This window comes from Prevotella sp. P4-67 (assembly GCF_002251325.1).
GTDB lineage: Bacteria > Bacteroidota > Bacteroidia > Bacteroidales > Bacteroidaceae > Prevotella.
The window spans coordinates 1-55,597 of sequence record NZ_NPJL01000029.1 but is presented as its reverse complement, the minus strand read 5'-3'; the positions used below and the strand labels follow the sequence as shown (position 1 = coordinate 55,597).

The 55,597-nt window shown below is 56.9% G+C and carries 47 protein-coding genes and 1 pseudogene; 13 read left to right on the top strand and 35 right to left on the bottom strand.

The window, feature by feature from the left end; translation table 11 throughout:
* From CIK92_RS14020 to lptB, 10 genes and pseudogenes are all read right to left on the bottom strand, one after another.
* Positions 1-240 (bottom strand): annotated as a pseudogene (locus CIK92_RS14020) (transposase); the annotation flags it as partial.
* 304 nt (positions 241-544) lie between these two features.
* Complete coding sequence (locus CIK92_RS04785) at positions 545-931, bottom strand: VOC family protein (protein WP_094388341.1); 387 nt, start codon at positions 929-931, stop codon at positions 545-547.
* Between the two features lie 3 nt (positions 932-934).
* Positions 935-1,498, bottom strand: a complete 564-nt coding sequence (locus CIK92_RS04780) for a GNAT family N-acetyltransferase (protein WP_094388342.1) — start codon at positions 1,496-1,498, stop codon at positions 935-937.
* A gap of 94 nt (positions 1,499-1,592) precedes the next feature.
* Positions 1,593-1,808, bottom strand: coding sequence for a hypothetical protein (locus CIK92_RS13360; protein WP_144289335.1), 216 nt, complete (start codon positions 1,806-1,808; stop codon positions 1,593-1,595).
* Positions 1,809-2,039: 231 nt separating this feature from the next.
* Positions 2,040-2,744 carry a porin family protein gene (locus CIK92_RS04770; RefSeq protein ID WP_094388339.1) on the bottom strand — a complete coding sequence of 235 codons (705 nt, stop codon included), beginning with the start codon at positions 2,742-2,744 and terminating at the stop codon, positions 2,040-2,042.
* A 36-nt stretch (positions 2,745-2,780) separates the two neighbouring features.
* A complete protein-coding gene (recQ, locus tag CIK92_RS04765) occupies positions 2,781-4,958 on the bottom strand; it encodes a DNA helicase RecQ (RefSeq protein WP_094385793.1) in 2,178 nt (725 codons plus the stop codon).
* 113 nt (positions 4,959-5,071) lie between these two features.
* Positions 5,072-6,316, bottom strand: a complete 1,245-nt coding sequence (gene clpX, locus CIK92_RS04760; protein ID WP_022310061.1) for an ATP-dependent Clp protease ATP-binding subunit ClpX — start codon at positions 6,314-6,316, stop codon at positions 5,072-5,074.
* The gene (gene clpP / locus CIK92_RS04755; RefSeq protein ID WP_094385791.1) at positions 6,309-6,983 is read right to left on the bottom strand and encodes an ATP-dependent Clp endopeptidase proteolytic subunit ClpP; all 675 of its coding nucleotides are present in this window, start codon (positions 6,981-6,983) and stop codon (positions 6,309-6,311) included. Before clpP ends, clpX begins: the two co-directional genes overlap by 8 nt.
* Positions 6,984-7,116: 133 nt before the next feature.
* On the bottom strand, positions 7,117-8,469 hold the full coding sequence (tig, locus tag CIK92_RS04750) for a trigger factor (protein ID WP_094388338.1): 1,353 nt from the start codon (positions 8,467-8,469) through the stop codon (positions 7,117-7,119).
* A gap of 128 nt (positions 8,470-8,597) precedes the next feature.
* Positions 8,598-9,407 (bottom strand): LPS export ABC transporter ATP-binding protein, encoded by an 810-nt coding sequence (lptB, locus tag CIK92_RS04745; protein WP_022310058.1) that lies wholly within the window; start codon positions 9,405-9,407, stop codon positions 8,598-8,600.
* Between the two features lie 136 nt (positions 9,408-9,543).
* Between lptB and CIK92_RS04740 the strand changes: the two genes are divergently transcribed.
* Both CIK92_RS04740 and CIK92_RS04735 read left to right on the top strand, forming a co-directional pair.
* A complete protein-coding gene (locus tag CIK92_RS04740) occupies positions 9,544-10,302 on the top strand; it encodes an ABC transporter permease (RefSeq protein WP_022310057.1) in 759 nt (252 codons plus the stop codon).
* Position 10,303: 1 nt separating this feature from the next.
* Positions 10,304-11,065, top strand: coding sequence for an ABC transporter ATP-binding protein (locus CIK92_RS04735; protein ID WP_094385787.1), 762 nt, complete (start codon positions 10,304-10,306; stop codon positions 11,063-11,065).
* A gap of 88 nt (positions 11,066-11,153) precedes the next feature.
* On the opposite strand, the gene CIK92_RS04730 is transcribed toward CIK92_RS04735, so the two are convergent.
* The 6 genes from CIK92_RS04730 to CIK92_RS04705 form a co-directional block, all read right to left on the bottom strand.
* Complete coding sequence (locus tag CIK92_RS04730) at positions 11,154-12,494, bottom strand: MATE family efflux transporter (protein ID WP_094385785.1); 1,341 nt, start codon at positions 12,492-12,494, stop codon at positions 11,154-11,156.
* 28 nt (positions 12,495-12,522) lie between these two features.
* Positions 12,523-14,910, bottom strand: coding sequence for a glycoside hydrolase family 3 N-terminal domain-containing protein (locus CIK92_RS04725; RefSeq protein ID WP_371594030.1), 2,388 nt, complete (start codon positions 14,908-14,910; stop codon positions 12,523-12,525).
* A gap of 96 nt (positions 14,911-15,006) precedes the next feature.
* A complete protein-coding gene (locus tag CIK92_RS04720; RefSeq protein ID WP_022310053.1) occupies positions 15,007-15,438 on the bottom strand; it encodes a Fur family transcriptional regulator in 432 nt (143 codons plus the stop codon).
* Between the two features lie 16 nt (positions 15,439-15,454).
* Positions 15,455-16,111 carry a carbohydrate-binding family 9-like protein gene (locus CIK92_RS04715; protein WP_094388336.1) on the bottom strand — a complete coding sequence of 219 codons (657 nt, stop codon included), beginning with the start codon at positions 16,109-16,111 and terminating at the stop codon, positions 15,455-15,457.
* 13 nt (positions 16,112-16,124) lie between these two features.
* Positions 16,125-17,210 carry a phosphotransferase enzyme family protein gene (locus CIK92_RS04710; protein ID WP_094388335.1) on the bottom strand — a complete coding sequence of 362 codons (1,086 nt, stop codon included), beginning with the start codon at positions 17,208-17,210 and terminating at the stop codon, positions 16,125-16,127.
* Between the two features lie 28 nt (positions 17,211-17,238).
* Complete coding sequence (locus tag CIK92_RS04705) at positions 17,239-17,586, bottom strand: hypothetical protein (RefSeq protein ID WP_094388334.1); 348 nt, start codon at positions 17,584-17,586, stop codon at positions 17,239-17,241.
* A 15-nt stretch (positions 17,587-17,601) separates the two neighbouring features.
* Between CIK92_RS04705 and CIK92_RS04700 the strand changes: the two genes are divergently transcribed.
* A complete protein-coding gene (locus tag CIK92_RS04700) occupies positions 17,602-19,518 on the top strand; it encodes a heavy metal translocating P-type ATPase (RefSeq protein WP_094388333.1) in 1,917 nt (638 codons plus the stop codon).
* Between the two features lie 224 nt (positions 19,519-19,742).
* Here the strand turns inward: CIK92_RS04700 and trpS are convergent, their stop codons facing one another.
* The 7 genes from trpS to tsaB are packed head-to-tail and all read right to left on the bottom strand — an operon-like array spanning position 19,743 to position 26,612.
* The gene (gene trpS / locus CIK92_RS04695) at positions 19,743-20,828 is read right to left on the bottom strand and encodes a tryptophan--tRNA ligase (protein ID WP_022310049.1); all 1,086 of its coding nucleotides are present in this window, start codon (positions 20,826-20,828) and stop codon (positions 19,743-19,745) included.
* A 27-nt stretch (positions 20,829-20,855) separates the two neighbouring features.
* Positions 20,856-22,244 (bottom strand): RIP metalloprotease RseP, encoded by a 1,389-nt coding sequence (gene rseP / locus CIK92_RS04690; RefSeq protein WP_094388332.1) that lies wholly within the window; start codon positions 22,242-22,244, stop codon positions 20,856-20,858.
* 22 nt (positions 22,245-22,266) lie between these two features.
* Positions 22,267-23,418 (bottom strand): 1-deoxy-D-xylulose-5-phosphate reductoisomerase, encoded by a 1,152-nt coding sequence (locus CIK92_RS04685; protein ID WP_094388331.1) that lies wholly within the window; start codon positions 23,416-23,418, stop codon positions 22,267-22,269.
* Between the two features lie 7 nt (positions 23,419-23,425).
* On the bottom strand, positions 23,426-23,947 hold the full coding sequence (gene rimM, locus CIK92_RS04680; protein WP_094388330.1) for a ribosome maturation factor RimM: 522 nt from the start codon (positions 23,945-23,947) through the stop codon (positions 23,426-23,428).
* A complete protein-coding gene (murA, locus tag CIK92_RS04675; protein ID WP_094388329.1) occupies positions 23,947-25,257 on the bottom strand; it encodes a UDP-N-acetylglucosamine 1-carboxyvinyltransferase in 1,311 nt (436 codons plus the stop codon). Before murA ends, rimM begins: the two co-directional genes overlap by 1 nt.
* 18 nt (positions 25,258-25,275) lie before the next feature.
* Positions 25,276-25,878, bottom strand: a complete 603-nt coding sequence (locus tag CIK92_RS04670) for a DUF4290 domain-containing protein (RefSeq protein WP_022310044.1) — start codon at positions 25,876-25,878, stop codon at positions 25,276-25,278.
* A 41-nt stretch (positions 25,879-25,919) separates the two neighbouring features.
* On the bottom strand, positions 25,920-26,612 hold the full coding sequence (tsaB, locus tag CIK92_RS04665) for a tRNA (adenosine(37)-N6)-threonylcarbamoyltransferase complex dimerization subunit type 1 TsaB (RefSeq protein ID WP_094388328.1): 693 nt from the start codon (positions 26,610-26,612) through the stop codon (positions 25,920-25,922).
* Between the two features lie 86 nt (positions 26,613-26,698).
* On the opposite strand from tsaB, the gene CIK92_RS04660 reads away from it, so the two are divergent.
* From CIK92_RS04660 to CIK92_RS13700, 4 genes are all read left to right on the top strand, one after another.
* Positions 26,699-27,574, top strand: coding sequence for a YicC/YloC family endoribonuclease (locus CIK92_RS04660; RefSeq protein ID WP_094388327.1), 876 nt, complete (start codon positions 26,699-26,701; stop codon positions 27,572-27,574).
* A 2-nt stretch (positions 27,575-27,576) separates the two neighbouring features.
* The gene (gmk, locus tag CIK92_RS04655; protein ID WP_022310041.1) at positions 27,577-28,155 is read left to right on the top strand and encodes a guanylate kinase; all 579 of its coding nucleotides are present in this window, start codon (positions 27,577-27,579) and stop codon (positions 28,153-28,155) included.
* Between the two features lie 31 nt (positions 28,156-28,186).
* Positions 28,187-28,771 (top strand): nicotinate (nicotinamide) nucleotide adenylyltransferase, encoded by a 585-nt coding sequence (gene nadD, locus CIK92_RS04650; RefSeq protein WP_094388326.1) that lies wholly within the window; start codon positions 28,187-28,189, stop codon positions 28,769-28,771.
* Positions 28,772-29,212: 441 nt separating this feature from the next.
* Positions 29,213-29,593 carry a hypothetical protein gene (locus CIK92_RS13700; RefSeq protein WP_158214734.1) on the top strand — a complete coding sequence of 127 codons (381 nt, stop codon included), beginning with the start codon at positions 29,213-29,215 and terminating at the stop codon, positions 29,591-29,593.
* Here the strand turns inward: CIK92_RS13700 and CIK92_RS04635 are convergent.
* From CIK92_RS04635 to CIK92_RS04615, 5 genes are all read right to left on the bottom strand, one after another.
* Entirely contained in the window at positions 29,536-30,423 is an 888-nt protein-coding gene (locus CIK92_RS04635; protein ID WP_094388323.1) for a carbohydrate kinase, read from the bottom strand. The genes CIK92_RS13700 and CIK92_RS04635 overlap by 58 nt on opposite strands.
* A 21-nt stretch (positions 30,424-30,444) precedes the next feature.
* Complete coding sequence (locus tag CIK92_RS04630; protein WP_094388322.1) at positions 30,445-31,602, bottom strand: MFS transporter; 1,158 nt, start codon at positions 31,600-31,602, stop codon at positions 30,445-30,447.
* Positions 31,603-31,604: 2 nt separating this feature from the next.
* Entirely contained in the window at positions 31,605-33,503 is a 1,899-nt protein-coding gene (locus CIK92_RS04625; RefSeq protein ID WP_094388321.1) for a GH32 C-terminal domain-containing protein, read from the bottom strand.
* A gap of 115 nt (positions 33,504-33,618) precedes the next feature.
* Positions 33,619-35,919 carry a TonB-dependent receptor gene (locus CIK92_RS04620; protein ID WP_094388320.1) on the bottom strand — a complete coding sequence of 767 codons (2,301 nt, stop codon included), beginning with the start codon at positions 35,917-35,919 and terminating at the stop codon, positions 33,619-33,621.
* Positions 35,920-36,163: 244 nt separating this feature from the next.
* Complete coding sequence (locus CIK92_RS04615; RefSeq protein WP_094388319.1) at positions 36,164-38,914, bottom strand: substrate-binding domain-containing protein; 2,751 nt, start codon at positions 38,912-38,914, stop codon at positions 36,164-36,166.
* 83 nt (positions 38,915-38,997) lie between these two features.
* Here CIK92_RS04615 and CIK92_RS13350 point away from each other — a divergent pair, with 83 nt between their 5' ends.
* A complete protein-coding gene (locus CIK92_RS13350) occupies positions 38,998-39,264 on the top strand; it encodes a hypothetical protein (RefSeq protein ID WP_144289333.1) in 267 nt (88 codons plus the stop codon).
* A 26-nt stretch (positions 39,265-39,290) separates the two neighbouring features.
* Here CIK92_RS13350 and CIK92_RS04605 read toward each other — a convergent pair whose 3' ends face one another.
* The 3 genes from CIK92_RS04605 to CIK92_RS04595 are packed head-to-tail and all read right to left on the bottom strand — an operon-like array spanning position 39,291 to position 42,200.
* Positions 39,291-39,572, bottom strand: coding sequence for a heavy-metal-associated domain-containing protein (locus CIK92_RS04605; RefSeq protein WP_022310032.1), 282 nt, complete (start codon positions 39,570-39,572; stop codon positions 39,291-39,293).
* Between the two features lie 30 nt (positions 39,573-39,602).
* The gene (locus CIK92_RS04600; protein ID WP_094388317.1) at positions 39,603-41,585 is read right to left on the bottom strand and encodes a TonB-dependent siderophore receptor; all 1,983 of its coding nucleotides are present in this window, start codon (positions 41,583-41,585) and stop codon (positions 39,603-39,605) included.
* A gap of 60 nt (positions 41,586-41,645) precedes the next feature.
* The gene (locus tag CIK92_RS04595; protein WP_094388316.1) at positions 41,646-42,200 is read right to left on the bottom strand and encodes an AraC family transcriptional regulator; all 555 of its coding nucleotides are present in this window, start codon (positions 42,198-42,200) and stop codon (positions 41,646-41,648) included.
* Between the two features lie 151 nt (positions 42,201-42,351).
* Here CIK92_RS04595 and CIK92_RS13695 point away from each other — a divergent pair, with 151 nt between their 5' ends.
* The 3 genes from CIK92_RS13695 (at position 42,352) to CIK92_RS04585 (ending at position 45,964) form a co-directional block, all read left to right on the top strand.
* Positions 42,352-42,522, top strand: coding sequence for a hypothetical protein (locus tag CIK92_RS13695; RefSeq protein WP_158214733.1), 171 nt, complete (start codon positions 42,352-42,354; stop codon positions 42,520-42,522).
* A 438-nt stretch (positions 42,523-42,960) separates the two neighbouring features.
* A complete protein-coding gene (locus tag CIK92_RS04590) occupies positions 42,961-44,130 on the top strand; it encodes a PAS domain-containing sensor histidine kinase (RefSeq protein ID WP_094385735.1) in 1,170 nt (389 codons plus the stop codon).
* 172 nt (positions 44,131-44,302) lie between these two features.
* A complete protein-coding gene (locus tag CIK92_RS04585; RefSeq protein WP_094385733.1) occupies positions 44,303-45,964 on the top strand; it encodes a putative transporter in 1,662 nt (553 codons plus the stop codon).
* A gap of 86 nt (positions 45,965-46,050) precedes the next feature.
* On the opposite strand, the gene CIK92_RS04580 is transcribed toward CIK92_RS04585, so the two are convergent.
* The 4 genes from CIK92_RS04580 to CIK92_RS13345 all read right to left on the bottom strand — a co-directional run bounded on the left by CIK92_RS04580 (position 46,051) and on the right by CIK92_RS13345 (position 51,590).
* On the bottom strand, positions 46,051-47,652 hold the full coding sequence (locus CIK92_RS04580; RefSeq protein WP_094388315.1) for an RluA family pseudouridine synthase: 1,602 nt from the start codon (positions 47,650-47,652) through the stop codon (positions 46,051-46,053).
* A gap of 63 nt (positions 47,653-47,715) precedes the next feature.
* Complete coding sequence (locus tag CIK92_RS04575; protein WP_158214732.1) at positions 47,716-50,871, bottom strand: C10 family peptidase; 3,156 nt, start codon at positions 50,869-50,871, stop codon at positions 47,716-47,718.
* Positions 50,872-50,884: 13 nt separating this feature from the next.
* On the bottom strand, positions 50,885-51,142 hold the full coding sequence (locus tag CIK92_RS13690; protein ID WP_158214731.1) for a hypothetical protein: 258 nt from the start codon (positions 51,140-51,142) through the stop codon (positions 50,885-50,887).
* An 88-nt stretch (positions 51,143-51,230) separates the two neighbouring features.
* Complete coding sequence (locus CIK92_RS13345; protein ID WP_144289332.1) at positions 51,231-51,590, bottom strand: hypothetical protein; 360 nt, start codon at positions 51,588-51,590, stop codon at positions 51,231-51,233.
* A 61-nt stretch (positions 51,591-51,651) separates the two neighbouring features.
* Here CIK92_RS13345 and CIK92_RS04570 point away from each other — a divergent pair, with 61 nt between their 5' ends.
* The gene (locus CIK92_RS04570) at positions 51,652-55,287 is read left to right on the top strand and encodes an RHS repeat domain-containing protein (RefSeq protein WP_158214730.1); all 3,636 of its coding nucleotides are present in this window, start codon (positions 51,652-51,654) and stop codon (positions 55,285-55,287) included.
* Positions 55,284-55,597 (top strand): hypothetical protein (locus CIK92_RS04565; RefSeq protein ID WP_144289331.1); only part of this gene is annotated, 314 nt, incomplete at its 3' end. The genes CIK92_RS04570 and CIK92_RS04565, both read left to right, overlap by 4 nt.

The following is a 55,597-nucleotide window of genomic DNA, read 5'->3' as shown; positions in this document are numbered from 1 at the left end:
GCAATGATATCTCCATCGTTATAATTCGCGGGCTTCAGCATAAAGCTGTCATTGGTTGCGGCTGACGTGAACTTGATGTCAGACGGCACGAACTCGTTAGCGTGGATATTGGTGTGCACTTTTATGCCACCCTTCTTTTTCCCCGGTCTTGGGATGCCTGCCTACGCCTTTGAAAATGAGGTTGGAAAAAAGGCTTATTGTCGTGGAGTCGATAATCTGCAGGCGGTTGAACCATGCGGACAGCCGAAGTTCTTGACACAAAGATAATATAACGCATCTGCCTGCGGGTGCGCCAGCCCAGAGGTTGTATGAAATGGCAGGGGAAATGTATGAAGTGTGATATCCGTTGTGATTGGAGCCAGGGTGGGCCCCATCCCAACCTTCCCCAACGAAGAATGCGACAAAACCACCCCATCTTCAGTTCCATGGATTTGGTTTTGCCGCATCATCTGTCTTCCCGGATGGTTATCAGGCCGCGCGATGCTTCCTTTTCCACCACAGGTAATAGCCGCTGATGACGCCGGCTGGTGTTGCGCCTTGCCCCTTACTTCTCATAGAGCTCTATGGGCAGACCGTCGGGGTCGCTGAAGAAGAGGAAGGGCTTGTGGGTGTACTCGTCGGTACGGACGGGCTCGTGGACGATGTGGCGGGCGTCCAGCTCTGCTACCGCCGCGGCTATGTCGTCGACCTCGAAGGCGAGGTGGCGCAGCCCCGCAGCCTCGGGATAGGTGAGGCGCGCGGGTGGAGTGGGGAAGGAGAAGAGCTCTACGACATAGGTGTCGCCGAGGTAGCAGTCGGCCTTCCACGAGTCGCGCTCGCTGCGATAGTGTTCGCTACGGATTTCGAGCCCGAGCACTTCGGTGTAGAAGCGCTTGGACCGACAGTAGTCGCTACAGATTACGGCTACATGGTGTATGTGGTTGAGTTTCATCTCTTATGAGTTTGTATGTTTGCTGACCATGTTGCCCCGGTTCTGTTGTTCCTCTGGGCTGTATCGGTACACCCTGACCATCTGGCTGTCGCCGCCCAGCAGTTGGCTGCACCGGTTGAGGCGGCCCGTGTCTATAAAACCGCACTTCTCCATGACCCTCCCCGATGCTGGATTGCCCGTGAAGTGGTCGGCGTAGATGTTGTCGAAGTGCATCACGTTGACGCAGTAGTCGACCATGAGCCGCAGCGCCTCGGTGCAGATGCCCCTGTTCCAGTAGGGGCGCCCCAGCCAGTAGCCCACCTCGCAGTCGTGGGTGCCGATGTCGATGTTGCTCGTCGCGTGGGTGTAGTAGCCTATGCAGCCGATGGCTTCGCCCGTCTCGCGGAGCACTATCGCCCAGGTCGAGTCGTTGGCGAAGACAGAGCGGATAATCTCCAGGCTCTCTTCGACCGACCGGTGGGCGGGCCAACCGGCTCGCGGCCCCACTTCGGGGTCGGAAGCGTACTTGTAGAGCGCCTCGGCGTCGGTCTCCCGCCATCGGCGGAGTAGTATTGTCGCTGTTTCCATATTGTCGTTGATGTGTGGTGTGGGTGAGGGGGCTCTGGCGCCGCCCTCGGTCATTGCGGCTGTAAAGTTACATAGGAAGATTAACACCGCCAAACTATTTGCCTATTTTCTCATCATCCCAAGCCCTTGCCTCACTGTCATGGCGACCGTGGGAGGCGTGGATAGCGGCTCGTAACGTATGACGCGGAGACTCGTAACGTAAGGCGCGGATGCACGTGTCGAACGATACGGATGCTCGTTTCGGACGATACGCGTCGGGCAAGTGGCCCTCGGCATCGGTAGAGGTCATGAGAAAAGTTGACGGGGTCATGAGAAAAGTTGACGGGGTCATGAGAAAAGTCGCGGAGGTCATGATAAAAAACATCGGGGTCATGAAATCAGTATTTTAGGTCATGAAAGGAGTGGGCGGGGGCACGAAATATGTGTATGGTGGCATGAAATAAGATATAAAGCCATCAAAAAAGGGCAAAAGCAATCTTGCGGTGGTTGCTTTTGCCCTTTCGGGTCGTTTGCCGATGGCCGGCCTGACGGCGCGGACGCCTTACAGACGGTAGCCCACGCTGAAGGTGAACGAGCGGTTCTTGGAACCGAGGTCCTTATGCACCTTGGAGAGTCCCAGGTTGTAGCGCGCGTCAAGCACCACGTTCATATACTCGTAGGAGATGCCCACGGGTATGCTGAAGTCGGTCTTGCTGTAGCCGTCCTTGGACTTGTCTTCATTTTTGGTGACCACCTGGCTGTAGGTGCGCACTCCCGTGGTGCGGTTCTGCGTGAAGTCGCATGTGGTGTAGCCGCTCTTGGCCGAGGTGAGCATGCCCACCTGTACGCCAGCCTTGAGCGCCAGTCCCTGAGCCACATATACATGCGCCATGACGGGCACGGCGATGTAGGTAGTCGTGGTAGAGTAGTCGGTGTAGGCAGTGTACTTGATTTCCTCATCGGTCTCTGCCGGCTCTGCGCGCAGCTCGTCGAAGTCGTGATACTTGCTGCCCAGCGAGGTGTAGACTACGCCCGCCGAGAGCGCCACCTGGTCGGTGAGCTGGTAGAAGGCGTCGGCGCCCACGGCAAATCCGGGCTTGGACTTAGACTTGATGGTTCCACCGCGCTCGAGCATCAGGTCGTTGTCGGTGAGGTTGGCGATGGTCACTCCCACGCGTGGCACGAAGGAGAACGAGCCCTGCTTCTGCTGAGCCAGGGCTGCTGTGGCTATGAGTGCGAGCACGAGGCTCGTCATGATTTTTTTCATTTCTTATTGCTTGTTAATGGGTTGTGTAATGTCTTGTCAGTTGGCTACCTCTGAGATGAACTTGATGCGCACCAGGCGTATGTTTTCGTCGGTGTAGTCGCCTCCCAGTTCCTCGACGGCTGTGTCGAGGTCGTCGGTGTCGGCCTCCATGAAGTAGTCGAAGATGTCGTCGATGGCGTCGTCGTCCATCACATCGCGCAGGAAGTAGTCGATGTTGAGTTTGGTGCCGCTGTAGACGATGCTCTCTATCTCGTCGAGCAGTTCGTCGAAGTCGAGTCCCATGGCCGACGCCAGGTCGTCGAGTGCTATCTGGCGGTCTATGCTCTGGATAATCTTGACCTTGACCATGCTGTTCTTGGCTACCGTCTTTACGCGTATGTCCTCGGGTCTCTCGATGCCGTATTCTTCGCAGTGGCGTCGTATGAGGTCACAGAATTCGGCGCCATACTTCTTGGCTTTTCCTGCACCCACGCCCTGTATGTTCTGCAGTTCCTGCAGGGTGACGGGATACATGGTCGCCATCTGCTCAAGCGACTGGTCGAAGAAGATGACGTAGGGTGCGAGCCCCAGGCGCTTGGCCACCTTCTTGCGCAGGCTGACGAGCATCTCGTAGAGCTCGGGGTCGAGCGCTGCCATGGCTCCCTGGGCGTCGTCGTCTTCGTATTCGTCCTTGAACTCGGTGTCCATGACCACCATGAAGGAGTGAGGCGACTTGATGAAGCGCCGTCCTGACGGTGTGACCTTGAGCAGTCCGTAGTTTTCCACATCCTTCTTCATGTAGCCGGCTATCATGGCCTGTCGGATGACGGGATTCCAGAGCTTCTCGTTGAAGTCCTCGCCCGAGCCGAACTCTTCGAGCTCGTTGTGGTGATGGGATACGATGTCGTCGGTGCCGCGACCCTTGATGAAGTCGATGACATACTCCTGGCGGAAATTCTCCTTGAGCGCCAGCACCGCCTCGAGGGCTATCACCAACTGCTGCTGTGCCTCTATGCGCTCCTTGGGGTGCAGACAGTTGTCGCAGTTGCCGCAGTTGTCCTTGTCATATTCCTCGCCGAAGTAGTGGAGCAGTATGCGTCGGCGGCATACTGAAGACTCGGCATAGGCTGCCGTCTCCTGGAGCAGCTGCCGGCCTATGTCCTGCTCGTTGAGAGGTTTGCCCTCCATGAATTTTTCGAGCTTGTGCAGGTCTTTGTAGGAGTAGAAGGCTATGCAGATGCCCTCGCCTCCATCCCGGCCTGCGCGTCCGGTCTCCTGGTAGTATCCCTCCAGGCTCTTGGGTATGTCGTAGTGGAAGACGAATCTCACGTCGGGCTTGTCGATGCCCATGCCGAAGGCTATGGTGGCCACGATGACATCGATGCGCTCCATGAGGAAGTCGTCCTGGGTCTGCGAGCGCGTGGCGCTGTCGAGGCCGGCATGATAGGGCGCCGCCTTGATGTCATTGGCCTTGAGCTCGGCAGCCAGTTCTTCTACCGTCTTGCGCGAGAGACAGTAGATGATACCGCTCTTGCCCGGGTGCTTCTTGATAAAGAGCACAATCTGCTTGTTGATCTCCTTGGTCTTGGGCCGCACCTCGTAGTAGAGGTTGGGCCTGTTGAAGGAGCTCTTGTACTCGATGGCGTCCTGTATCTCCAGATTTTTCTTGATATCGCTTCTCACCTTGTCGGTGGCAGTAGCCGTGAGGGCTATCACCGGCGCGTTGCCAATCTTGTTGATGGTGGGTCTGAGGTTGCGGTACTCGGGTCGGAAGTCGTGTCCCCACTCCGAGATGCAGTGGGCTTCATCGATGGCATAGAACGAAATCTTGAACGACTTGAAAAACTCCAGGTTCTCGGGCTTGTTGAGCGACTCGGGAGCCACGTAGAGCAGCTTGGTCTGGCCGTTGCGCACGTCATTCATCACCTGTGTGGTCTGCGCCTTGGTGAGCGACGAGTTGAGGTAATGGGCCAGTCCGTTGTGCTCGCTGATGCCATTGACGGCGTCTACCTGGTTTTTCATCAGGGCGATGAGTGGCGACACGACGATGGCAGTGCCCTCCATGAGGAGCGACGGCAGCTGGTAACACAGGCTCTTGCCTCCGCCGGTGGGCATGAGCACAAAGACGTTGTGCCCCGCCATGAGCGAGCGGATAATGGCTTCCTGGTCGCCTTTGAACGAGTCAAAGCCGAAATAGTGCTTTAGTTTTTCCGAAAGATTTATGTTGTCTGTCATATTGATATAAAGCAGTTTTCTTTCTCCAAGGAACTGGGGTGGGGGAGATAGAATTACTGATAATTATATATCTGATGACGGTGGGGCTGCCCGGGGCGGTCCCACCGGGCAGATTACTGGGCTTCCTGCTTCTGGAAATTGGATTTCTCCATCTGTTCCTTGGCGTAGGCGAGGGTGACCTCGAATGTCTTGGTACGCTTGGAGGGCAGCTCGAACATGGCGTCCATCATGATGGCTTCGACGATTGAGCGCAGTCCGCGTGCGCCCAGCTTGTACTCTACCGCCTTGTCGACGATGTAGTTGAGCGCCGCCTGGTCGAAGGTGAGCTCAATGCCGTCGATGGCCATCAGCTTGATGTACTGCTTGACTATCGAGTTCTTGGGCTCTACGAGGATGCGCTCCAGGGCGGGCTTGTCGAGGGGGTTGAGGTGGGTGAGCACGGGCAGGCGTCCGATAATCTCGGGGATGAGTCCGAACGACTTGAGGTCCTGCGGCGTGACGTACTGTATGAGGTTGTTCTTGTCAATGCGTGCCACGTTCTGCACCGAGTTGTATCCCACCACGTGGGTGTTCATGCGCTGGGCTATCTTGGTCTCGATGCCGTCGAAGGCTCCACCGCAGATGAACAGGATGTTGCGCGTATCGACATGGATGTAGTCCTGGTCGGGATGCTTGCGGCCTCCCTTGGGCGGCACGTTGACCATAGTGCCTTCGAGGAGCTTGAGCAGACCCTGCTGCACGCCCTCGCCGCTCACGTCGCGGGTGATGCTGGGGTTGTCGCTCTTGCGGGCTATCTTGTCTATCTCGTCGATGAAGACGATGCCGCACTCGGCCTTGGCCACATCGTAGTCGGCCACCTGGAGGAGTCGTGAGAGGATGCTCTCGACATCTTCGCCCACGTATCCGGCTTCGGTAAATACGGTGGCGTCGACGATGGTGAAGGGCACGTTGAGCAGATGGGCTATGGTGCGCGCCAGCAGCGTCTTGCCGGTACCTGTGCTGCCCACCATCATGATGTTGCTCTTCTCGATTTCCACTCCGTCGTCGTCGATGTGCTGCTGCAGTCGCTTATAGTGATTGTAGACAGCCACGGAGAGGAATCGCTTGGCGTCGTCCTGGCCTATGACATACTGGTCGAGGTACTCCTTGATTTTGCGGGGCTTGGGTATCTCCTTGAGGGTGAAGGCGTCGGTGGGTTTCTTGTTGGCGGCTGCGCTGCCATAGGCTCCGGTCGACTCGGCTATCTCGTAGGCTTGCTTGGCGCAGTCGTCGCAGATGAAGCCGTGAAGCCCCGAGATGATGAGGTTGACCTGGCTCTCGTCGCGGCCGCAGAAACTACATACTTTCTTCTTAGCCATTCTTCTTGCGTGTTAATATAGTGTCTATCATGCCATAGTCCTTGGCCTCCTGGGCAGTCATCCAGTAGTTGCGGTCACTGTCCTGCCATACCTTGTCGTAGGGCGTGTGTGAGTGCTCACTGATAATAGTGTAGAGTTCCTTCTTGAACTTCTGAATCTCCTTGGCCTCAATCTCGATGTCGGACGCCTGTCCCTGTACTCCGCCGAGGGGCTGGTGAATCATCACTCGGCTGTGGGTGAGTGCCTGTCGCTTGCCTTCGGTTCCGGCTGTGAGCAGCACGGCAGCCATCGAGGCAGCCATGCCGGTGCAGATGGTGGCTACGTCGCTCGAGATAAACTGCATGGTATCATAGATGCCCAGTCCGGCAGTGACGCTGCCGCCGGGGCTGTTGATGTAGATGGAGATATCCTTCTCTGGGTCGGTAGAGTCGAGGTAGAGCAGCTGGGCCTGCAGGGTGTTGGCGGTGTAGTCGTCAATCTCGGTACCGAGGAAGATGATGCGTTCCATCATGAGTCGTGAGAATACGTCCATCTGGGTGACATTGAGCTGGCGCTCTTCCAGAATATAGGGATTGATGTACTGTGCCTGCGACTTGATGACATCATCGAGTGCCATGCCGTTAATGCCTAAATGCTGGGTGGCATACTTGCGAAAATCTCTATTCATGATAATAATAATATATGTAATGAATGAAAACAAAGAGAGGTTGCCTACTCTTTTATGCATTGTTCTAAGAACAAAGATACATAAAAAAGTTGACAACCTCCTTATCTTTAAGAAGTTTTTTTTTAATTTCTTTTTATGCGTCGAGTTTGTTGAATTCGTCGAGGGTCACTTCCTTGACGTTGAGCTTGACAACGCCCTTGAGTTTCTCGGTGAGCTTGCGGTCGATGGCGCGCTCCACAAACGACTGGATGTGCTCCTGCTTCTTGAGCATCTCGGTGGCGTAGTTGTCCAGGTACTCGTCGGGCACATTGTTCATGCCGTACTGTGCAAACTGGGCGCGGGCAGCCTCCTTGGCAGTCTCCTTGACGTCGTTGTCGTCAATCTTGATTTCCTGGGCGGCAACCAGCTTCTCTCTGATGAGGTGCCATGTCAGCTCGTTGATGCTGGCTTCGTAGTTCTTCTCTACAAACTCCTCACCCTTGTCCTTGTTGTTGGCGAGCATGATGCGCTTGAGCAGGGCATCGGGGAACTCGAGCTTGCCGACCTTCTTCTCGCAGTGCTTGCGCACGTCCATGAGGAAGCGGAAGTCGGTGTTGACCTCAAACTGAGCCTTGAGGTTCTCGGCAATCTTGGCGCGGAAAGCAGCCTCGTCGGCCACGTTGCCCTCGCCGTATACGCGGTCGAAGAGCTCCTGATTAACCTCGTGCTTGGTAAAGTGGTTGATTTCCTTGACCTGATAGCTGAAGTCGCCGGTGTGCTCGGCTACCTCCTTGCGGTCTATCTTGAGGAGTGAGGAAACCTCGGCGTCGTTCTCGGGATAAGCCTTGCGGGGAGAGAAGGTCACTACATCGCCGGGCTTAACGCCGTCGAAGAGGTTCTTCTGGTCCTCGACCTTGATGTAAGAAGGCATAATTATGGCGTCCTCGACTACGATGCCGCCTTCCTTGGTGTTGCCAGCCTCGTCGAGCTCGCGCAGCTCGCCCTTGAGGGTGTCGTTCTCCTCGTAGTGGTCGCCGGGAGCGTAGCTGCCAGCCTGTGAAGCGAACATATCTACCTGACGGTCGATGAGCTCGTCGTCAACCTTGAGCTGGTAGTAGTCTACCTTGTCGCGGCCTGTGAGCTCGCACTTGAACTCGGGGGCGATGGCGATGTCGAACTTGAAGGTGTAGGGACCGTCCTTCTCGAGGTCCTGGGGCACCTGTGACTCTGATGCCATGGGCTCGCCCAACATCTGGATGTCGTTGTCCTTGATGTACTTCTGCAGCTGCTCACCTACCAACTTGTTGATGGCGTCCATCTTGATGCTCATACCAAACTGGCGCTTGATGAGGCTTAATGGGGCCTTACCTGGGCGGAAGCCGGGGATATTGGCCTTCTTGCGATAGTCTTCGATTGTCTTGTTGACATCCTTCTTGATGTCTGCCTCTTCAACCACGAGGGTGAGCAGACCGCTTACTTTGTCAGGGTTTTCAAATGAAATATTCATCTCTGATACTATTTATAAATTTTTGATTTTCCGAATGAGTCGCAAAATTACTCATTTTTAGCGACATTACCTAATAATCTTGTGGAAAAGTGCATCCGCGGGCGGCTGGCGGCCGTCTGCAGATGGGTTTAGTCGCGGTGCATGGCTGCCGCGGCCGCTGCTGCCTGCTCGTCTTCCTCGGTGGGGGTGAAGCGGGTCAGCTGGAAGTTGTCGGTGAGATAGTTCTTGCGCACCACGGGGTTTGACGCCAGCTCTTCGGGCTTTCCGCTGAAGAGAATCTTACCCTCGAAGAGCAGGTAGCCACGGTCGATGATGGCCAGGGTATCGCGCACGTTGTGGTCGGTGATGAGTATGCCGATGTTGCGGTACTTCAGTCGCCACACGATGTGCTGGATGTCGGCCACAGCCACGGGGTCTACGCCGGCAAAAGGCTCGTCGAGCATCACAAACTTGGGGTTGATGGCGAGGCAACGGGCAATCTCGGTGCGGCGGCGCTCGCCACCCGAGAGTTGGGTTCCCATGTTCTTGCGCACCTTGGTGAGGCGGAACTCCTTGATGAGGCTTTCGAGCTCTCTAAGCTGCTCTTCATGGCTGAGCTGCGTCATCTCGAGCACGGCCATGATATTGTCTTCCACGCTCATCTGGCGGAACACGCTGGCCTCCTGGGGCAGATAGCCTATGCCTGCCCTGGCGTGCTTGTAGACGGGGTAGTTGGTGATGTCGATGTCGTTGAGGCTTACGCGGCCCTCGTTGGGCACTACCAGACCGGTGGTCATATAGAACGAGGTGGTCTTGCCTGCACCGTTGGGTCCGAGCAATCCCACGATTTCTCCTTGCTTCACATGGAAGTCGACCTTGTTGACCACCGTGCGCTTGCCATATCTTTTTACAAGACCCTCTGTGCGGAGGGTCATCACCATGTTGTCTGTATCGGCCATAAATAGCTATTGTTTATCGTGCAAAATTACAAAAAAATAAGACAATTACACTGAGAATACTAAAAAACTATTATATACATGGTAGTTTTTTGACCTTTTTTGGTTACTTTTGCAACGTAAAACGGACATTAAGCCTATGTTGATAATCAAATTGTTAAAGAAATATCTCACCACTTTCGGCAAATACCTCATCCTGATGGGGCGCTCGTTCAGCGTGCCCGAGCGGATGCGCATGTTTGCCAAGCGGTATATCAAGGAGATGTCGCAGTTGGGCGTAGACTCGATACCCATTGTGCTGCTTATCTCCTTCTTCATCGGCGCCGTAATCTGCATACAGATGAAGGTGAATATCCAGAGCCCCTGGATGCCGCGCTGGGTGTCGGGCTATACCACCCGCGAGATTATGCTGCTCGAGTTTTCGAGCTCCATCATGTGTCTCATCCTCTCGGGCAAGGTGGGCTCCAACATCGCCTCTGAGTTGGGTACCATGCGTGTGACCCAGCAGATAGACGCCCTTGAGATTATGGGCGTCAACTCTGCCTCGTTTCTCATCCTGCCCAAGATAGCAGGCCTGATGACGATGATGCCCACCCTGGTAGTCTGCTCGTCGGCGATGGGCATCGTGGGTGCTTATGGCACAGCCTATATCGGGCATCTCTTGCCGCCCGATGACCTGACCTTAGGACTGCAACACGCCTTCAATCCATGGTTTGTATGGATGAGTATCATCAAGAGTACCTTCTTTGCCTATATCATTGCCAGCGTGTCGTCGTTCTTCGGCTACACCGTCGAGGGCGGCTCTGTCGAGGTGGGCAAGGCCAGCACCGACGCCGTGGTGTGCAGTTCGGTACTCATCCTCTTTTCCGACGTTTTCCTTACCCAAATCCTGAGTTGATATGATAGAAGTCAAAAATCTTACCAAGTCCTTTGGCGACAAGACCGTACTGCGTGGCATCAATGCCCGCTTTGAGACCGGCAAGACCAACCTCATCATCGGCCAGAGCGGTTCGGGCAAGACGGTGCTGATGAAGAACCTCGTAGGACTGCTGCACCCAACCTCGGGAGAGGTGCTCTACGACGGGCGCGACTTCGTGGGCATGACCAAGCGCGAGCAGGTGATGATGCGCCGCGAGATGGGCATGATTTTCCAGGGCGCCGCACTCTTTGACTCGATGTCTGTGAGAGACAATGTGCAGTTCCCACTCGATATGTTTTCCTCGCTCAACTATGCCGACCGCGTGCGCCGTGCCGAGGAATGCCTTGACCGTGTCAACCTGGTGGAGGCAGCCAACAAGTATCCCGACGAAATCTCTGGAGGTATGCAGAAGCGTGTGGCGATAGCCCGAGCCATCGTGCTCAATCCCAAATACCTCTTCTGCGACGAGCCCAACTCCGGCCTGGACCCCCAGACGTCGCTCGTGATAGACCATCTGCTCTCCGACATCACCCACGAGTATGGCATCACCACCATCATCAACACCCACGATATGAACTCAGTGATGGGTATCGGCGAGAACATCATCTTTATATATAAAGGTACGAAGGAGTGGCAGGGAGTGAGCGCCGACATCATGGGCTCGACCAATGAGCGGCTTACCGACTTCATCTTTGCCAGTGACCTGCTCAAGAAGATGAAGCGCACCGAGATGCAAGGCTGAACCAGCTGACTCGGACTCGATAGAAAACGAAAAGGGCAAATCTGCGGATTTGCCCTTTTCGCGTATATGCAGTGCAGTGACCAGCGTGTCAGCGCCCGGCCATCACTCGGAGCTCCTTGACGAAGCGGCGGTAGAAGAGTATGCCGGCAATGGTAAGACCTATGGGGAAGGCGGTCCAGATGCCGTATATGCCCCAGCCTGCGATGAAGCCCAAGACATAGCCCACAGGCAGATTGATGCAGAAGTAGGCGATGAAGGCGTAGTACATCATCGGCTTCACGCAGGCTATGCCGCGCAAGGCGTTGGCGTAGATATACTGCATGCCGTCGCCAAACTGGTAGATGACGAGTATCCATATCAGATGCGCCACCGTGAGGCACGCCTCGTCGTTGTCGGTGAAGATGAAGCCGATGTCGTGGCGGAAGAGGATGATGGGCAGACTCACCACGGCAGAGAAGACCAGCAGCATGCGGAAGCCGTCGGCCGCGCAGCATCGCATGGCGTCATACTCCTTCTGCCCCATGAAGTAGCTGATGCGGATGGATATGGCTGAGGCCATGCCCGATAGCACCAGGTAGAACAACTGGGAGATGGTAATCATAATCTGGTGAGACGCCAGTGGAATGGTGCCCAGCCAGCCCACCATCACACAGCTCAGCGTGAAGGCAGCCGACTCGGTGCCCAACTGCAGTGCCACGGGCCAGCCCAGACGGTTCATCTCTACAAAGTCGGCACGCGTCACGGTGCTCTGCTTCAGGCTCTGGCGGTAGCGGACATAGCCTCTGCCGGTGAAGAATATCACCACGAGGGCTATCGACATCACCACGCGCGACCCCATGGTGGAGATACCGGCTCCGAGCAAGCCCAGCTCGGGGAAGGGACCTACGCCGTAGATGAGCAGCCAGTTGAAGAGGATGTTGACCACATTGCCGCCAATCATTACCCACATCGGCACCTGTGTGCGGGTGATGCCGTCGAAGAACTGCTTCAGGGTGTTGAACATGCCCACGAAGGGGATGCTCACCAGATTGACCAGGAAGTAGGGGCGGATGATGGGCAGCAGCTCCTCGGGCTGACCGATGTTGTGCAGGTTCAGGTAGAGCAGCGTCATCATTGCCATGAGCAGCAGTCCCACCACCATGTTGGCCACTATCGAGTTCTTCACCTTCTGCCCGATTTCGTCGGTGCGGCCCATGCCGAAGAGGCGGCCCACGATGGGGGTAAGTCCGTAAGAGAAACCGAGATAGAAGAGCAGTCCCAGGGTGAAGATGTTGTTGACCAGTCCGGCTGCACCCAGCTCGATGGTGCTGTGGTGGCCTATCATCAGCGTGTCGGCAAAGCCGAGGATGATGGTGCCCAACTGTCCGATGACGATGGGCACTCCTATTTCCAAGAGGGGCTTATAATGGTGTCGTTGTGTCTGTTGCATTCTTGATTTTCGTTTTACTTGTTTTCGTTTACGGTCTTGTCACGTTGAGGGTGCCGGTCAGCCTGATGTCCTTTGACGAGGCGCCCACCATCAGGGTGAAGTCGCCCGGCTCGACCACGAAGCGCATGTCCTTGTCCCAGAGCGCCAGGTCGGCAGGCCCGAGCCTGAATGTCACCATCTGGCTTTCGCCCGGCTTGAGGCTGATACGCTCGAAGCCACGCAACACCTGGGTATAGGTAGTCACCGTGCTGACTTCATCGCGCACATAGAGCTGCACCACCTCGTCGCCTTCGCGCAAGCCCACATTCTTGACCTTTGCCGTCACGGTCACGCTGTCGGTGGGCAGCATCGTGGAGCGCGAGATGACAAGGTCTGAGTATTCAAAGCGCGTGTAGCTCAGTCCGTGGCCAAAGGGGAAGAGGCTGCCCCAAAGCGAAGACTTGTTCTCGACGTCTGAGCCGGGCTTGAAGGGGAAGGCGTAGGGTATCTGGCCCACGGTGCGGGGCGTGGTACAGGTGAGGCGGCCTCCAGGATTGTAGGCACCGAAGATGACCTCAGCCACAGCCTGTCCGCCATACTCTCCGGGGAAGCAGGCATTGATGATGGCTGGCACGTGACGGGCGGCATAGTTGACGGTGGTAGCCCGGCCCGCCATCAGCACCAGCACCACAGGGCGGCCCGTAGCCACAATCTCTCTGAGCAGCTGTTCCTGACGGCCGGGCAGATTGAGCGTAGTGCGCGAGTTGCCTTCGCCCACGGTCTTGTCGTCGTCGCCCAGCACCACGATTACCGCCTCGGCGTCGCGTGCCACGCTGACGGCAGAGTCCATCATGAGCCTCTCGTCGCGGGTCATCTCAAAGTCACACACCTCGCTCTCGGGATAGTGGGGGTCGCGTATCTCGCAGCCCTTGGCATAGACCACCTCGGCCTGGGGCAGCAGCTGTCTTACGCCGTCGACCACCGACACCACGTCGGCACCCGCAGGACCGTAGCGGCTTATGGGGCGGGCGTCGGCATTGGGACCTATCACCGCCACACGCTTCATCTGCGCGCTGAGGGGCAGGGTAGCGCTGTCGTTCTTGAGCAGCACCATCGACTGGCGGGCTGCGTCGAGCGCCAGCTGGCGGTGGGGCTCGCTGTGCACGATGCGGTCTACGCGGGCGGCGTCGCCACGGTAGGGCTGGTCGAAGAGCCCCAACCAGAACTTCACCCTCAGCACCTCGCCCACGCGCTCGTCGAGCGTTTCGCGGCTTATCTTGCCGCTCGTCACAGCCTGGCGCAGAGGCGTGATAAACTCCGAGGGCTGGGTAAACTGTGTGCGCACGTTGAGACCGGCGTTGACAGCCAGTGCGCAGGCGTCTTCATAGGAAGCAGCCACATGGTGCTTGGTGTAGAGAAACTCGAGGGCTTCGCTGTCAGACACCACGTAGCCCTTGAAGCCCCATTCGTGGCGCAGTATGTCGGTGAGAAACCGGCGGCTGCCAGTGATGGGCTCGCCGTTGTAGTCGTTGTACGAACTCATCACGCCCAGCGCGCCGGCCTCAGCTATGGCCTTGCGGAAGGGTTCGAGGTAGAGGGTGCGCATCTCGCGCTCGCCCACATGGGGGTCGGTGCGGGTGTTGCCGTCGCGGCCTCCCACCGGGATGGAGTACACGGCAAAGTGCTTGGGGGTAGCCACCAGCCCGTGGGCTTGCAGTCCGATGACCATCTGCTTGCCCAACTCGCCCACGAGATAAGGGTCTTCGCCATACGACTCCACGCAGCGGCCCCAGCGGGGGTCTTGGGCTATGTCGAGTATAGGCGAGTATATGTTGGTGTAGCCCAGCGCCACGGCTTCCTTGGCTTCTGCGTCGGCTATCTGCCTTATCAGCTGTCGGTTCCATGTGCTTCCCTGACCTGTCTGGTTGGGGAAGTAGGTGGCGCGATAGTGGCAGAGACCGCGTATGCCCTCGTTGGTGAAGTCGACGGGGATGCCCAGTCGGGTCTGTTCGACAAACCAGCGCTGCACGGCGTGGAGGGCGTCGATATGTCGCTTGTAGGGGAAAGCGTATTGGGCTCCGAAGCGGCCCACGCCGTTGTGCTGCTCATCGATGTTGCCGATGCCGTCTTTCCACACCTCGTTCTTCCATCCCTCGGTGGGCAGGGCGTCGGCGAGCACGCGGCCCGAGCCATAGAGCGTAGCCAGCTGGCAGGTCTTTTCCTCTATGGTCATCTGCTGCAGCAGGTCGGCCACGCGGGCATCAATCGGGGCGCGGCTGTCTTCATAGACATCCATGCGTCTGTTCTTGTTGAAGTCTATCCAACCTTTGTGGTAGATGCGCTGGGCTTCTGCGTGCTGTCCAGACAGAAGCGCCAGCATCAGCGCCAGCGCCACAAGGACAGTGCGCCGGCTCTTGTACATAGTTTGTTTTGTCATATATAGTCAGTCCATTGTCGGGCTGATGTGCAGCAACCCTCCCGGGCGCGTTCAGCCGCTATATATATAAAAGGTATCGCGCGCGAGGCGATGCCGTCAGCCCCGATGGCGCTTGCGGGCACAGTCGGGGCAGATGCCTTTGACCATGTAGTCGATGGTAGAGACCCAGAAGCCGTCGGGCACATCTATCTTGGGTATGGCCACATGGTCCAGACAGAATGTCTTGCGACACTCCTCGCAGTAGAAATGGGCGTGGCGGTCGTCGTCGACGTCATGATGGTGGCTGCGGCAAAGCTCGTATTTCACCTCGCCGTTGCCACCCTCGATGGCGTGTACCAGCTGGCGCTTGTAGAATTCGGCCAGGGCGCGGTAGATGCCCGACTTGTCGATGGTGACGATGCTGGCTTCGAGCTCGCTCATCGACATGGGTCTGCCAGCCCGGTCCAGCGCCTCGGCTATCACGATGCGGTTGGCTGTGGCTCTGATGCCGTGCTTGGCGAGCATCTGTGCATAGTCGTCCGGTTTCATCTGCGTGGTAGGGTGGTTAGCGTTCAAACTCCAGAGTGCCGAAGAAGTCGGGACGGTGGAAGTTGGGCGAAGGCAGGTCTATGCGGTTCCACGATAGGAAGTGGGGAGTCTGCAGCTTGTCGCCACACTTGTAGAAGTTGGCTTTCATGCGGGCTCCGTCGAGAGTGGCTATCTGTGAGTGGAAGGCTGTGCCTGTTGGTATGATGAGCGCCATGTGCCATGTGGTGGGCTCTATGCGCTCGGCAAATGGTGCGCGTCCCAGCGACGACCAGCGGCTTATGGCGTTGAGCACCTCGGCGGGAGCGGCCTCGCGGGCCTCGCGGGTCTCGCCGCAACCCACCAGCACCGTGCCGGCACAGTTGGTCTCTACATTATAATACACGTTGCCGCCCTCGGGCTGGAAGAAGAATTCGCAGCAGCTGTCTTCCCACACGCGGCCGTTGTCGTGGGGAGCCACGGCGGCCACCGACTGCTCGCTTACGCGGTATTCTATCAGCACGGCATCGCCCTTGTGGGCTATACGAAACTCTACCTTGGGGGCATAGGGATAATCGGCAGCCCAGTCTACGCAGTCGATGGGCTGGAACTCCACTCCCTGGGCGTCGAGCAGTGCCGGGACATCCTCGGCACGAGCCACGCTGGTGGCTATCTTCTTTACACTGAGATGTTTCATATCTTTCTTCGGGTTATTTACACTGGTTGATGAAGTCGCGCATGTATTGCTGCTGAGCATATACTTCGCGGAAGAGCTGCAACTGGTTGCGAGTGCGCACCAGATTATGCTCAGGATACTTAATTTTGTAATATGTGTCGCCATTGATGTAGTCGGTGAGGAATCTTACGCATTGCATGTAGGGGAAGAGGGCAACGGCGTAGGGCAGATTGTCGCGCTCTGCCGGGGTGAGGAATGTGGCCGACTCGAGATAGCCTCGGGTGAAGGCTTCGAAGATGTCGCGGCGGAAGGCTACGCGCTCGATGGCAGGGTCGTCCTCGGCCACGGCGTTGGCACCGGTGCGCAGGAAGTCGCCATAGTCAGAGAAGACAAAGCTGGGCATCACCGTGTCGAGGTCGATGACGCAGAGCACGCGGCCGTCTTCGTCGAACATCATGTTGTTGACCTTGGTGTCGCAGTGGCAGATGCGCTTGGGCAGCACACCGTCTCTCCCCATCTGCTCGGCCTTGCACATCTCCTCGGCATGGGTCTCCAGCTCGTCCACCATGTCCTTGACCTCAGCCAGACGGCCTACGGGGTCTTGGGACACGGCGTCGCGCAGCTGGCGCATACGCAGTTCCATATTGTGGAAGTCGGGGATGGTCTCACCTAAGGGCTCGTCGAGGTCCACCAACATGGCTTCAAAGTGGCCGAAAGCCTTGCCGGCATAGTAAGAGTATTCGGGGTTGACGGCCTCGAAGGTCTTGGCACGAGGGATGAACACCATCACGCGCCAGTAGCGGTCGGCATCGTCGTGCCAGTAGGTCTTGCCCTCGGCGGTGGGCACAAAGCGGAGCACGCGGCGGTCTATGTCGTCGGCACCCTCGGCCTCGAGCTTGCGGCGTATGTGGGCGGTCACAGCCTCGATGTTGTGCTGCAGCAACTCTACATCCTGGAAGATGGCGTTGTTGATGCGCTGCAGCACGTAGTCGGGCGCATCGCCTTCGGTCGTCACCTTGTAGGTGTCGTTTATCAGTCCGTTACCCAGGGGAGCCACCGCGATGACGGGCGCCTCGACCTCAAATTGAGCTACAATAGCTTTCAGTTCTTTTTCGTCCATGTCTTCATGATTTGTAATTGCTACAAAATTACGATAATATTTCTCCAATGCCAAATATTTCAACCACTATCTCTTCTGCCGTCCTCGTAAAAATCGTCACAGCCCGCTCTCCGGCCCTGTCGGCGGCGACGATGGGCATGGCCGTGGCAATGACGGGTAGGGCTGTGCGGCGAGGAATGGCCGTAGCGAGGCGGGATGGCGCCGCCACCGTCTTCAAGCCGGTTGCAAGTCGCGAAACGGTGAAATCAGGGCTTGCCGTCATCATTGCAGGCCGCGCATCGGTCAATTCGCAGTCCGCAATGCAGATAAATGTCGTCTCGGGTGTGTTTGCAACCCGGTTGCATGCGAAACCTTGTACCTTTGTCGCCGTAAACATTAAAAGCAATACTGTATGTCACATCATCATCACCATCATCATAGTGGTTCTCGTCGCAAGGTGGCTCTTATCCTTGCGGCATCGTTGCTGCTTGCTGTCGCAGCGTGGGTAGAGCATGCGCTGGCGCTGCCCACCTGGCAGCTGCTGCTGGTCTATCTGGTTCCCTATCTGCTCGTGGGCGCGTCGACGCTGCGCGAGGCAGCCGAGGGCATAGTGCATGGACGCGTGTTCAATGAAGACTTTCTGATGGCAGTCGCCACCATCGGTGCCCTCGCCATCGGGTTCATGCCCGGCGCCGACACCGAGTTTGCCGAGGCGGTCTTTGTGATGCTTTTCTTCCAGGTGGGCGAGCTCTTTGAGGGCTACGCCGAGGGCCGCAGCCGCGACAGCATTGCCCATCTCGTAGAGGTGCGCCCCGATACCGCCCATGTGGAGCGCAGAGGGTCGGTGGAGACCGTTGCGCCCGATGAGGTGGCTGTGGGCGAGACCATCGTGGTAAGCCCCGGCGAGCGCGTGCCTCTCGACGGCGTCATCCTCTCTGGCCAGGCTTCGCTCAACACGGTGGCTCTCACCGGCGAGAGCATGCCGCGCGATGTCGGCGAGGGCGACGAGATAGTCTCTGGCTGCATCAATCTCTCGGGTGTGCTCCGGGTTCGTACCACCCGCTCGTTTGGCGAAAGCACCGTGTCGCGTATCATCCATCTTGTCGAGAGCGCCAATGAACAGAAGTCGCGCAGCGAGTCGTTTATCTCCCGCTTTGCCCGTGTCTATACCCCCATCGTGGTCATCTCTGCCGTCATGCTGGCTGTGGTTCCGCCCCTCTTCCTCGGCGGCATGGCAGTCTTCGCCCAGTGGCTCCACCGGGCCCTCATCTTCCTCGTCGTGTCGTGTCCCTGTGCGCTGGTCATCAGCGTGCCTCTTACCTTCTTCGGCGGACTTGGCGGGGCGTCGCGTCGCGGCATACTCATCAAGGGCAGCAACTACATGGACACCCTGGCGCGGCTCCACACCGTAGTCTTCGACAAGACGGGCACCCTCACCCACGGCGAGTTCTCGGTGGTGGCAGTCCATCCCGAGAAATGCGACGAGCGCGAACTGCTGCATCTCGCCGCCCATGTCGAACACTATTCCACCCACCCCATAGCGGCGGCGCTGCGCGAGGCTTTCCCCAGTGAGGCCACCGACGGATGCCGCGTCGAGGCGGTCGAGGAACTGAGCGGTCGGGGCATCCGTGCACGGGTAGACGGTCGCATCGTGTGCGTGGGCAATGCCAAGATGATGGGCGACCTGGGCGTGGAGTGGCACGACTGCCATCTCGTGGGTACCATCATCCATGTGGCTATCGACGGGCGCTATGCCGGCCACATAGTCATCAACGACCGCGTCAAGGCCGACAGCCATCAGGCTGTGGCAGACCTCAAGGCTCTGGGAGTGGGTCATACCGTGATGCTCACGGGCGACCGCGAGGCTGTGGCTGCCGATGTGGCGCGCCAGACTGGCATTGATGAGTATCATGCCCAATTGCTGCCTATCGACAAGGTGTCTCACGTGGAGCGTCTGCTGGCTGCGGCTCCACGGGGTGCCACTCTGGCGTTTGTGGGCGACGGCATCAACGACGCCCCCGTGCTCAAGCGTGCCGATGTGGGCATCGCCATGGGAGCCTTGGGCAGCGATGCCGCGATAGAGGCAGCCGACGTGGTGCTCATGGACGACTCGCCCGCCAAGATAGCCACTGCCGTGCGCATCTCGCGGCGCACCATCGCCATAGCCCATCAGAACGTGTGGTTTGCCATAGGTGTCAAGGTGGCAATCCTTGCTCTCGCCACCGTAGGGTTGGGCACCATGTGGATGGCGGTCTTCGCCGATGTGGGCGTCACCGTCCTGGCTGTGCTCAACGCCATGCGTGCCCTCATGGCTGGCGGCAACCGATAGCTGCCGGGCTCCCCGGCTGAGCGCAATGTATTACAGGGAACAGCGCAGGAAACCTGCCTGAACATAATGGGCCCAAGTCAACGCGCAGCAACGGTCTGCGGCGTCGTGCGGGCCATGGCGGTTGGACGGTGAGTCTCTTCGCCTGACATGAGAAATCCCCATAGTCGCCCTGGGTGGGTGGCTATGGGGATTGATGTTATTGCTGTCAGCCTGGACGGCAGTGATTACTTGCTGAACTTCTCTACCTGCTGACGTATCAGCTCCTGGTCGTCGAAGTAGTTGATCTGCATGGCTGCGCGCACTTCGTCCATGGTCTTTGCGGCGGTTTCGCGTGCGGCCTCCGAGCCCTTCTTGAGGATGTTGAATATCTCGGGGATATCCTGCTCCCACTCGTGGCGTCGGGTGCGGATGGGGTCGAGCATCTTGTTGATTACGCTGTTGAGGAACTTCTTGCAGGTGCCGTCGCCGATACCTCCCTGCACATACTGCTGCTTCAGGGCTTCGAGGTTCTCAAATTCGGGCCAGAACTCGGCAAAGTCTTCGTCGGTGCTGAAGGCTTCGAGGTATGTGAATACGGCGTTGCCCTCGAGGTGGCCGGGCTCTTCCATGCTCATACGTGGCTCGCCGTTAGACATCTTCTTGACCTTTTTCCATACAGTTGCCGCATCGTCGCTCAGATAGATACAGTTGCCGAGGCTCTTGCTCATCTTTTCCTTGCCGTCGGTACCGGGCAGGCGTCTGCATACGGCCTGCTCGGGCAGCAGGATATTGGGCTCGACGAGCACCTCGCCGTAGGTCTGGTTGAAGCGGCGCACCAGCTCGCGTGTCACCTCGAGCATGGGCTCCTGGTCTTCGCCTGCGGGCACGGTGGTAGCCTTGAAGGCGGTGATGTCGGCGGCCTGAGAGACAGGGTAGCAGAAGAAGCCGAGGGGGAGATTGGCCTCAAAGTTGCGCATCTTGATTTCGGTCTTAACCGTAGGGTTGCGCTGCACGCGCGACACGCTGATGAGGTTGGAGAGATAGGTGGTGAGCTCGGCGAGCTCGGGTATCTGGCTCTGGATGAAGAGCGTGCACTTCTGTGGGTCGAGTCCACATGAGAGATAGTCGAGCGCCACCTCTATGATATTCTGTCTTATCTTCTCGGGGTTGTCGGCATTGTCGGTGAGCGCCTGCACGTCGGCCATGAACACGAACATGCGTTCATAGTCGCCTGCGTTTTGCAGCAACACCCTTCTGCGGAGTGAGCCGATGTAGTGTCCCAAGTGTAATTTGCCGGTGGGACGGTCGCCGGTAAGAATGATTTTTCCCATTGTCGTTATGTGATATTCTTAGAGTTACTAATCCATGATGCCTATAAATCGCAGCACGTCGTTGAGGTTGGCTACGACCATGAGGAGTACGAGTATGCCTATGCCGATGTATTCAGCCCATATCATGACGTTTTCCGAGGGCTTGCGGCGGGTTATCATCTCGTAGAGCAGGAACAGCACGTGTCCTCCGTCGAGTGCGGGGATGGGCAGGAGGTTCATGAAGGCGAGGATGATACTCAGGAAGGCGGTCATCATCCAGAACATGTGCCAGTCCCAAGTCGGGGGGAAGAGGCTGCCGATGGCGCCAAATCCACCGAGGCTCTTGACGCCATCGGTCGAGAATACGTACTTCATGTCGTTGACATAGCCCTTGAGAATGTTGATGCCGTAGCGTGTGCCTGCGGGGAAACTCTCAAAGAAGCCGTACTCTACCTTGACGGGCTCGTAGTAGGAGAGGAGCGAGGTGAGGCCTACGCCCATCTTCATCTCGGGGGTGAGCACCAGCTGGGTCTCCACGGTGTCCTTGGCGTTGGCGTAGGTGATGCTTACGGTGCGCAGAGCGAGGCTGTCACTGCCGGTCTTGGCGTCTTCGAGCTTCTTGCTCAGCCCGGCCATAATGTCCTGAAACTCGTTCCATGTCTCAATCCTGGTGCCGTTGAGGGCGATGATACGGTCGCCTTTGGCTATTCCTGCCTTCTGCGCGGGAGAGCCTTCCTCGGTGAGTGCCACCTCTGAAGGGATGTATGGGGCGACAAACCGTGGCGACTGCTTGATCATATCGAGCAGATTGAGATTGCCGGGGAGGTGAAGGCTGATGTGCTTGCCGTCGCGGATGATGTCTACGCGGGTGGCTTCAGAGAGTTCGCGCACCAGGTCGATGTTGAAGTCCTTGAACGTGCCGAGGTCGGTGCCCAGCAGGATGTCGTGGTCGGCAAATCCCAGTGCCTTGGCCTCCTTGTTGAACTTCATACCCATGGTCATGTCCTTGGTCGGGACAAACTGTTCGCCCCAGGCGAAGAGCACCATGGAGTAGATGAAGAGCGCGAGGAGGAAGTTGACCAGCACGCCGCCAATCATGACCAGCAGTCGCTGCCAAGCGGGCTTGGAGCGGAACTCCCAGGGCTGGGCAGGCTTTGCCATCTGCTCTTTGTCGAAGCTCTCGTCTATCATACCGGCTATCTTGCAGTAGCCGCCCAGTGGCAGCCAGCCTACGCCATACTCGGTGTCGCTGGTCTTGGGCTTGAAGCTGAAGAGCTTGCCCGACCACTTGCCGATACTCATATCGAAGAAGATGAAGAATTTCTCTACTCTTATGCCGAAGAGCTTGGAAAAGAACATGTGTCCTCCTTCATGCAGGAAGACAAGCAGCGAGATTGCCAGAACGAACTGGAGCAGTCTGATTAAAAATATTTCCATTATGATGATTATAACAATTTGTTTAACTGAGTAACTGGGCAGCCACACGGCGGGCCTCGGCGTCGGTCTGGATGTAGACGTCGTAGTCGGGCGAGGCGTCGAAGGAAACCAGGTTCATGGTGCGCTCGATGACGTCGGCCATCTGGAGGAAGCTGCAACGGCCGTGGCGGAACGCCTCGTTTACCACCTCGTTGGCGGCATTGACGATACAGGGCATGTTGCCACCCTTGCGGATTGAGTCAAACGCCAGGGCAAGACACTTGAACTTGCGCATATCGGGTTCGTAGAACTCGAGGCTCTTGCCATAGAGGTTGAGCCTGTCGCCACGCAGGGGGAGACGGTCGGGGTAGGAGAAGGCATACTGGATGGGCATGCGCATATCGGGCACGCCCAGCTGGGCCTTGACCGAGCCGTCGACAAACTCGACGGCGCTATGCACGATGCTCTGCGGATGCACAAGCACCTGGATGCGGTCGGCTTCGACGCCGAAGAGCCACTTGGCTTCGATGACCTCGAAGCCCTTGTTCATCAGCGAAGCCGAGTCGATGGTAATCTTGGCGCCCATGGTCCAAGTGGGGTGCTTGAGGGCGTCGGCGGCAGTGACCGAGCAGAGCAGCTGGTCGGTGAAGGTGCGGAAGGGACCGCCCGAGCAGGTGAGCAGTATGCGCTCTACCTCGTTGTTGCCCTCGCCGACGATAGACTGGAAGATGGCACTATGCTCCGAGTCGACAGGGAGAATGGGGGTGTGGTACTGTTGGGCCAGATTGCATATCAGCTCGCCCGCCACGACCAGAGTCTCCTTGTTGGCGAGGCATATCTTCTTGCCGCTCTTGATGGCGTGGATGGTGGGGGTGAGCCCGGCAAATCCTACCATCGCGGTGAGCACCATGTCTATGGGCTCGGCTTCTACTATCTGGTTGAGGGCGTCGCGGCCGGCATAGACCTTGATGTCGGGCTGGTCGTCGAGCAGCGCGCAGAGTTCACCGTATTTGTCCTCGTTGGCTATGACCACGGCAGCCGGGTGGAACTTCCGGGCCTGCTGAGCCAACTCCATCACGCGGTTGTTGGCCGTGAGGCAGTAGACTTCGTAGAGGTCGGGATGCTGTTCGATGACATCCAGCGCCTGGGTACCTATCGAGCCCGTACTGCCAAGTATGCAGATTTGTTTCTTCATTATTATATTATATATCCATGATGCCTTCGGGCAGCCGGGTCCAGATGGCCCGAGCCTCGGCATCTACCTTTTCTATCAGTTCTTCGTGGGCGGGAACGAGCAGAGAGTCGCCCGCCGGGGTGGTGATGTCAAACAGGGTGTTGATGGTGCTGTCGTCTACGTGGTCGATGGTGCCCACCTCTCTGCCGGTGGTGCTGTCGATGAGCTTGAAGCCCACTATCTCGCTCCAGCCGAAGCCGGCCTCGTCGCTGTCCGAGAGCTCACGGGGGAAGTAGACCTTGGCGCCGGTCAGGCTGCGGGCCTGCTCCTGGGTGTCGATGTCGCAAAACTTCATCAGCACGGTCTCGTCGCTCTTGAAGCGGTATTCCTCCATGAAGAAGGGGACGAGGATACCGTCGAGTTCGAGCAGCAGATATTCGGCGTCGACGCGGTCAAACACGTCGTCGCTTATCTGGAAGGTTATCTCGCCCTTCACGCCGTGGGGTCTGCCCAGGCGTCCTATCTGGAATACGTCGTCGGGGGTTATCATCAGCTTTCGATGCGTTGGATGTGGGCGCCCAGACGGTTCAGACGGTTTTCGATGTCCTCGTATCCACGGTCTATCTGGGCGATGTTGTCTATGCGGCTGGTGCCGTTGGCACTCATGGCGGCTATGAGCAGTGCTATTCCGGCACGGATGTCGGGACTGGTCATGCGGCCGGCTCTGAGCCTGCGGGCGTGGTCGTTGCCGTTGACCACGGCGCGGTGGGGGTCACAGAGGATAATCTGCGCGCCCATATCGATGAGCTTGTCTACGAAGAAGAGGCGGCTCTCAAACATCTTCTGGTGTATCAGCACATTGCCTTTGGCCATCGTAGCCACCACGATGAGCACCGACAGGAGGTCGGGGGTGAGCCCGGGCCAAGGGGCATCGGCGAGGGTCATGATAGAGCCGTCGATAAACGAGTCTATCTCGTAGTGGGGCTGCTCGGGGATGAACAGGTCATCACCGTCTTCCTCTATCTTGATGCCCAACCGTCTGAAGGCGTCGGGTATCATGCCCAGGTTGGGCAGCGACACGTTCTTGATGCGTACACCCTTGCCCACCATGGCTGCCATGCCGATAAACGAGCCTACCTCTATCATGTCGGGCAGTATGGTGTGGCTTGTGCCGTGCAGCGCGTCCACTCCCTCGATGGTGAGTAGGTTCGACGCCACGCCGCTGATGCGGGCGCCCATGCTGTTGAGCATCCGGCAGAGCTGCTGGATGTAGGGCTCGCATGCCGCGTTATATATAGTGGTGGTGCCCTCGGCCAGCACTGCCGCCATGATGATGTTGGCAGTACCCGTTACCGATGCCTCGTCGAGCAGCATATATCTGCCGTGCAGCCTGTCGGCCTTGATGGTGAACACGTTGCGATGGCTGTCATGGGCAAAGTCGGCCCCCAGTTGCTTGAAGCCGATGAAGTGGGTGTCCAGACGCCTGCGGCCTATCTTGTCGCCGCCAGGCTGAGCCACCGTGGCTTGACCGTATTTGCCCAAGAGCGGGCCGATGGTCATCACCGAACCTCGCAGCGACGCACTCTTGCGCACGAACTCGTCGCTGGCCAGATAGTTCAGGTCTATGTGGGCTGCCGTGAAGGTATAGTCGTTCTTGGCGTTGCGCACCACATCGACACCCATGTCCTGCAGCAGCTTGATGAGATTGCATACATCCAGTATCTCGGGGATATTGGTTATCCTTACCGGCTCGGTGGTGAGCAGACAGGCGCAGATTACCTCCAGAGCCTCGTTCTTGGCGCCCTGCGGGGTTATCTCTCCGTGCAATCCATGTCCGCCCTCGATGATAAATGACTCCATAGACGTTGGGGGTTGGGGTTATTTCTTCTTGTTATTGCGTTTCTTCTCGGTAAACTCTCTGACGTCAATCTTCTCAAACTTGAAGGTGCTCAGGTCGAGTTGTATCTTGCCGTCGGTAAACTTGGCGAGGTCCGACGCCACCTTCTCGTCGTCCGACGAACCATGGCTCCACTGATAGAGGCAACGCTTCATCTGGTTGGCGGTGAGCTTGACGAGATTGTCGCGTTCCTTGCCGGGCTCCATAGTCTTGAGTTTGGCGAAGAGCTCGAATATCATGTTGCCGTAGTGTCTTACCGGGATGCGCTGCATGGGATAGTCCATGGGCTGCGGCTTGGCGTCCACGGCGTGGGCCTGCTTGATGTCGTAGGGCCAGTCTATGTCGAGCTCGAAATGGCTCATGATGGCCAGATGGTCCCACAGCTTCTGCTTGTAGTCGGCGCTCTCGCGGTTGGCGGGATACATGCGGTCCATGATGGCGATGATGGTTTGGGCACACTGCTGGCGCTCTGCCTTGCTGGGCAGTGTAATGGCGTGCTCCACCATCTTCTGCACCTCGCGGCCATATTCGGGCAGTATCAGCTTCTCCCGCTGGGTGTTGTAGTCAAGTCCTTCTATTTGCATAGTCCTTACTGTAATGTCTTGGGTTGGGTATATGTCGTGTCTCAGAGCAGCTTCTTGGGCATCTTGGCCACAAAGTCCTTGAGATAGAATGGCACGAAGTAGGCCACGTCTTCGGTCTTGCCCTGGGTGATGCGGCGCTCAGCCAGAGGGAACATGTTCTTGGCCAGGGGCTCGATGCCGTCGATGTAGCGGGCATTGGGGTGGGCGATGACGTCCATACACTTGGCGGCGCCGTTGCCGAAGAAGTAGACGGGGCGCTCGTCGAGATACTTCCTGTAGGTGTCGGCGTCTACCACGTCGGCCTGGATGGGACGCACCTCATGCAGGGCGCGGTCGAAAATCTGTGCATACACCTCCATGCGGCGGGCGTCTATCATGGGGCAGAGCAGCGCGTTCTCCTCCTTTACCATCTCCTGCAACAGCACGGGCACACACATCAGTTCGAGAGTGGGTATAGCCACCAGGCTTACGCCACGTCCGTAGCACACACCTTTGGCCATAGACGTGCCGATGCGCAGACCGGTATACGAACCGGGGCCGCAGCTCACTGCTACGGCGTCGAGGGGTATGGCATGGCTCTCGGCAAAGGAGAGCGCTTCATCGACAAATTTACCCAACCGCTCGTTGTGGTTGGGGCCGGTATGGTCTTCCTGATTAAAGATACATGCACCGTTTTCGCTCACCGATACAGAGCAGACATTGGTGCTTGTTTCAATGTTTAATATACACGACATGAATTTTAATTTACTAAATAACTGCAAATTTACGGTTTTTTTCCTACATTTTTGTTACTTTTGCAGAAATTTAACGTGTAACTACTATGATACAGTCAATGACGGGCTACGGAAAGGCAGTCCTTACTTATGGAGAAAAGAAAATCAACGTCGAGGTGAAGTCGTTGAACAGCAAGACGATGGACCTCTCTACCCGTATAGCGCCACTCTATCGTGAGAAGGAGATGGAGATACGACAGATGCTTACCCGCAAACTGGTCAGGGGCAAGGTCGACTTCTCTATCTGGATTGAGAAGGACGAGGTGGCCGACGCTGCCACCATCAACGCCGCCCTCGTAGACAATTATTACCACCAGATACGGGACATCGCCGCCAAGACAGGTATTCCTGAGCCTCAGGACTGGTTTTACACGTTGCTCCGCATGCCCGATGTTACCTCTCGTGTCGAGGCTGTTGTCCTCGAGCCCGAGGAGTGGGCAGTGGCATGCCAGGCTATAGACGCCGCCGTTGGTGCGCTCATCGACTTCCGCCATCAGGAGGGTGCAGCCCTCGAGCGCAAGTTCAATGAGAAGATAGACAACATCGAGCGGCTGCTCGCCAGCATCGAGCCCTTCGAGAAGGCACGTGTCCAGAAGATACGCGAGCAGATCGTCAAGGGCCTCGAGCAGCTCCCCGAAGCCAGCTACGACAAGAACCGGCTCGAGCAAGAGCTCATCTACTATATCGAGAAACTGGATATAAGCGAAGAGAAGCAGCGCCTCACCAACCACCTCAAGTACTTCCGCGAGACTATGGCCGAAAACCAGGCCAACGGAAAGAAGCTGGGATTTATCGCACAGGAGATGGGACGCGAAATCAATACCACCGGCTCCAAGAGCAACCAGGCTGAGATGCAGAACATCGTGGTCAAGATGAAAGATGAGCTCGAGCAGATTAAGGAACAGGTACTCAACGCACTCTAATCATGACAAAGCCAGGCAAACTCATCATATTCTGCGCACCATCGGGCTCGGGCAAGAGCACCCTGGTGCAGTGGCTCATGGCCGCACACCCCGAGCTCCATCTCGCGTTCTCCATCAGCTGCACATCGCGCCCGCCGCGAGGCACCGAGCAGAACGGCGTCGAGTATTTCTTTATCTCGCCCGACGAGTTCCGTCAGCGCGTGGCTGCCGACGAGTTCCTCGAGTACGAGGAGGTCTATGAGGGCCGCTTCTACGGCACCCTCAAGAGCCAGGTAGACACCCAGACACAGCGCGGAGAAAACGTGCTCTTCGACGTCGATGTCAAGGGCGGATGCAACATCAAGGACTTCTATGGCGACCGTGCCCTGAGCATCTTTGTCCAGCCACCCTCGATCGACGAGCTGCGCCGCCGCCTCGTGGCACGTGCCACCGACACCCCCGAGGCCATCGAGCAGCGCGTGGGCAAGGCTGCCTACGAGCTTACCTTTGCGCCGCGCTTCGACCATGTCGTGGTCAACGACGACCTGGAGCGTGCCAAGGAGGAGGTCTACCGGCTCGTGAGCGGTTTTGTTAACCGATAGCCCCGCCCCCCATCCCTTCACCCTCATTCCCATGACCCTCTCCACCAGACAGATAGGCATCTTCGGCGGTTCGTTCAACCCCATCCACTGCGGACACATCGCCCTGGCGCGCCACCTGCTCACGGCGCTCGGGCTCGACGAGATATGGTTTGTCGTGTCGCCCCTCAACCCCTTCAAGACCCAGGCCACCGACCTTCTGGCCGACGATGTGCGCTACGCCATCACCGCACGCGCCCTGGCCAGCCAACCCGGCCTCAGCGCCAGCGATGTAGAGATGACCCTGCCGCGCCCGTCGTATATGTGGAACACGCTCTGCCACTTGTCAGAGCTGCATCCCCATGCCCGCTTCACCCTGCTCATCGGCGCCGACAACTGGCTGGCGTTCGACCGCTGGGCCCACAGCCAAGACATCATCACCCACTACCGCATAGCCGTCTATCCGCGGCCGGGCTATGAGGTCGATGCCGCCGCCATGCCGCCCTCGGTCACCTACGTCCATTCCGACCTGTACCCCGTGAGCAGCACCGAGATACGCCGCCGCATCGCCGCCGGCGAGTCGATAGAGGGCATGGTGCCCCAAGACATCCAGGCAATGGTAGAGCATTACTACCGCTGACCCGCCACCATCGCCGCGCCAACCCAATTCAACGCCGTACACATTCTCATTCTCTCCACCTGCGCGCAGCCCATCTCCGCTTGCGCGCAGCCCATCTCCGCTTGCGCGTAGCCCATCTCCGCTTGCGCGTAGCCCATCTCCGCTTGCGCGTAGCCCATCTTCACCCACTCTCCGCACCTCGCTCCACCATCCGCGTTCATCGTGGCAGCCACCCTGGCAGCTTGCGATACTATGCCGCTGCTTCTCGTTGAGGCTCAGTTATTCTCAATCTTGCTCTTCATCATGTTTATCTTGGTTTCGTGCCATGATACAGTCGTTTCGTGCTTTGCCGTCACGATTTCACGCCACGATTTTATCGTTTCCCGCTTTGCAATATGCTTCATGTGGCCCTCTGCGCCTTTGGCCAGCCGCGCGGATGTCGGGGGAACTATCTCCGGCAGCGTGGAGAGTACCTTGGGCGGCGTGGAGAGTACCTTGGGCATCGTGGAGGGCTCCTCTGGTGGCGTGAAGAGTACCTTGGGCGGCGTGGAGGGTTCCTCTGGCAGCGTGGAGAGTACCTTGGGCATCGTGGAGAGCTCCTCTGGCGGCGTGGAGAGTACCTTGGGCATCGTGGAGGGCTCCTCTGGCGGCGTGGAGGGTATCTTGGTCGACCTGCTGTCGGCTTGCGCCACTACCGATGCAGACGCCAGAGCCCCCGCCTTGTCGCTCCATCGGGTGGAGTGGCAGAGCGGGGGCTCATGGGATATGGATGCGACGATGGGGGCTTATCGCTTCAGGTTCTCGGGCAGTGCGGGCATCGCACCGTGCTGGGTGCAGACATAGGCGCTCACCTCTACGGCGTGCTTATGTGCCTGGGCGATGGTCATGCCCTTGAGGATGCAGGCGCAGAAGGTGCCGGTAAACGAGTCGCCGGCGCCCACGGTGTCGGCAACCTCCACATGAGGAGTCTCGTGGAACGACTTGCAGCCGGGAGCGAAGACATAGCTGCCGTTGACACCACAGGTGAGCACGAGCATGTCCAGATTGTACTTGCCGAGGATGAGCCAGCACTTGTTCTCGATGTCCAGACCGGGATAGCCGAAGAGGCGGCCCAGCGTGATGAGCTCTTCATCATTTATCTTCAGTATATTGCAACGCTTCAGACTCTCGCAGATAATCTCCTTGGTATAGAAATTCTGGCGGAGATTGATATCAAAGATCTTGAGACAGTCGCTGGGAGTGTGGTCGAGAAACTGGTAGATGGTATCACGGCTCGCAGCGCTGCGCTGGGCCAGTGAGCCCCAGCATACGGCACAGGTGTTGGCAGCCACGTTGCTGACGGCGTCGGTGAAGGGTATGTTGTCCCACGCCACGCCGGTCTTGATGTCATAAGTAGGTACACCCTGGTCGTCCAGTTCCACCTGTACGGTGCCTGTAGGATAGTTTACGCGGGGCAGGAGATAGTCCAGGTGCTTCTCTTCGAGCTGGCGGATAGCCTCGTCGCCATAGGCGTCGTTGCCCAGGGCGCTGACAGCTATCGAGCGCAGACCGTGCTGGCCGGCATGATAAGCGAAGTTGGCAGGGGCGCCACCCAGTTGGGAGCCGGAGGGGAACACATCAAACAGCACCTCACCCAGGCCCACACAGTATTTGTTCTTGAAATCGGTATTCATAGTCTTGTCTTTGTTGAGTTGTTACATCTTGATTTTACCAATATATGTGAAGAGGTAGGCCACGCCTACAGCCATTACCAGCACAGCGCCTATCTGGCCGAAGGCATCGCTGGCAAATCCCATGAGCAATGGGAAGACAGTGCCACCAAAGAGGCCCATAATCATCAGGCCGCTTACCTCGTTCTTCTTCTCGGGCAGCGCGAGCAGAGCCTGAGAGAAGATGATGGAGAAGACGTTGGAGTTGCCGTAGCCTACGAGTGCGATGGCGATGTAGAGCATCTCTCTGCTCTCGCTGACAAACATGCCTACCATGCTCAGCGCCATCATCACGATGCTGATGATGAAGAATGTGCGTGACTTCATCACGCGGAGGAAGAATGAGCCGGTGAGGCATCCGATGGTACGGAAGATGAAGTAGATGGATGTGGCTTCTGCAGCCTCGTTGAGAGTCCAGCCCAGGCGCTCCATCAGCAGCTTGGGGGCTGTGGTGTTGGTGCCCACGTCGATGCCCACATGGCACATGATGCCCACAAAGGAGAGCAGCACGATGGGGCGGGTCAGCAGACTGATACATTCGCCCATGCCAGAGGCCTTGCCCTGGGGCTTCTCTTCATCGATAGGAGTGCCGGCGAGGAAGATGGAGGCGCAGATGCCTATCACCATGTAGATGGGGAACAACACACGCCAGCCCATGCCCAAGGAGGGAACAGCCCCGATGGCGCCCCACATGGCGATGTATGGTGCCATGAACGAGGCGATGGCTTTGACAAACTGGCCGAAGGTGAGGGTCGACGCCAGGTTCTTGCCCGAGGTCACAGCCGATACCAGCGGGTTGAGCGAGGTCTGCATCAGCGCGTTGCCGATGCCCAGGAGGGAGAACGAGGCCAGCATGATGCCGAAACTCTCGCCCACGATGGGCAGCAGCAGCGAGACTACGGTCACCACCAGCGACAGCAGTACTGTCTTCTTGCGGCCGATGCGGTTCATCAGCATGCCCGTAGGCACCGAGAATATCAGAAACCAGAAGAAGACCAGTGACGGAAACAGGTTGGCTGTGGCGTCGTTGAGGTTGAGGTCTTCCTTGACATAGTTGGAGGCAATGCCGACCAGGTCTACAAATCCCATGGTGAAGAAGCAGAACATCAATGGGATGATGGTGAGCTTGGATGAAGTCTTCATAATTATAGCGCGAGTTTATGTACGTTGATGTTGTTGAATTGTGCCTTGCCTCCCTCGGCGTAGAGCTTCACGTTCTCGTAGGGGGCAACGGGGAATACGAGGTTGGTCATGGCGATGCGGCCGCCGTCGACGAAGAGCTCGATGGATGACTTGTCGACGAAGATATCTACGTGGTAGGTCTTCTTGCCGGCCTGGCAGAGTGAGAGCGGAGCCCATGTGGCCAGGGCGAAGTCGTTCTTGTAGTTGATGGCATTGACCATGCGGGCGGGCTGCTTGCCCTCGGCTGCGAGCTGCTTGTCCCAGGCCAGCTCGATGTCATGGGGCACAGCCTGCTTGCCAAAGTCGGTGAGTCCGCTTTCGGTGCGGTCCATCACCACCTTGCCCTGCTTCATGTCGAAGTAGATGAGGGTGCGCTCGCGCTTGTTGTTGGAAATCTCGATGCCGGCTATGCCGTTGGCGTCGGGGGTGATGTCGGCCTCAATCTCGAAGGCGCCATCCATATTGGCAGCTATACCGGTGAAAGCCTTGGCCATGTCGACCGTCTCGTTGGCCAATGTGCGGGTTGCCTTGCGCAGTGCGTAGACCTCGGGGGCAACATCTTCAGACAGATAGTACTTTCCGTTGTTCTCAAAGAGCTTCAGCTCGCGTGGCAGACCATTGGCGCCGCGGTTCTGCTTGAACGGGGTGAGGTTGGCGTACTGCCAGTTGCTCATCCAGGTTATCGCCAGCACTCTGTCGCCGGTGTTGGAGAAGGTAACAGTGGCATAATGGTCCTTACCCCAGTCCATCCACTTCACGTCTTTGGCATCGGGGCAGGTAAACTGCTTGCCGTCGAAGTCGCCGACGAAGTACTCGGTGGCGCTGCCGCCAAACCAGCATCCAGGGTTGATGTTCATAGTCATCACCCATTTCATGTTGTTCTTGTCGCCATTGACGGGCAGCTGGAAGAAGTCTGGGCACTCATACTGGCATGGCTGCTGGCCCAGTCCCTTGCCAAAGGCGCTCACGTAGTCCCATTTCTTCAGGTTCTTGGACTTATAGAAACGGGTCTCCTTATCGGCAGAAACAATCATATACCAGCACTTGCCCTTCTCATACCAGAACACCTTGGGGTCGCGGAAGTCCTTGAGACCGTCAAAGGGAGTGAGCACGGGGTTGCCCTCATACTTGGTGAAGGTGCGGCCGTTGTCGTTGCTGTAGGCGATACACTGCACCTCGTCGTGGTTTACACTGTTGTTGGTGTAGATGGCGATGATGGCGTTCTTGCCAAATCCGGCGGTATTCTTCTTGTCGACTACCGAACTGCCGGAGAATATGTGGCCCACGGGGTCACGGGCGATGGCTGGGTCGAGGTGCTCCCAGTGTACCAGGTCCTTGCTCACGGCGTGTCCCCAGTGCATATTGCCCCACTTGCTGCCATAGGGATTGTACTGGAAGTAGAGGTGGTACTCGCCGTCCTTATAGACCATGCCGTTGGGGTCGTTCATCCATCCGTAGAGGGGAGTGAAGTGGTAAGAGGGACGGTAGTAGTCGGTATTGGTGGTATCGAAGGTGTTGCTCAGCTTCATCAGGTTGATGGCGAGGGCGTCCTTGGCGAGGCCGAGTATCTTGACGGTAGCGGTCTTGCCATGTCCCAGCGCGAAGGGCACATAGTAGTCGGCGCCGTTTTGAGCCAGGCGCACGTCCATCCAAGTGTCGTCCTTGGAGCCGGTATCGAGCAGCACCTGCGCTTCATCCTTCTCTTCCTGGATAGGCAGCAGGATGTACTTGGTGGGGTTGTCTACACGGATGATGGTTGTGTCGCCCTTGTGTTCGATGTTCATCTTCTGGGCGGTGGCGGTGGTGGCAACTGTAGCCATCAGCATGAGGCATGCCGCCTTTATTATGTTGCTTGTTCTCATTGTGTTGTTGTTTAGTTATTATATTAACGGTATTGTTGTCTGTTTCTTGTGTGCCGACAACCCTATACCTATTATTATATAGGGTTGTCAGCGTGTGTGTGAAGAGTGAGAGTGATCAGAATTTGAGAGATGCGGTAAACTCTACGGTGAACGGGCGCAGATAGCTGCCAGTCATGATCTGGTTCTTGATGTTCTTGGCCTCGTCCTTGGTTATCAGCTCGGCGCCGGCGATGCTGCCCTTGGCTCCGGTCTGGTTGAGGAAGTTGACAACAGTACATCCCAGGCTCAGGCGCTTGCTTGCCTGCCAGTTGACGCCACCGAATGTCTCCCAGTGGCCATTGAAGTAATATGCCTCGTTGATGTTGGCGTAAGTCTTGCTGAAGTAGCGGAAGCTGGTCCACAGCTTGATGTCCTTGGTGACCATGTAGCTGGGGTCGAGCTCGATGAGTATCTCTGGGATTTCGGCTACGATGTTGCCAGTGGCATTGATCTTGCCCACATAGCCATCGTTGAAGGTGACAGAAGTCTCAAACTTCTTGTATGTAGGCTTCTGGTAAGTGAACAGGAAGTGGAAATCGAATCCCTTGAAAGGATGAGCCACAGCGTCGGTAGTCCAACCCCAGGTCTGGATGTCGTAAGCCAGAGGAGCAGCCTTAATCTCGCTGCCGTGCTGGAGGTTGAGCGTAGAGTTGTTGTTGGTCTTGGAGATATACGAGAACAGTGATGTGAGGCTCAACCATGAGTTGTTGTAGTATATACCTGCACGGCCGAGTGGCACGGATATCTTGTCTGTATTGGGAAGGGTAGCAGGAGCGAAGGCTTCAAACTTCGGGTGCTGCACGATGTAAGTGAAATCGCCGGTAAAGCCAAAGTTGTCGGTGAGCTTATAGGTTGCGGCTACCGAGAAGTCGTAGTTCAGCCAGTTGTAGGTCAGGTCGACGGGCGCAATCTTGGTTCCGTCGGCAGCCATGGCACCGAGGTGATAGTCAGCGAAACGGCCTACGAAGTTGCCTTGGGCATTCTTCACAGCGGCATTCTCTCCCTTGAGGCGCTGCCATTCCACGCGGGCGCCATAGTAGAGGTTGAGCTTCTTGGTGACATCCCAGTCGTGGGTGAAGTAGAGTGCCAGCTTGTTCTCGCTGCCTTTATAATATTCTGAAGCGTTCTTGTTGAAGTCGTAGAAGTAACCGCTGCGCAGGTTGGCGTCCCATACACGGACGGCATAGCTACCATCGGCAGGCACACTCTGGTCATACATGGTCGTATTGGAGCAGTAGTCGATGTGGTAGAACCACTCGTTGAGGCCCAGGCGCAGGGTAGAGGTCTTGAACTTCTTGTTGAGCTCGGTGGTGAAGAGCGCCTCGTCTATGGTACCGGCATTGAGACACGACATGCGGGTCTGCACGTACTGGCCGTTGTATGCCTTGGTCTGGCCGTCGATGTCGCGGTACATATAGTTATACAGCCCGTGGTTGTCGGCACTGTTGAGGTCGACGATGGACATCGGGGTCTGGTAGACCATGGCTCCGCGCGAGTGGTCGTACTTCAGCGTGGCCTTCCAGTTCAGTCCGTTGTCAAAGCGGTAGCTGTTCATCAGCGTCACCTCACTGGCCTTGTTCAGGCAGGCGTCGTAGAGCGTGGTCTGGGCCAGCTTGCCTGTGCGCATGTCACGATAGGTCATCTCGTTGTCGATGGGCAGATACGAGGTGGTACCCAGCTTGAATTTGCCGTACTCCTTCACGCTTCCGTCGCCCACATAGATGAACGGGGCGCTCTGTGTGGCGTAGTTGTAGACATTGTGGCTGTTGGCATACTTATACATGGCGGTAAACTCGCCACGTTCGTTGTTGTACTTCTTGGTGAGGAGCGCCTTGTAGATTTGCGTACGGTCCTGGTAGGGCGTAGACTTGATTTTGAACGTACCGGGGTCGAAGTCCTGGTACATGTTGACGCTGTAGAACCAGTCCTTACTCAGGTCACCGTTCATGTTGAGCGAGAACTCCTGCAATCCGAAGTGGTTGCTCTTGTAGTTGAGCGTTCCGTTGAAGCCCTTCTGACCTTTCTGGGTAAAGGAGTTGACGGCGTAGCCGATGTTGCCGGTGGTGATGGCAGTCTCGGCAATCTTGAGCAGACCCTGGTGGCTCAGGCTGGCATCGCCGCGCCAGATGGTGTTGACCGAGTGGGGATTGGTGGCATAGGTAACGGGCAGGCCGTTTTCCAGCACGTTGACATCGGCAGATGGCAGACCAATCTGAATCTCTCGAGGGCCGTTGGCACTGGCTGCGTTGAGCATCACGTTGCGGTTGCCCTCTTCCTTAGCGTTTGCATTTTCGTCCTGTGCATACGCTGCTGAAATGTTTACCATTGAAAGTGCAAGCACCATGGCTGCGAGCTTTCCATTGAATAAGGTATTCATAACCGTTTAGATTTTTAATTGTTGTTGATTGCGTTAAATTTCTGCTGCAAAGTTATCCAAACGGTTGGGAGACAACTATAACTGAAGGTTCATGTGATAACAAAAATCGTTCATTGTAACATAATTGTTATACAATGAACGATTTTTGCTGTGGTTGTCTATGCCTGGGTCGATAATCAGGCTATAATTTTTCCATTCCTATATATAAAGCGTGCGACGATGACGGCTGTCACCGCGTGTCGGGTCATGAGTTGGCTATGTCGCCCGGCAACATGCCGTATTCGTCCTTGAAACACTTGGTGAAGTAGGATGGCGCCGAGAAGCCCACCTCGTATGCCACTTCGGCGATGGTCATGCTGCGGCTCTCCAGCAACCGCTTGCCCTTGGCGAGGCGTGCCTTGCGCAGGATGTCGACCACCGACGAGCCCGTCATGGCTTTGACCTTGCGATAGAGCTGCACGCGGCTCAGACCTATCTCCTTGCCGATGTCCTCGACACCGAAGTCGCAGTCGGAGAGATGCTGCTGGATGATGGCGTTGAGCTGCTTGACAAACTGCTTGTCTCGGGCGTTGAGCTGTGTGGCCTCGACCTCGGTCTCTACATCTGCGGCACGCTGGTATACATGCTTGAGCAGCTTACGCTGCTTCAGCAGATTGTCGATGCGTGCCAGGAGCACCTTGCCGTGGAATGGCTTGGTGATGTAGGAGTCGGCGCCATGCTCATAGCCTTCTGCGCGGTGTTCCTCCAGGTTCTTGGCGGTGAGCATGATGACCGGGATGTGCGAGGTGGCGGTTCCGGTCTTGAGCTGCTCGGTAAACTCGAGTCCGTCCATCACCGGCATCATCACGTCGCAGACCACCAGGTCGGGTACCTCCCTGCGCGCCACCTCCAGACCCTCCTTGCCGTCGGCAGCCTCGATTACGAAGTAGGTGTCCTGCAGCAGCGTGCGCTCATACTGGCGTATGTCGTTGTTGTCGTCGATGATGAGTATCGTGGGCTTGTCGGCTTCTTCGCTCACCAGCTGTTGCACCTTGCCCTGCTGCTTGTCGCCGTCGTCGATGTATTGCAGCGCGGCCTCGTCGGCAGTCGGGGTGATGGTGTCGGTGTCGTCGGCTATCGGCGCGCCGTCGGCCTGATGGCGGGGGATGACCACGATGAAGTCGGCGCCCATGCCGGGACGGCTCTCCACCCTTGCCTCGCCGTGGTGGAGTTCGGCGAACGACTTGACCAGAGCCAGTCCTATGCCCGTACCGCTTGCGGCGCCCTTGAGCTGGAAGAACCGTTCAAACACCTTGTCCGCCTCTGCGCTGGCGATGCCCTTGCCCGTGTCGCGCACATCGATGCGTATGTTGTCGGCCTCGGCGGCGAGCGTCACATGGATTTCGCCTCCTGCCGGAGTGTATTTCAGTGCGTTGCTGATGAGGTTGAACACGATGCGCGCCACTTTCTCCTTGTCGGCGACCATCATGCGGTCGGTGTCGAAGCCTGTGGAGGCACAGTCCATCCTTATCTTCTTGCGCTCGGCAGTCAGGCGGAAGTCGTCGGTCCACACCCTCATCGCCTCGACGATGTCAAAGCGGCTGAGGCTAAGCTCCATCTTGCCGTTCTGTATCTTACGGAAGTCGAGGATATTGCCCACGAGCTGCTGCAGAGCCAGTGCGTTGCGCTGCACCATCTTGAGCAGTTCGCGGCTCCTGCCCTTGATGCTGGAGTCTTCGAGCATCATCTCCACAGGGTCGGCGATGAGCGTGAGCGGTGTGCGCAGTTCGTGGCTGATGTTGGTAAAGAACACCAGGCGCGAGTGGGTGAGCTCCATCACCTCCTCGTTGAGTCGCTTCAGCTCCTTGTTCTTCTCCTCCAGTTCTCCGTTGGCCTTGGCGAGCTGCTCGTTGAGTTTAGCCTTGATGATATATCCTCTGAAAATCATGGCGGCGGCGGTGACGCATACCAGGAGGAACGCTCCGAGGCCGATGAGCATTACCTTCTGCGCATTATAGTCGGAGAGGTATTGGTTGACCTGGTTGTGGAGCGTCTTCAGATTGCGTGACTGCCTCTCCGCATCGCGCGCCTCCATCAGCGTGAGCTCGGCGTTGGCCTTGGTGATGATGGATGTACTCAGATAGTTGTCCTTGTCAAAGGGCTTGTGGGTAAGTATCTTCATGGCGAGCGCTATCACCTGGTCGCCCTTGGTGGGGTAAAGGTATGACGCCTCAAGCACGCCGTCGCGCACCAGCTCCAGACCTCCGCCCTCGGTGGCGAGCCCATCCACGCCCGTATACTTGTATCTCTTGCCCACGCCCATCTGCTGCGCTGCCACATAGGCACCCCAGGCGAGTCGGTCGTTATGGGCGTAGACATAGTCGAAGTCCTGCGTGCGCTTCAGGATGCGCTTCATCGCCTGGATGCCGCTCTCCTCCTTCCAGTCGCCACCCTCCGACACCACCACCTCTATGCCGGGATAGGACTTGACGGCATCCATAAATCCGCGATGACGCTCCAGGGCTGGCGACGAGCCTTCGAGGCCTGTGATTTCGACGATACGGCCCTTGCCGTGCAACTGCTGGGCGATGAACGTACCCATAGACTTGCCTATCAGATAGTTGTCGCAGCCGATGAAGGCAGTATACTTGTCAGAGTTGGTCTTGCGGTCGTAGAGTATCACGGGGATGCCCTTGTCGTAGGCTCGCTCTACGGCCTTGGATATCGGGCTCAACTGGTTGGGCGACACCACCAGCAGGTCGACGCCCTCGTCGACAAACTGGTTGATCTGCTTGTTCTGCAAGACATTGTCGTCGTTAGACGAGGCGAGCTTCACGATGATCGAGTCATTGAGAAACTCGCCCATCTTGAGCTCGTCGTTCAGCTTGTTGCGCCAGATGTCTTCAGAGCATTGCGACACGCCGATGACAAAAGGTCGGGGCTTGCCGGTGCAGGCTGCGAGCAGCACCACGCAGGCAATGATCAGCAGGGGGATGGTGATGAGATACTTCTTCATGTCCAAAAGGGTATAAGTATATAGTTGCCAGCTGCAAATATACGACAATTTTCAGAGATAGAGACGACTAAGGCGAGAAAAGAGTGGCTCCCGCCGATATCGGCGATGGTCAGCCCGTGGGTAGAGGTACCCTCCAGCTCGCCCAAGGTACCCTCCAGCGTGCCCAAGGTACCCTCCAGCTTGCCCAAGGTACCCTCCACGCCGCTGGAGTTACCCTCCCTGTCGCCGCCCTACGCAAAAGCCTCACCCTGGGTAGTATGCTGCCATTGGAAGGCTGCCGGGCTGGGCGTCCGGGACATACTGCTCGAGGTGAGGCTTGGCTGCTATGGTCTCCGGTCGCGTCTTCATGACGGTGGGCCGGACTTGGGAGCTTCTGTTACTTCTTCTTTATCTCGTAACCTATCTTCCTGAAGGCGGCGACATAGTCTTCGTACTTGGCCTTCTTGCCGTCGTAGATGATGGTGACCCGCTGGTCGTCGACCGAGGTCTCTATCTTCTTTGTGCCCTTGACAAAACGGATGTTGCTCTTGATTTTGTTCTCACAGTTCTGGCAGTGCATCTGCGGCAGAGTGGTTACGGTGAGCGTGTCGGCCGGTGCCTTGGCAATCATGTTGCCCGCTGTCGCAAGCAACCATGCCATTAAAAGATACTTCTTCATGTTCTATAGTTTTTTGAATGATTTGTAGCGTTATAGCTTTTCCAGTTTGAACCTCAGTCCTATATAAGCCATCGCTCTGGTTACCGGTCCCCACACCTGAGTGGCGTCGAAGCCGGCATCCCAGGGATGGTGGGCACCCTGGATGGGGTTGGCAATCTTGTAGTTGGTAAGATTTTCGCCACCGACATAGAGGCTGATGTTGCGGAATTCCCTTGTAATCTGCGCCTGCAGCTGGAAGTAGGCGGGGTAGCGGCTCTGGTCGTAGAGGCGTCCACCTCCATTGAGCTGGCCCGTCACATCAAACTGCCAGAGTTGAAGCGGCGTCTTGTAGGAGAGCGTGAGCAGCCCCTTGTAGCGCGAAGTGAGCGGCTTGGCTTGCCTTGCTCCGTCGTAGGTACAACGGACATCGTTCAGGCGGAAAGCGGCAGTGGCCGACATGCCGTCCCAGAACGGATAGGTGGCATCGACCTGCAGCGTGTGGCTATAGCTTCTGCCGTCAAGGTTCTCAAACGAGAGCGTGTGGGCACCCCGGGCTCCGTCGAAGTTGATGACCATCTGGTTCAGGAAGTCGGTGTAGTAATACTCTGCGTTGAGCTCGAGTGTGCGCTCGGCCACGGGCAGGTTCAGACCTATGGATAATCCCATGTTCCATGCCTCCTCCTGCTTCAGGTCTGGACTTACGATGACCTCTCTGCCACTTGCCAGCAGCGCTGTGTTCTCTGCCAGGGCGTGGGGTGACCGATAACCCTTGCCTACCGATGTGCGGAGGGTCACCACATCGGATGGAGAATACTTGAGGTGCAGTCGGGGCGTGATGAAGGTGCCGTAGAGACTCGAGTGGTCCCATCTCACGCCGGGCATCACCGTGAGGCGGTCGCCCAGCTTATAGGTGTACTGGGCGTAGACGCCCGGAGTGGTCTCGCGGGTCACCCGGCTCGCGGCGTCGGGCAATGTACCGAGCGGGTTGAAACGCTCGTCGTAGTTGTCGTGGTTGAGCGACGCCCCGACGCTGATGTTGTGATGGTCATCGATGTCGGTCTCAAACATCAACTGGGCATAGCCGTTCTTCTGGGTCACATCGTAACGGGTGAGGCCGAAGCCATAATCGGCGTCGTGCCACGAGCCGTGCAGCATGAGGGCTATCGACGTGTTGTGGTCGGCGTTCAGGGTGAAGCCATTCTTCCACTGCATCTCGTATCGGTCGGTCTCTACCGCTGTAGCGTAGAGTGGCGCTGATGAGATGGTGGCGTGCTTGGCGCTCTGTCCGCCTCGGCGCTCGTCGTGGAGCCCCCGCAGCAGCAACTGGCTAATCCAGCGCGGCGAGACATAAGCCCAGCGGTGCATCAGGTTGTATTGGCGCAGCTTGGGCATATCCATAAATCCGTCGCCATTGCCGTCGTGGTCCATCTGTCGGTTCTCGAAGTGCAGCAGAGTGGCTGTAGACAGTCGGCTGTTGAGGTGTATGCTTCCATCGAGGTTGACCTCGGTCTTCAGTTCACTGTCCTGATAGACATTGGCCCTCACCCCATCGGTACCCTGTGGTTTGAGAAACTCTATATTTATCTGGCCCGTGGTGCTCTCATATCCGTTTTTGACGCTCGATGCCCCCTTGCTCACCTGTATCGACTGCATCCAGGGTCCGGGCACATAGCCAAGACTGTAGGGGAGTGCTGTGCCGCGCAGATTGGGTATGTTTTCGGTGAGCATCTGGACATAGGTGCCGCTGAGTCCAAGGAGTTTTATCTGTCGGGCTCCCGTGGCAGCGTCGCTGTAGCTTACATCGACCGAGGGGTTGGTCGTGAACGACTCGCCCAGGTTGCAGCAGGCAGCGCGTATCAGTTGGCCCTGACCAATGAGGTCGGTATTGTCCACGCGGTAACGTGCCTTGATGCCCTTGGTGGCTTTGACCACCACCTGCTTGAGGTCGTGGGTCTGGGTGGTAGTGTCCTGCTGTGCCGAGAGGGTCTGGGTCGCCAGCATACCTACCAGTAGTATAATCAATGTTCTTTTCATCTGTGTAGACTTTTTCCTTACAAACAATCTCTTTATCCTTAATGCCGGTATCTATACCTTTTATAATGCATCGAGGGCAGTACGCCAGTGTATCTCCAGCTCGCGAAACTCCCGAGGCGTCATCCCCGTCACCTGCTTGAACTGCGAAGACAGATAAGTGGGTGAACCGTACCCCAGCCGGTAGGCTATCTGGCTGGTAGTGAGGCTGCTGTAGCATAGCAGCTCCTTGGCGTACTCGACGCGATGGTGGATAGCGAACCTCTCGATGGTGATGCCGCGCACCTCGGAGAACAACTTGCTCAGGCTGCTGTACTCCCGATGGAGCCGACAGGACAGATAGTCTGACAGCTTGGGTCGCACGGAGTCCATCCTTACCCATGCCTGTACGGCTATGCGTATCTGCTCGACCAGTTGGCTGCGAGGGTCGTCAAGGAGTTCAAATCCTATGGCGTGCAGACGCTCTGCCACGGCATGGCGCTGGCTGTCCGAGAGATTTTCTGCCGTCTCCGCTTCTCCCAGAGTTATCGACATGACCGTCAGGCCTTCAGACATGAGTATATCCTTGACTGCGCTGATGCAGCGAGGGCATACCATATTCTTTATCAATAGTTTCATCGATGTCTATAGGTGCTTCTGTTCTTATCGTGTGCAAAGGTAAATCTTTTCGCGTTAATATTTGTACAAAATTAAGGATAATGTTTTCAATTTTTTGAGCATCAACACATAGACAGTCCCATGCTGCAGCGTTGACGGGGGATAGCGGAGCATGATGGTGCAGACGATTACGCCAGAGGGAGCAATGGCTGCGGCGCGCGCGATGAAGGACTTGGGCGTGAGGGAGGCTCGGGTGCCCACTGATGTGGCTGCCGCCATCCCCGCGATAGGGATAAAAGAAAAGGAGGTGGCTTCAGTCGCTACCGAAACCATCTCCTTATAATTCTTGACCAAGTTGGCGCCTCAACGACGCCTCATGACCTGGGAACTATCCATCTGTAGCTCCATCGAGCTTATGATTTCAAATCCCCGACGGCCTCGAGAACACTTCACATTTACCTAAATTCCTCAGGCCGCCACAAAAAAAACTTAAAACTAACTAACTCTCCATCAGTGACTGTATTCCGTAAAATACTATTAATGTCCCTGCCTCTGCTCCTCATCCTCTCGGACTCAGGTAGAGATGTTATGAGAATGACGGAATAACTTTTATCCATTGCAAAAGTACTATTTTTGAGGGATATAATTGATTTTCATCAAAAGAAAATTCATGGTTTTGACAATTATTATAGTTTCCAGCGCGTTTTTTAGGGTTTCTGCGCATTTTTTTAGCCTCATTAATGTACTAAATGGTATCATTTGAGCGTTATACCTATAAGATATGAAATGGACAGACCGCATACGACAGGTAAAGATAGTGCTGGTGGTGATAGCCATACTGATGGCTGTCGCCTCGGTGATGGTGTCTCATCGGCTGACGCGCGACCTCGAAGCCGAGGAGCGCAACAAGATGGGGGTGTGGGCAGAGGCTATGCGCTCGCTCAACACCGCCGACGAGAACACCGACCTCAATCTGGTGCTGCGCGTGATAGACGAGAACCACACCATCCCCGTCATCGTGCTCAACCAGCAGGGGAGGGTGCAGACGGTGCGCAATGTGGATACTGGTCGCCGCCACGATGCCGACAGCACCGCCTATGTCGCGCAGATGGCTTCGCGGCTCAAGGCGGGTGGCCACTACATCCGTATCTATCTCGACGAAGACCATGCCGATGGCTATATCGACGTGTGCTATGACGACTCGCTCACGCTGAAACGCCTTGCCGTCTATCCCTATATACAAATAGGTGCGGTGTTGCTCTTTGTGGGTGTGGCGGTGATAGCCCTGCTCACCTCGAAGCGGGCCGAGCAGAACCGCGTGTGGGTGGGCCTGTCCAAGGAGACCGCCCACCAGCTGGGTACTCCTATCAGCAGCCTCATGGCGTGGGTCGAGATACTGCGCGAAAACTATCCCGACGACGACTTGATACCCGAGATGGACAAGGACGTGAAGCGTCTGCAACTCATTGCCGACCGCTTCTCCAAGATAGGGTCGCTCCCCGAGCCTGTGCCCGTGAGCCTTGACACCACGCTGAGTCACGTGGTCGACTATATGGACCGCCGCACCTCGCGCCGGGTGGTCATCAGCGTAAGCCATACCCAGGGCGACCAGACGGTGAACCTCAACGCGTCGCTCTTCGAATGGGTCATCGAGAACCTGTGCAAGAATGCTGTCGACGCTATGGGCGGCGACGGCGGAAAGATAACCATTACTACTGGCACTTCGCCCAAGGGCGTGTGGATAGAGGTTGCCGATACGGGCAAGGGCATCCCCAAGAAGGATGTGGGCAACGTGTTCCGCCCCGGATTTACCACCAAGCGTCGCGGATGGGGACTGGGCCTTTCGCTCGCCAAGCGCATCGTCGAGGAATACCACCACGGCCGCATCTATGTCAAGAGTTCCGAGCCCGGCGTGGGCACCGTGTTCCGCATCGAGCTGCGGCAGTGCTGAGCAAGTCACGCCGCAGCCCGTCGCGACTATGCCCGAGGTGCGCACCATGCCCTCTGCCATGCCCTTTTGCCCCAGCCCGCTGTGGTTTTGGGCTTATTCCATTATTTTTTAGCGTTTTTGCTTTCCCACAAGTTTACTTTTTACTACCTTTGTCGGTTGAAACGTTATTGGTATGAACTGGATTACTGAAATACTGACCGGCAACTCGCCTGTACACACCATCATCGCGCTGTCATTGATATGCGCCTTGGGCCTCGCCTTGGGCAAGGTGCGCCTGATGGGCGTGTCGTTGGGCGTGGCTTTCGTGTTTTTTATTGGTATTCTTGCCGGACATATCGGCGTGACCGTCGATGCCGAGAGTCTGGCTTACGCCGAGACCTTCGGACTGGTCATCTTTGTCTATATGCTGGGTCTCAGCGTGGGCCCCAACTTCTTCGGTTCGCTCCGTCGTGAAGGACTGTCCCTCAATCTGTGGTCTTTGGGCGTGATACTCTTGGGTACGCTCTTCGCCATCGTGCTGGTGCCGCTCACCGGAGTCAATCTGCCCGACATGGTGGGTCTGCTCTGCGGAGCCACAACCAATACCCCTGCGCTGGGTGCCGCCCAGCAGGCGCTGCATCAGGTGGGCAAACCCGCCGGGTCGCTCGCCTTGGGTACCGCCGTCACCTATCCCTTCGGTGTGGTGGGCGTCATCCTGGTGATGGTGGTGCTGCGCCGCTTCCTGGTGCGCCCCGCCGACCTCAAGGTGCGCTCGCGCGACGAGGCCGACCATACCTATATCGGCGAATATGAAGTGGTGAACCCCGCCCTTGACGGCAAGAAGGTTGAGGACTTCGCCCAGAGTTCCCACGAGCACTTCATCATCTCGCGCATCTGGCGTGGACAGGAGGTGATTGTACCCTTTGCGCAGACCGTGCTGAAGATGCACGACAAGCTGCTCGTCATCACCAACAAGCACGACCGCAACGCCATGGCCATCCTCTTCGGCCACGAGTGTGATACCAACTGGAACGAGGGCAAGATAGACTGGAACCATATAGACTCAGAAGTGGCGAGCCGCACCATCGTCGTATCGCGCAAGGTACTCAATGGAAAGCATCTGGTAGACCTCCAGCTGCGTTCCACCTATGGTGTCAACGTGAGCCGTGTCTTGCGCGGCGACCTGAAGCTCCTCGCCACCGACGACTTGCGCCTGCAGTATGGCGACCGTGTCGTTGTCGTCGGTACTCCCAAGTCGCTCGACAATGTGGAGAAGTTCATCGGCAACGGAGTGCAGACCCTCAACGAGCCCAACCTCGGCAGCATCTTCCTTGGCGTGGTGCTCGGTCTGCTGCTTGGCTCCATCCCCATCGCCATCCCCGGTGCCGCAGCCCCCGTGCGCCTCGGCATAGCCGGTGGCCCCATCATCATGGGTATCATCGTCGGCGCTCTTGGCCCCAAGGCCCACTTCATCTCCTACACCACCCGCAGCGCGTCGCTCATCCTGCGCAAGTTCGGGTTGTCGCTCTACCTCGCCTGTCTGGGTCTCGAGGCTGGCAAGGACTTCTTCCATACGCTCATCCGACCCGAGGGCCTCATGTGGATAGGTATCGGTGCGCTGCTCACGCTTATACCTATATTAATAATAGGTATCATCATGCTGCGCATGCACCGCTACGACTTTGGTACCATCTGCGGCGTGCTCTGCGGCAGTATGGCCAACCCCATGGCTTTGGGCTATGCCAACGATACGCTTCAGGGCGACACCTCTTCGGTCAGCTATGCGTCGGTCTATCCCCTCGGCATGTTCGTGCGAGTCATCATCGCCCAGATTATCATCATGTTCTTTGTCTGAACCGCCGTCGCGGCTTCAGCCCGGCGCCACCATACGCAGAAGGCCCGCTTTCCCTTGTGAGGAGAGCGGGCCTTCTGTCTGTCGGGTCAGAACGGTGGCGGCGAGCAGACCGTCATGGGCTTGCCCGTGACGGGGTGGATGAAGGAGAGCGACTGCGCATGCAGGTAGAGGCGGTCGCCGCCATGACCGTAGAGCGGGTCGCCAAGGATGGGGCGGCCGAGACCGCGGCTGTGGGCGCAGTGTACGCGCAGCTGATGGGTGCGTCCCGTGAGCGGATGCAGCTCCACGCGGTCATCGCCGGTCATGCGGTATCGGGTGTGGGCGTCCTTGCCTTCGGCGTCGTCTACCCGCTGCCGCGGACGGTCATCGGCGTCGGGTGCCAGAGCCAGCCTTATCTCGCCCTCGGCAGCCACGGCGGTGCCTGAAGGCTCGAGCCGCGCCACATAGGTCTTGTCTATCTCGCGGCTGGCAAACTGGCGCTGCAGCCGGTGGTAGACCTCGGTGGTGAGCGCCACTATCATCAGTCCGCTGGTGTCCATGTCGAGCCGGTGTACCACCATAGGTCCCGTGGCATGAGGATGACGCCGGCGCATGATGGATGCCACCGACTCGCGTTCCTGTCTGCCCGGCACGCTCAGCATGCCAGCCGGCTTGTTTACCACCACGAGCCACTCGTCTTCATAGACGATGTCCAGCCGATGGTCGTCGGGCGCGTCGTCGCTGTCTTCCACCTCTATTCCTTGCAGCATGTAGCTCAGCACGGGCCTGCACTTGCTCTGGCAAGCCGGGTAGTAATGCAGGTGATGGCGTATCTCTCCCTCGGGACTCTCGCCCCACCAGAACATCGCCATGCACAGCGGGCGCAAGCCCATCCTGTAGGCATATTGCAGCAACTTGGGCTCGCAACATTCGCCCGTGCCGCCCGGTGGGGTGAGGTAGGGACGCTGCGGGTCGTAGTGGGCAAAGATGTCGGCGATGGAAGCCTCTTCGCCACGGCCGTTGCGCATCACAAAGCGGTCGAAGAGCCAGTGCTGCAGGCTGTCGCTCATCTCGCGTCGCCTGGCGATGAGCCGCTGTCGCTCTTCGCGCTCCCTCTCCTGTCGGCGGTTTACCGCGCCGATGACCACAGTCCACCGCTCTCTGATGCGGCGCAGCTGCGCCTTCTGGTACTGGCTCTCGCGGACGAGTCTGCGCGTCGTCTCTTCATCGGCGGTGGGGCGCAGCAGGTCGCGGCGCCGCTTGGACTGCTCCATCGTCTTGCGCCAAGCCTCCACACGGCGGTCGCGACAGGCTTCAATCACCTGGCAGCGCTCTCGGACGAGGCTGCCATTGTCGGCATCCATGGCCTTGAGGCTGTGGTTGATGGCGCTTATCTCCCGCTCGGTCTGCTTGAAGTGTCCGGTGGGCGCGAGATAGTCGTAGACCGGCGGCACAAAGTCGTCGGTGAGCGGATAGCTGCCGCCCAGCTGTCCGCTGTAAGCCTGCAGATAGCCCAAGTCGTCGCCCCGCCTTACCACCAGCACGCCAAACATCTTGCCCCGCTCTTCGGGGTATCTGCTCATGATTTCCGGCAGACTGCGCTGCAGTTCGCCGGCAGCGGCGATGCACAGCGCATGGGGCTGGTAACTGAATGGGTCGTTCATGCGCGCGGGTGGCGCAATGGTAGTATTGAGTATATGAAATAGCATGATTGTTGTCGTCTCTGTCGTCAGCCCGCCTGTCGGGCTGCGGGTTGTGGCACCGTAGGCAGTTTACCTGGCAGCCTTGACCACCTTTCTCCCGCCCACGATGTATACGCCCTGCGGATAGCCCGTGAGGTTGACCGCCTGGCCCTCTATGCGCGCCGTGCCCACCTTGACTCCCGTGAGGGTGTAGACCGCCACGGTCGAGCCTTCAGCCCATGTGGCGTCGATGCCCGATGTGGTGCCTTCTATCACGATGCACTCTCCCTCGGCAGGCTCAGCTGTCGGCACAAAATATGCGCGGAACGGCGCTATCTGTGTCGCCTCGCTGTGGTAGTCGAAAGCGTTGCTGTGGGTGTTGAGTGTGAAGCTGGCTGCCACCGACGGACTGTAGGTGGTGCCCTTGAAGCGGTAATCGTCGGTCTCGGCGCTCAGGCGTTGCGACGCGTCTATCTGCGCGTTGACGGCGCTGAAGGTGAGCGTCTTGCCCTTGAGCGTGCCGGCACCCTTGATGACGAAGGGCTCGGCGGCGGTAATGGCTGCTGCGGGTTCGAATATCGGGGCGAGCGTCTGGTTCTGTCCCGCATAGCGTCGCAGGTAGAGACGGCTCTGGTCTATGCTCACCCGCTCACCCTCGCAACTGATGTCGGTGGGGGCAAAGGGCAGCGCCAGCGTCTGCCAGTTGTTCTCGCTCTTTGCTTCGGCAGCCAGGGCGCGGCTATAGCTCACGCTGCCCGCCGTGAACGCCACGGGCGTCATAAAGGGATAGCCGTCGGTGAGTGTGATGCGGTCTGCGTAGGTGCCGCTCACCACGTTCTTGCCCGCCAATGTCGAGGGCACCGTGGCTGTGGCGTCTATGAGATACAGCGCATTGGGGTTGGTCGATGGGGCGATGGCGTTGATGCCCGTCACCCCACGCATATCTATCGCCATGGCACTGCCTCCGTCTATGGCGGCGGCAGGAACCTGTGCCGAGGTGGTGCCGTCGGCATGGTAGAAGATGATGCCAGGATGCTGCTCGCGCGAGTAGATGGCGTTGGGATTGTTGTTGTCGAGCGCCGATTTGGCTCCCTCATAGAAGAGTCGCAGCGCATACTTGTAGCCCGTCTGCAGGCCGTCGAAGCGGCATACTGAGCGTGTCTGCTCACCCGCTTTCACCTTGATGCTGATATACTTGGTGACCAGGGGCGACAGCGTGCGTCCGCCTATCTGCCCTCGGTAGAGCGTCACCACCACATTGCCGTTGTAGTCGGCTGTACCCTTGTTGTTCAGGATGATGGTGGCACGGCGGTAGTTGCCATACACCTTGTTGCCCACCATATTGTCGTAAGCCACATATCCCACTGAGAGGTTTACCGCGTGCGTGTCGGTCGTGGTGATGACTACCTGGGTCGAGCCCACCACCTGTGTGCCGTTCTTGTCGCGCGCGAGCCATATATAGTATGTTCCCGCAGGGGTGGGAGTGAAGGTCATGGTCACCTCGTTGTCCTTTCCGCCCACGAGCGATACGCCGCCTGTGCTTGCGGGCTTGCCTTTGGTTGAGGCGCTGGTGCTGGCAAAGAGGTAGAGGTCGCCTATATAGTCGTCGCCGGTATTGCTGATGACCGCCTTGACGTGTTGCTCCACGCCCGCCACGCGGTTGTTGATAAACGACCACTCCTTGACTCTCAGCTTGGCATTGTTGAGCGGATGGCGGGTCAGCGTCACCTTGCCCCCAGCCGATACAGCCTCGATATACTCATGACTTGCGTCGCAGCAAGCCGACCACTTGCTACCTCCTATCTGTTTCCAGATGGGAATGATGCGGTGGGTGCCGTCAGCGAGGTTGCTGACAGAGAAAGTCCTTTCGATTTCATAGTTATTCTGGAGCAACACCACGGAAGACGCCAGTTTGGTGATGGAGCCATTGGCTGCGATGACGCCTATGCCCACCGAGCCGGTCTGCGCAGAGCCTGTGAAATTGGTAAAGGTGGTTGAGATGGAGCTGCCCTTCACGCTGATGTTTCGTACCGAGAGCGTCGGCGTGCCGTCTATGCCGCTGTCTATCCCGTCGTTAGGCTTCACCCCGATGATGGCTTCCTGCTCCAGGGAGAAGCCCTTGCCGTTGGCGGTGCTCACGCCGGTGGCTTCCGACTGGTAGAGCACACTGATGCGGAAATATCCGTTGCTCGAACCGCCCCAGCCCCAGTTGACATGGAAGAGGTCGGCGGTGTCGTAGCCGTCGATGACGAAGGCGTGGCCGCCGCGTAGGGTCGAGTTGGCACGGTAGCCCACGGGCCTGCCCTCGACGACCTCGCGGTAGAGCAGGTCTGTCCATTCGGTTTGGGTGTAGTTGGTGCGGCACACGTTGCGTACGGTCTCGTCATAGCCCATCTTGTCGCGCAGCAGCTGTACGCCCATCTGCATGTTTGACGCCGAGGCTGCGCCATACGCCATCTGGCATCCCGTGCCCACGATGACCATGAGCTGTGCCACGGCTGTCTTTTCTGCCTCCGTGTTGGCTGCCGAGTATGTATTTCTGATGTTGTTCCAGTCTATCTTGGTGCCCTTGGCTACGGCATCCATCCTGATGCTCTTGCCGCCGCTGGTGAACGAGTAGGAGGGGATGTCTGCCATCGTCGCCGACGGGTAGCGATAGTACGCCATCATCTGTCCCAGCGCCGTAGCCACACATCCTGTGGCCGACCGGGCGCCGCTCGACGAACCGTCGCTGTTGTTGTAGACGGGGCACAGCTGGTTGTACGGGTCTTTCTGGTTCCACGCCGTGGGCAGCAGGGGCGCCACGAAGCGGCGCGAGGGATGAGCCACCTGCGCCCTCATGGCGCTGGCGCTCTGCGACGCCTGCCCAGCCTCGGGCAGCGAGTCGAGCGCCTCTATCTGGTGGCGGTAGTCGGCGAGCATTTCGCGCAGGGCGTCGGGCAGGGTTGCCTCGTCGTAGCTGCCGCTGTCGGTATAACCCAGTATGCTGGGCACGCGGTCGTCGCCGGCGATGATGACAAATCCGCCGCCGTTTTCTACATCGTATATGTAGTAAGGTGCGTGGGTCGAGGTGCTCCCCTTGACCTTCAAGGGTGCTGTCGGGGTGACTATCTGCTTGCCGCGCTGCGTGGCAAAGATCTGTGCCGTGGCGCGGGCGGTGCGGGCGTCGATGGGGGCGGCTGTGGCAGCCAGTGTCGATGCCAGCCATGCCACCATGACGATCGTGATAAATCGGGATATGCGCATATCAGTTTGTGTTTTAACGGTTAGTGGTGCGCCCGGCGTGTTGGCCACAGGCGCGTTGTACGCCACAAATGTACAAAAAAATAGCAAACCAACTGCGGTTGCCCCCATATTTTTTTTGATTTTTTCTCCCGTTTCCGCCGCCACATTCCTGTTTCCGCCGGTCGTCGATGGCGGCAGCGGCGGGCAACTCCGCGCCATCCCCATCTGCGGCGGCGGGCGTGACAGCCCCATACGCCCTCATGCTGAGCACTTTGGTTGCCGCCGTCGTCATGACTGTCGGCTCGTAACGGAAGGCACGGGCTCACGTGCCTATTGAAACGAGGGCTCGTAACAATTGTCACGCGCGCTCGTGCCTATTGTTACGAACCCCTGAAAGCGGTCGCGGCGCCGCTGGGGTAGCCGGCGGTGGCAGCATCGGTGACCGCCGTCACGACAAGTGGTGCTGGCAGCGTCGCCACGTACGGCGCGGTGGGGCTGTCGGTAGGCGCCGTGGGGGTACACGAACCATAACAGATGCCATATCTGATGGTACCCTTGCCATTACAGTTTGTACAACGAGGCTTCTTTGATGAATATGGATTGTATCCTTTTCCACTACGTCCGCCACGAACCTGTCGACCTGAGCCACTTGACCACAACGGGGGGCAGCAGGCTGCATCTATATTATTTTCTCCCCCAGCCATCACTTTTCTGCCATTTTTCTTTGCGCGTGTGTACATTATTATTATATTTGCAATGTAAACATCTTAACCCCAGTCCATGCGCCGCCAGATTGTCATAATGCTGTTGGGGCTCATGACCACTCTGAGCCTCTCTGCTTTCGCCATTGCCGGAAGCAGAAATACTAATGGTCACGAAACCACACGACAGGACTTCTTCGCCTATGACCGACGAGGCAATCTGCTGTCTACTGCCATTGGCGGTGGTATGCCTACTGCCTATCGTTGGAATACCGAATCATCTACTCTTGCTGCATCACTCGCTGGCGGTCGTGAAACTGCTTCTGAGAGAGCTGACAGTGTAATGACAACGTTCTACACCTATGAACCGCTGGTGGGTTGTACCGGTATCACACGACCCGACGGCAGGCATACAGAATACGACTATCAGGGTGGGCGCCTTAGTGAAATCACCAATAACAGAGGAGAGCCTACCAACAGCTACGACTATTCGCTTTATGACGGAAACGGAACCAACCATATAAGGCAGACAACACATTTGGACTTGGGGCAGCATGCACTCATCACCGATAACTATTACGACGGATTTGGTGCCGAGGTCAATAACATACAGAGACATCATAGTCCTTCGGGCAAAGACATCGTTACTGTCATCGGATATGATGCTATAGGACGGAAAACCGAACAGTGGCTGCCTGTTCCGATGGCTGGTTGTGACGGCATTGTTACAAATGTCGGTCTGCATACTGCATCAGCACAGACTTATTCTGACAGCCATGCTGTGATGCGCTATCAATATGAACCCCAATCGGGAGGTGAACTCACAACCACTATCCCCGCGGGCGAAAGCTATTACAACCATCCGGCCACGGTACAGAAACTCTGCTCAGACCCGTCAAAGGCAGAACTCTGCTGTCGTCGTTTTATCCTTAGTGGCGACTACAAAGTCAAAGCGGAAAAAAACTATGAAGCTGGTGAGCTGGATGTGGTTTTATCAACCGATGCCGATGGGCGCCGTCAATGGACATTTACCGATTGGCGCGGGCAGAAAGTGCTTGACCGTCGTGATACGGGCTCAGGTATGGCTGACACCTATTATATATATGACCCTGTTGGCAACCTGCGCATGGTGCTGCCACCTGCCGCATCGGCTGTACTCGCTGCCGGCAACGGCACGTATGACGCACGGACAGACCTGACGATGAAGCGCTATGCCTATGTATATCGCTATGACGAGCGGCTCAACTGTGTAGAAAAGCGCATGCCTGGATGCGAACCGATACGCTACGCATACGACCGTACAGGGACCAAGGTCTTCTCGCAGGACGGTAACCAGCGACAGCGCGGTGTATGGAGTTTCGCACTGCTTGACAGGTTTGGCCGTGAAGCCGTAACGGGTGAATGTCAGAATCCGCACTCTGTCGCCTTGGCAAAAAAATGGGTTCATGTGGATAAGCCTGACTTTGCAGCGAGAGAGAGTACGCTCGGAGGAAGCGGGTATCGGAGTAATGTAAACTTAGGCAATGTCCGCCTGCTCACAGCCAACTATTATGACGATTATACATTCATATCTGCATTATGTCCCGACCACAATCTGCCTTTGCCGACAACCTCTGGACTGAGAGGCTTGCAGACAGGTAGCATCAAGGCAGTAGGCAACACCATGGACTACAATACGACGCTGATAGGTTACGATGATGAAGGGCGCATAAACTTCACACAATCGGCAATCGCAGGGCGCACTATGACAGAAGAAAAAAACTATACGCTGGATGGTCGTGTCAGCCAGATACGGAAAGAGACCACAGAAGCCGATGGCAACCGTCATACCGAGACATACAGCTACAGATACGATGCCCAGGCACGGCTGCTCAAGGTTACGCACTCGCTTGACGGAGGCGCTGAAATGATACTGTCGGACAACGAATATGACGAGCTTGGACGACTGCTGACAGACCGGCGTGAGGGCAGTGGTCTGCTCACCGCACGTTACAGCTATGACATCCACTCGCATATTCGAGAGATGGCATCTCCGCTCTTCTGCCAACGGCTGTTCTATGCCGAGCCCTCCGAAGGTGGCATACCTCTCTATGGCGGAGCGATATCGGGTATGGACTGGCAGACGATAGGAGACTCGGTGCGCAGTTACCGCTATCAGTACGACGGACTGGGCCGACTTACGTCTGCCGACTATCTCGAGAGCGGACATTCTTCAGACCGATATGTCACGGAGTACAGCTACGACCTGATGGGCAACATCCTTACCTTAAGTCGCAGCGGCAAGGTTTATGATGATATATATGGCGTCACCGATGACCTCACATATCAGTATGACGGCAACAGACTGATACGGGTCACCAATCATGCAGCCGACACTCCGGCTTACAAGGATGCCATGTATTATGTAGACGGAGCCGACCTTGACACAGAACGCACCTATGATGCCAATGGCAACATGACCAGCAATGCAGACAGCAGAATTTCGCGCATCAGTTACGATGCGCTCAATATGCCATGCAGGATAGACTACATTGACGGCAGCCACATAGACTATACCTATGCTGCCGACGGAGTGAAGCAGCGCGTAGATTATTATCTCAACCCTTATACCAGCAGTTTGCCCGATGATGATTTGGGTACAGCCTGTGACAGTTCTCTGCTGGTCCATACCTGGCGCGAATATGCAGGCAACTGCGTATATGTCTGCGACACGCTCAGCATGATACTCATCGATGGAGGCTACATTACATTCGATTACGCCACACATAAGCCCATCTATCACTACTATCTCAAGGACTATCTGGGCAACAACCGCATCACCGTCAGTCTTGCCGATGGCCACATAGAGGATGTGAACCACTATTATCCATTCGGCGGGCTGATGGGCGACAGCCGCAATGCCACCACCCAACCCTACAAATACATAGGCAAAGAGCTCGACCGCACCCATGGTCTCGACTGGTACGACCACGGTGCACGCCACTACGACCCCGTGACAGGGAGGTGGAACACCATGGACCCGATGTGCGAGAAGTACTACGGCACGTCGCCCTACGCATCGTGTGGAGATGACCCTGTGAACTATACTGATATTACTGGTGATACTATAGATATGAAGCAAGTGCTAATTCTTGACAAAATCTACAATACGAATGTAAACGATAAAATAAACACAGACCTTTCTTTTTTAACAGGATTAACTATTTCCACTTCTCCAAATGGTGTTATGACATATGCTAAAGACAATGAAGGGCATCCCATTATTAACTCCGTAGAATCATCTAGTGCAATAGCCAGAGAACAAATTATAAAACTTATAAATGGAGGAAATATTTCAATAAAATTTTCCATGGAAAAGAATTCCGCAACCCCGCATGATGGGAACTGGATTAATTTGGGCTTTTCACAAATAACATCTTTTATAAAGAACTCTAACAATGTAGATTCTAGAACTTTGGGATGGGGAATGACTTTCTTACATGAAAGTTTTCACACCTCGGCTGGAGGGGCATTCAAAGATCTGTCAATACCTTTTCAAACGGGTGATGTTGTTGATAGGATGAATGCTATACGCCAAGAATTAAATACAGTGGGACTTAATATGGGCAATAGGGAAAGTTATCCAAGTATATCTATAGGGGGAATTAAGTATATTCCATTTGACAAATCATCTGCAAGACACCTTAAAGATGGTGATGTTCCACTAAGAAATAACAAATATATATCATACAAATGAATAGAACAATAGTTGTCACATCAATATTTCTGTTTTCTCTTTCGCTTTTTGGAAAAGGAAGAACAGAACTTATATATGGTAACATATACAAAAGTATTATCACAGACCTAAATTTACCACAGAACTCCATATATGTGACGGATACACTAATAAACCTAAAAGCAAGTGCTTTTTATTTTGAAAAAATAGTAAAAAAACATGCCGATATTAAAGATGTCAAATACTTGCAGTGGGTTTGGTATTCTCCCAAATACAGCAAAGAATTAAACTATCTGCAACAAAAAGCAAGTAGTTCGAACGCATACATTGT

Bases quoted from the DNA above. Each gene is read 5' to 3' on its own strand.
- CIK92_RS04705 (WP_094388334.1), bottom strand. From the start codon at position 17,586: ATGTTTACGGCGACAAAGGTACAAGGTTTCGCATGCAACCGGGTTGCA.
- nadD (WP_094388326.1), top strand. From the start codon at position 28,187: ATGACCCTCTCCACCAGACAGATAGGCATCTTCGGCGGTTCGTTCAAC.
- CIK92_RS04595 (WP_094388316.1), bottom strand. From the start codon at position 42,200: ATGAAACTATTGATAAAGAATATGGTATGCCCTCGCTGCATCAGCGCA.
- CIK92_RS04785 (WP_094388341.1), bottom strand. From the start codon at position 931: ATGAAACTCAACCACATACACCATGTAGCCGTAATCTGTAGCGACTAC.
- CIK92_RS04570 (WP_158214730.1), top strand. From the start codon at position 51,652: ATGCTGTTGGGGCTCATGACCACTCTGAGCCTCTCTGCTTTCGCCATT.
- CIK92_RS04715 (WP_094388336.1), bottom strand. From the start codon at position 16,111: ATGAAACATCTCAGTGTAAAGAAGATAGCCACCAGCGTGGCTCGTGCC.
- CIK92_RS04585 (WP_094385733.1), top strand. From the start codon at position 44,303: ATGAACTGGATTACTGAAATACTGACCGGCAACTCGCCTGTACACACC.
- CIK92_RS04770 (WP_094388339.1), bottom strand. From the start codon at position 2,744: ATGAAAAAAATCATGACGAGCCTCGTGCTCGCACTCATAGCCACAGCA.
- CIK92_RS04740 (WP_022310057.1), top strand. From the start codon at position 9,544: ATGTTGATAATCAAATTGTTAAAGAAATATCTCACCACTTTCGGCAAA.
- rimM (WP_094388330.1), bottom strand. From the start codon at position 23,947: ATGATAACCCCCGACGACGTATTCCAGATAGGACGCCTGGGCAGACCC.
- CIK92_RS04580 (WP_094388315.1), bottom strand. From the start codon at position 47,652: ATGCTATTTCATATACTCAATACTACCATTGCGCCACCCGCGCGCATG.
- clpP (WP_094385791.1), bottom strand. From the start codon at position 6,983: ATGAATAGAGATTTTCGCAAGTATGCCACCCAGCATTTAGGCATTAAC.
- CIK92_RS13690 (WP_158214731.1), bottom strand. From the start codon at position 51,142: ATGACGACGGCGGCAACCAAAGTGCTCAGCATGAGGGCGTATGGGGCT.
- CIK92_RS04725 (WP_371594030.1), bottom strand. From the start codon at position 14,910: ATGACAAAACAAACTATGTACAAGAGCCGGCGCACTGTCCTTGTGGCG.
- trpS (WP_022310049.1), bottom strand. From the start codon at position 20,828: ATGGGAAAAATCATTCTTACCGGCGACCGTCCCACCGGCAAATTACAC.
- CIK92_RS04630 (WP_094388322.1), bottom strand. From the start codon at position 31,602: ATGAAGACTTCATCCAAGCTCACCATCATCCCATTGATGTTCTGCTTC.
- CIK92_RS04600 (WP_094388317.1), bottom strand. From the start codon at position 41,585: ATGAAAAGAACATTGATTATACTACTGGTAGGTATGCTGGCGACCCAG.
- CIK92_RS04620 (WP_094388320.1), bottom strand. From the start codon at position 35,919: ATGAATACCTTATTCAATGGAAAGCTCGCAGCCATGGTGCTTGCACTT.
- tsaB (WP_094388328.1), bottom strand. From the start codon at position 26,612: ATGTCGTGTATATTAAACATTGAAACAAGCACCAATGTCTGCTCTGTA.
- rseP (WP_094388332.1), bottom strand. From the start codon at position 22,244: ATGGAAATATTTTTAATCAGACTGCTCCAGTTCGTTCTGGCAATCTCG.
- CIK92_RS04575 (WP_158214732.1), bottom strand. From the start codon at position 50,871: ATGCGCATATCCCGATTTATCACGATCGTCATGGTGGCATGGCTGGCA.
- CIK92_RS04605 (WP_022310032.1), bottom strand. From the start codon at position 39,572: ATGAAGAAGTATCTTTTAATGGCATGGTTGCTTGCGACAGCGGGCAAC.
- CIK92_RS04710 (WP_094388335.1), bottom strand. From the start codon at position 17,210: ATGGACGAAAAAGAACTGAAAGCTATTGTAGCTCAATTTGAGGTCGAG.
- CIK92_RS04720 (WP_022310053.1), bottom strand. From the start codon at position 15,438: ATGAAACCGGACGACTATGCACAGATGCTCGCCAAGCACGGCATCAGA.
- gmk (WP_022310041.1), top strand. From the start codon at position 27,577: ATGACAAAGCCAGGCAAACTCATCATATTCTGCGCACCATCGGGCTCG.
- CIK92_RS04635 (WP_094388323.1), bottom strand. From the start codon at position 30,423: ATGAATACCGATTTCAAGAACAAATACTGTGTGGGCCTGGGTGAGGTG.
- CIK92_RS13360 (WP_144289335.1), bottom strand. From the start codon at position 1,808: ATGACCCCGTCAACTTTTCTCATGACCTCTACCGATGCCGAGGGCCAC.
- CIK92_RS04670 (WP_022310044.1), bottom strand. From the start codon at position 25,878: ATGCAAATAGAAGGACTTGACTACAACACCCAGCGGGAGAAGCTGATA.
- lptB (WP_022310058.1), bottom strand. From the start codon at position 9,407: ATGGCCGATACAGACAACATGGTGATGACCCTCCGCACAGAGGGTCTT.
- clpX (WP_022310061.1), bottom strand. From the start codon at position 6,316: ATGGCTAAGAAGAAAGTATGTAGTTTCTGCGGCCGCGACGAGAGCCAG.
- CIK92_RS13345 (WP_144289332.1), bottom strand. From the start codon at position 51,590: ATGTACACACGCGCAAAGAAAAATGGCAGAAAAGTGATGGCTGGGGGA.
- CIK92_RS04590 (WP_094385735.1), top strand. From the start codon at position 42,961: ATGAAATGGACAGACCGCATACGACAGGTAAAGATAGTGCTGGTGGTG.
- CIK92_RS04700 (WP_094388333.1), top strand. From the start codon at position 17,602: ATGTCACATCATCATCACCATCATCATAGTGGTTCTCGTCGCAAGGTG.
- CIK92_RS04730 (WP_094385785.1), bottom strand. From the start codon at position 12,494: ATGCAACAGACACAACGACACCATTATAAGCCCCTCTTGGAAATAGGA.
- CIK92_RS04685 (WP_094388331.1), bottom strand. From the start codon at position 23,418: ATGAAGAAACAAATCTGCATACTTGGCAGTACGGGCTCGATAGGTACC.
- CIK92_RS13695 (WP_158214733.1), top strand. From the start codon at position 42,352: ATGATGGTGCAGACGATTACGCCAGAGGGAGCAATGGCTGCGGCGCGC.
- CIK92_RS04780 (WP_094388342.1), bottom strand. From the start codon at position 1,498: ATGGAAACAGCGACAATACTACTCCGCCGATGGCGGGAGACCGACGCC.
- murA (WP_094388329.1), bottom strand. From the start codon at position 25,257: ATGGAGTCATTTATCATCGAGGGCGGACATGGATTGCACGGAGAGATA.
- recQ (WP_094385793.1), bottom strand. From the start codon at position 4,958: ATGACAGACAACATAAATCTTTCGGAAAAACTAAAGCACTATTTCGGC.
- CIK92_RS04660 (WP_094388327.1), top strand. From the start codon at position 26,699: ATGATACAGTCAATGACGGGCTACGGAAAGGCAGTCCTTACTTATGGA.
- CIK92_RS04615 (WP_094388319.1), bottom strand. From the start codon at position 38,914: ATGAAGAAGTATCTCATCACCATCCCCCTGCTGATCATTGCCTGCGTG.
- CIK92_RS04625 (WP_094388321.1), bottom strand. From the start codon at position 33,503: ATGAGAACAAGCAACATAATAAAGGCGGCATGCCTCATGCTGATGGCT.
- tig (WP_094388338.1), bottom strand. From the start codon at position 8,469: ATGAATATTTCATTTGAAAACCCTGACAAAGTAAGCGGTCTGCTCACC.
- CIK92_RS04735 (WP_094385787.1), top strand. From the start codon at position 10,304: ATGATAGAAGTCAAAAATCTTACCAAGTCCTTTGGCGACAAGACCGTA.